At 43.9% G+C, this 57671-nt stretch carries 41 protein-coding genes (2 of these 41 running past the window's edge); 24 read left to right on the top strand and 17 right to left on the bottom strand.

Translation table 11 applies throughout. The annotated features are described in order from the left end of the window. Positions 1-7091, top strand: partial view of a Calx-beta domain-containing protein gene (locus tag OCV12_RS08860; RefSeq protein ID WP_261884419.1) — the 3' portion only. It extends 24049 nt beyond the left edge of the window; 7091 of the gene's 31140 nt are visible here — the last part of the coding sequence; its start codon lies off the left edge, out of view; its stop codon occupies positions 7089-7091. Positions 7092-7144: 53 nt separating this feature from the next. Here the strand turns inward: OCV12_RS08860 and OCV12_RS08855 are convergent, their stop codons facing one another. Both OCV12_RS08855 and OCV12_RS08850 read right to left on the bottom strand, forming a co-directional pair. Next, positions 7145-8338, bottom strand: coding sequence for a class I SAM-dependent methyltransferase (locus OCV12_RS08855; RefSeq protein ID WP_017631283.1), 1194 nt, complete (start codon positions 8336-8338; stop codon positions 7145-7147). 109 nt (positions 8339-8447) lie between these two features. Beyond that, positions 8448-9851 (bottom strand): methyl-accepting chemotaxis protein, encoded by a 1404-nt coding sequence (locus OCV12_RS08850; RefSeq protein ID WP_261884418.1) that lies wholly within the window; start codon positions 9849-9851, stop codon positions 8448-8450. A gap of 88 nt (positions 9852-9939) precedes the next feature. On the opposite strand from OCV12_RS08850, the gene yccX reads away from it, so the two are divergent. Next, a complete protein-coding gene (gene yccX / locus OCV12_RS08845; RefSeq protein ID WP_261884417.1) occupies positions 9940-10227 on the top strand; it encodes an acylphosphatase in 288 nt (95 codons plus the stop codon). A 51-nt stretch (positions 10228-10278) separates the two neighbouring features. On the opposite strand, the gene OCV12_RS08840 is transcribed toward yccX, so the two are convergent. From OCV12_RS08840 to OCV12_RS08815, 6 genes are all read right to left on the bottom strand, one after another. After that, the gene (locus OCV12_RS08840) at positions 10279-10608 is read right to left on the bottom strand and encodes a TusE/DsrC/DsvC family sulfur relay protein (RefSeq protein WP_017057205.1); all 330 of its coding nucleotides are present in this window, start codon (positions 10606-10608) and stop codon (positions 10279-10281) included. Positions 10609-10787: 179 nt separating this feature from the next. Continuing rightward, a complete protein-coding gene (locus OCV12_RS08835; RefSeq protein WP_261884416.1) occupies positions 10788-11453 on the bottom strand; it encodes a Bax inhibitor-1/YccA family protein in 666 nt (221 codons plus the stop codon). 294 nt (positions 11454-11747) lie between these two features. Beyond that, a complete protein-coding gene (locus OCV12_RS08830; protein ID WP_004742336.1) occupies positions 11748-12512 on the bottom strand; it encodes an amino acid ABC transporter ATP-binding protein in 765 nt (254 codons plus the stop codon). Between the two features lie 22 nt (positions 12513-12534). Then, complete coding sequence (locus OCV12_RS08825) at positions 12535-13632, bottom strand: amino acid ABC transporter permease (RefSeq protein WP_239829742.1); 1098 nt, start codon at positions 13630-13632, stop codon at positions 12535-12537. A gap of 1 nt (position 13633) precedes the next feature. Continuing rightward, positions 13634-14839 carry an amino acid ABC transporter permease gene (locus OCV12_RS08820; RefSeq protein WP_261884415.1) on the bottom strand — a complete coding sequence of 402 codons (1206 nt, stop codon included), beginning with the start codon at positions 14837-14839 and terminating at the stop codon, positions 13634-13636. Between the two features lie 146 nt (positions 14840-14985). After that, complete coding sequence (locus tag OCV12_RS08815) at positions 14986-16014, bottom strand: amino acid ABC transporter substrate-binding protein (RefSeq protein WP_017630037.1); 1029 nt, start codon at positions 16012-16014, stop codon at positions 14986-14988. Between the two features lie 481 nt (positions 16015-16495). Here OCV12_RS08815 and OCV12_RS08810 point away from each other — a divergent pair, with 481 nt between their 5' ends. Then, on the top strand, positions 16496-17437 hold the full coding sequence (locus OCV12_RS08810; protein WP_261884414.1) for a precorrin-2 dehydrogenase/sirohydrochlorin ferrochelatase family protein: 942 nt from the start codon (positions 16496-16498) through the stop codon (positions 17435-17437). A gap of 167 nt (positions 17438-17604) precedes the next feature. On the opposite strand, the gene OCV12_RS08805 is transcribed toward OCV12_RS08810, so the two are convergent. Continuing rightward, entirely contained in the window at positions 17605-18087 is a 483-nt protein-coding gene (locus tag OCV12_RS08805) for a YajQ family cyclic di-GMP-binding protein (protein WP_017630035.1), read from the bottom strand. Positions 18088-18099: 12 nt separating this feature from the next. Continuing rightward, positions 18100-19158 (bottom strand): 3-deoxy-7-phosphoheptulonate synthase, encoded by a 1059-nt coding sequence (locus OCV12_RS08800; protein WP_176681133.1) that lies wholly within the window; start codon positions 19156-19158, stop codon positions 18100-18102. Between the two features lie 207 nt (positions 19159-19365). On the opposite strand from OCV12_RS08800, the gene OCV12_RS08795 reads away from it, so the two are divergent. Beyond that, positions 19366-20253 (top strand): putative PEP-binding protein, encoded by an 888-nt coding sequence (locus tag OCV12_RS08795; protein WP_261884413.1) that lies wholly within the window; start codon positions 19366-19368, stop codon positions 20251-20253. 159 nt (positions 20254-20412) lie between these two features. Next, positions 20413-20898: a PaaI family thioesterase gene (locus tag OCV12_RS08790; RefSeq protein WP_017082222.1), complete on the top strand. Its 486-nt coding sequence runs from the start codon at positions 20413-20415 to the stop codon at positions 20896-20898. 111 nt (positions 20899-21009) lie between these two features. Here OCV12_RS08790 and OCV12_RS08785 read toward each other — a convergent pair whose 3' ends face one another. Then, positions 21010-22365, bottom strand: a complete 1356-nt coding sequence (locus OCV12_RS08785; RefSeq protein WP_176681136.1) for a hypothetical protein — start codon at positions 22363-22365, stop codon at positions 21010-21012. A gap of 28 nt (positions 22366-22393) precedes the next feature. Here OCV12_RS08785 and OCV12_RS08780 point away from each other — a divergent pair, with 28 nt between their 5' ends. Beyond that, positions 22394-23302, top strand: a complete 909-nt coding sequence (locus tag OCV12_RS08780; protein ID WP_261884412.1) for a CvfB family protein — start codon at positions 22394-22396, stop codon at positions 23300-23302. Between the two features lie 359 nt (positions 23303-23661). On the opposite strand, the gene rsmF is transcribed toward OCV12_RS08780, so the two are convergent. The 4 genes from rsmF to OCV12_RS08760 form a co-directional block, all read right to left on the bottom strand. Next, the gene (gene rsmF / locus OCV12_RS08775) at positions 23662-25083 is read right to left on the bottom strand and encodes a 16S rRNA (cytosine(1407)-C(5))-methyltransferase RsmF (RefSeq protein WP_261884411.1); all 1422 of its coding nucleotides are present in this window, start codon (positions 25081-25083) and stop codon (positions 23662-23664) included. 160 nt (positions 25084-25243) lie between these two features. Further along, the gene (locus OCV12_RS08770) at positions 25244-27901 is read right to left on the bottom strand and encodes a PqiB family protein (RefSeq protein ID WP_261884410.1); all 2658 of its coding nucleotides are present in this window, start codon (positions 27899-27901) and stop codon (positions 25244-25246) included. After that, positions 27888-29171: a paraquat-inducible protein A gene (locus tag OCV12_RS08765; protein WP_261884409.1), complete on the bottom strand. Its 1284-nt coding sequence runs from the start codon at positions 29169-29171 to the stop codon at positions 27888-27890. The genes OCV12_RS08770 and OCV12_RS08765 overlap by 14 nt, the downstream gene beginning before the upstream one ends. 54 nt (positions 29172-29225) lie before the next feature. Further along, a complete protein-coding gene (locus OCV12_RS08760) occupies positions 29226-31022 on the bottom strand; it encodes an ABC transporter ATP-binding protein (protein ID WP_261884408.1) in 1797 nt (598 codons plus the stop codon). A gap of 89 nt (positions 31023-31111) precedes the next feature. Between OCV12_RS08760 and OCV12_RS08755 the strand changes: the two genes are divergently transcribed. The 14 genes from OCV12_RS08755 (at position 31112) to rmf (ending at position 52606) form a co-directional block, all read left to right on the top strand. After that, on the top strand, positions 31112-31603 hold the full coding sequence (locus OCV12_RS08755) for a GAF domain-containing protein (RefSeq protein ID WP_017630025.1): 492 nt from the start codon (positions 31112-31114) through the stop codon (positions 31601-31603). A 97-nt stretch (positions 31604-31700) separates the two neighbouring features. Continuing rightward, positions 31701-32324: an RNA chaperone ProQ gene (gene proQ / locus OCV12_RS08750; RefSeq protein WP_017057223.1), complete on the top strand. Its 624-nt coding sequence runs from the start codon at positions 31701-31703 to the stop codon at positions 32322-32324. 17 nt (positions 32325-32341) lie between these two features. After that, on the top strand, positions 32342-34336 hold the full coding sequence (gene prc, locus OCV12_RS08745; RefSeq protein WP_261884407.1) for a carboxy terminal-processing peptidase: 1995 nt from the start codon (positions 32342-32344) through the stop codon (positions 34334-34336). A 322-nt stretch (positions 34337-34658) separates the two neighbouring features. Then, complete coding sequence (locus OCV12_RS08740) at positions 34659-35342, top strand: hypothetical protein (RefSeq protein WP_017630022.1); 684 nt, start codon at positions 34659-34661, stop codon at positions 35340-35342. Between the two features lie 218 nt (positions 35343-35560). Continuing rightward, positions 35561-38167, top strand: a complete 2607-nt coding sequence (gene pepN, locus OCV12_RS08735) for an aminopeptidase N (RefSeq protein ID WP_261884406.1) — start codon at positions 35561-35563, stop codon at positions 38165-38167. Between the two features lie 207 nt (positions 38168-38374). Beyond that, positions 38375-38593: a DUF2835 domain-containing protein gene (locus OCV12_RS08730; protein ID WP_086711486.1), complete on the top strand. Its 219-nt coding sequence runs from the start codon at positions 38375-38377 to the stop codon at positions 38591-38593. Between the two features lie 228 nt (positions 38594-38821). Further along, positions 38822-43663 carry an NAD-glutamate dehydrogenase gene (locus OCV12_RS08725; RefSeq protein WP_261884405.1) on the top strand — a complete coding sequence of 1614 codons (4842 nt, stop codon included), beginning with the start codon at positions 38822-38824 and terminating at the stop codon, positions 43661-43663. A gap of 312 nt (positions 43664-43975) precedes the next feature. Continuing rightward, positions 43976-44986 (top strand): quinone-dependent dihydroorotate dehydrogenase, encoded by a 1011-nt coding sequence (gene pyrD, locus OCV12_RS08720; RefSeq protein WP_123301690.1) that lies wholly within the window; start codon positions 43976-43978, stop codon positions 44984-44986. A gap of 206 nt (positions 44987-45192) precedes the next feature. Continuing rightward, positions 45193-45741, top strand: a complete 549-nt coding sequence (locus OCV12_RS08715; protein ID WP_050642973.1) for a cell division protein ZapC — start codon at positions 45193-45195, stop codon at positions 45739-45741. 507 nt (positions 45742-46248) lie between these two features. Next, positions 46249-48369 (top strand): bifunctional 23S rRNA (guanine(2069)-N(7))-methyltransferase RlmK/23S rRNA (guanine(2445)-N(2))-methyltransferase RlmL, encoded by a 2121-nt coding sequence (gene rlmKL / locus OCV12_RS08710; RefSeq protein ID WP_261884404.1) that lies wholly within the window; start codon positions 46249-46251, stop codon positions 48367-48369. A 67-nt stretch (positions 48370-48436) separates the two neighbouring features. Further along, complete coding sequence (locus tag OCV12_RS08705) at positions 48437-48655, top strand: glutaredoxin family protein (protein ID WP_261885946.1); 219 nt, start codon at positions 48437-48439, stop codon at positions 48653-48655. Continuing rightward, positions 48633-50549 carry an ABC transporter ATP-binding protein gene (locus OCV12_RS08700; protein WP_261884403.1) on the top strand — a complete coding sequence of 639 codons (1917 nt, stop codon included), beginning with the start codon at positions 48633-48635 and terminating at the stop codon, positions 50547-50549. The genes OCV12_RS08705 and OCV12_RS08700 overlap by 23 nt, the downstream gene beginning before the upstream one ends. Positions 50550-50558: 9 nt before the next feature. Next, a complete protein-coding gene (locus OCV12_RS08695; protein WP_261884402.1) occupies positions 50559-52271 on the top strand; it encodes a DUF3466 family protein in 1713 nt (570 codons plus the stop codon). A 161-nt stretch (positions 52272-52432) separates the two neighbouring features. Continuing rightward, a complete protein-coding gene (gene rmf / locus OCV12_RS08690) occupies positions 52433-52606 on the top strand; it encodes a ribosome modulation factor (RefSeq protein WP_010440780.1) in 174 nt (57 codons plus the stop codon). A gap of 258 nt (positions 52607-52864) precedes the next feature. Here the strand turns inward: rmf and fabA are convergent, their stop codons facing one another. Further along, positions 52865-53380, bottom strand: a complete 516-nt coding sequence (fabA, locus tag OCV12_RS08685; RefSeq protein ID WP_017059675.1) for a bifunctional 3-hydroxydecanoyl-ACP dehydratase/trans-2-decenoyl-ACP isomerase — start codon at positions 53378-53380, stop codon at positions 52865-52867. 70 nt (positions 53381-53450) lie between these two features. Continuing rightward, positions 53451-55103, bottom strand: a complete 1653-nt coding sequence (locus OCV12_RS08680; protein WP_261884401.1) for a Lon protease family protein — start codon at positions 55101-55103, stop codon at positions 53451-53453. A 189-nt stretch (positions 55104-55292) separates the two neighbouring features. Here OCV12_RS08680 and matP point away from each other — a divergent pair, with 189 nt between their 5' ends. The 4 genes from matP to OCV12_RS08660 form a co-directional block, all read left to right on the top strand. After that, positions 55293-55748 (top strand): macrodomain Ter protein MatP, encoded by a 456-nt coding sequence (gene matP, locus OCV12_RS08675; protein WP_017630014.1) that lies wholly within the window; start codon positions 55293-55295, stop codon positions 55746-55748. A gap of 23 nt (positions 55749-55771) precedes the next feature. Further along, a complete protein-coding gene (locus OCV12_RS08670; RefSeq protein WP_261884400.1) occupies positions 55772-56080 on the top strand; it encodes a DUF3634 family protein in 309 nt (102 codons plus the stop codon). A gap of 105 nt (positions 56081-56185) precedes the next feature. Next, entirely contained in the window at positions 56186-56500 is a 315-nt protein-coding gene (locus OCV12_RS08665; protein ID WP_261884399.1) for a hypothetical protein, read from the top strand. 144 nt (positions 56501-56644) lie between these two features. Then, positions 56645-57671 carry the 5' portion of a hypothetical protein gene (locus OCV12_RS08660; RefSeq protein ID WP_261884398.1) on the top strand. The gene runs 194 nt beyond the window's last position, so only the first 1027 of its 1221 coding nucleotides appear in the window; the start codon lies at positions 56645-56647; its stop codon lies beyond the right edge, outside the window.

Raw genomic sequence — 57671 nt, 5'->3', positions numbered from 1 at the left:
ACGACAATGTCTATGAAGGCGATGAAACCTTCGGTCTAGTGGTGACAGAATCGAACGGCGTGACGTCTAACGGCACGGCGACAGGCGAAGCGACCATCAAAGACGACGGTACAGGCCCAGGTACCCCAGACAACGATAAGCCAGCATTATCTGTCACTGACGCCGGTGACGTGAACGAAGGGACTGATGCGGTCTTCACCGTGTCACTGTCGAATGAAACCGAAGCGCCAGTGGTGGTGAATCTTGCGCCAACGACGGACGGTAACTACACCGCAGAAGCCAACGACCTTGGTGACATGGTGGTGACTTACGTCGATGGTAATAACCAGACACAAACTCTGACGGTGGATGGAAGCGGCAACGTGACGATCCCAGCGGGCGTGACAGCGATTACTGTGACCGTTCCGACTGCAGACGACAATGTCTATGAAGGCGATGAAACCTTCGGTCTAGTGGTGACAGAATCGAACGGCGTGACGTCTAACGGCACGGCGACAGGCGAAGCGACCATCAAAGACGACGGTACAGGCCCAGGTACCCCAGACAACGATAAGCCAGCATTATCTGTCACTGACGCCGGTGACGTGAACGAAGGGACTGATGCGGTCTTCACCGTGTCACTGTCGAATGAAACCGAAGCGCCAGTGGTGGTGAATCTTGCGCCAACGACGGACGGTAACTACACCGCAGAAGCCAACGACCTTGGTGACATGGTGGTGACTTACGTCGATGGTAATAACCAGACACAAACTCTGACGGTGGATGGAAGCGGCAACGTGACGATCCCAGCGGGCGTGACAGCGATTACTGTGACCGTTCCGACTGCAGACGACAATGTCTATGAAGGCGATGAAACCTTCGGTCTAGTGGTGACAGAATCGAACGGCGTGACGTCTAACGGCACGGCGACAGGCGAAGCGACCATCAAAGACGACGGTACAGGCCCAGGTACCCCAGACAACGATAAGCCAGCATTATCTGTCACTGACGCCGGTGACGTGAACGAAGGGACTGATGCGGTCTTCACCGTGTCACTGTCGAATGAAACCGAAGCGCCAGTGGTGGTGAATCTTGCGCCAACGACGGACGGTAACTACACCGCAGAAGCCAACGACCTTGGTGACATGGTGGTGACTTACGTCGATGGTAATAACCAGACACAAACTCTGACGGTGGATGGAAGCGGCAACGTGACGATCCCAGCGGGCGTGACAGCGATTACTGTGACCGTTCCGACTGCAGACGACAATGTCTATGAAGGCGATGAAACCTTCGGTCTAGTGGTGACAGAATCGAACGGCGTGACGTCTAACGGCACGGCGACAGGCGAAGCGACCATCAAAGACGACGGTACAGGCCCAGGTACCCCAGACAACGATAAGCCAGCATTATCTGTCACTGACGCCGGTGACGTGAACGAAGGGACTGATGCGGTCTTCACCGTGTCACTGTCGAATGAAACCGAAGCGCCAGTGGTGGTGAATCTTGCGCCAACGACGGACGGTAACTACACCGCAGAAGCCAACGACCTTGGTGACATGGTGGTGACTTACGTCGATGGTAATAACCAGACACAAACTCTGACGGTGGATGGAAGCGGCAACGTGACGATCCCAGCGGGCGTGACAGCGATTACTGTGACCGTTCCGACTGCAGACGACAATGTCTATGAAGGCGATGAAACCTTCGGTCTAGTGGTGACAGAATCGAACGGCGTGACGTCTAACGGCACGGCGACAGGCGAAGCGACCATCAAAGACGACGGTACAGGCCCAGGTACCCCAGACAACGATAAGCCAGCATTATCTGTCACTGACGCCGGTGACGTGAACGAAGGGACTGATGCGGTCTTCACCGTGTCACTGTCGAATGAAACCGAAGCGCCAGTGGTGGTGAATCTTGCGCCAACGACGGACGGTAACTACACCGCAGAAGCCAACGACCTTGGTGACATGGTGGTGACTTACGTCGATGGTAATAACCAGACACAAACTCTGACGGTGGATGGAAGCGGCAACGTGACGATCCCAGCGGGCGTGACAGCGATTACTGTGACCGTTCCGACTGCAGACGACAATGTCTATGAAGGCGATGAAACCTTCGGTCTAGTGGTGACAGAATCGAACGGCGTGACGTCTAACGGCACGGCGACAGGCGAAGCGACCATCAAAGACGACGGTACAGGCCCAGGTACCCCAGACAACGATAAGCCAGCATTATCTGTCACTGACGCCGGTGACGTGAACGAAGGGACTGATGCGGTCTTCACCGTGTCACTGTCGAATGAAACCGAAGCGCCAGTGGTGGTGAATCTTGCGCCAACGACGGACGGTAACTACACCGCAGAAGCCAACGACCTTGGTGACATGGTGGTGACTTACGTCGATGGTAATAACCAGACACAAACTCTGACGGTGGATGGAAGCGGCAACGTGACGATCCCAGCGGGCGTGACAGCGATTACTGTGACCGTTCCGACTGCAGACGACAATGTCTATGAAGGCGATGAAACCTTCGGTCTAGTGGTGACAGAATCGAACGGCGTGACGTCTAACGGCACGGCGACAGGCGAAGCGACCATCAAAGACGACGGTACAGGCCCAGGTACCCCAGACAACGATAAGCCAGCATTATCTGTCACTGACGCCGGTGACGTGAACGAAGGGACTGATGCGGTCTTCACCGTGTCACTGTCGAATGAAACCGAAGCGCCAGTGGTGGTGAATCTTGCGCCAACGACGGACGGTAACTACACCGCAGAAGCCAACGACCTTGGTGACATGGTGGTGACTTACGTCGATGGTAATAACCAGACACAAACTCTGACGGTGGATGGAAGCGGCAACGTGACGATCCCAGCGGGCGTGACAGCGATTACTGTGACCGTTCCGACTGCAGACGACAATGTCTATGAAGGCGATGAAACCTTCGGTCTAGTGGTGACAGAATCGAACGGCGTGACGTCTAACGGCACGGCGACAGGCGAAGCGACCATCAAAGACAATGACTTCTTACCTATTTCATCTGGAGGTGTAATTGATACCAACGAAGACACTCCAACCTTCATTGAGTGGGATTCGTTTGGAATTACAGATGTTGATTCACCAGATTCATCTTTAGGTATTGAGATTACTGATTTACCAGATAACGGTCAGTTTGAGTATTTTGGTGACGATGGTCAGTGGCATGATGTTTCAGTTGGTCAAGTTATTGATAAAGGTGCGTTTGATGCAGATAAAGTTCGTTTTACTCCTGATGAAGATGAGTCAGGGTACGATAATCATTCAACTCCAGGGATAGGCGATCAACAGCAAGATTATGCTCAAATAGGCTTTAAACCAACGGATGGTATTAATACAGGTCTTGAATCGACTATTGCTATAAACGTTACGCCAATTGCTGATGCACCTAATTTGATTACTAACATAGATGGTATTGAACTACCGGGCCAACAATTCAACGTGAATATGTGGAATGGTGTCTCGGTTGGTTCCCAATATGGGGTTGGTAATGGTGTTGATCCTGATATCTTGATTAATGTCATAGATGATTTGGATAGTAATGATAGTTCTTCAAGTAATACCAATGATGTTAGAGACCCTAGCCAAGGCGCTGGTCAAGCGACACTTATAACTGGCCTTATCTATCTTGAAGCCGGTACATCTTATGACTTTGTTGGTAGAGCTGATGATAGTTTGGCAATCAAAGTAGGTGGTGAGCTTACAGACGACGCTCGTTGGGGGGACGGTCGCGGGACCATTCAAGGCGGAGCGTTTACACCAACAGTTTCAGGTTTTTATCCGATAGAGATCTATCATCACAACCAGAGTGGCCCTGGTAACTTCGATGTCAATGTTTCAGTAGACGGTGCGAGCCCTGTAAATTTAAACAACACCAACTTTGGTATTGTTAGTGATGTATCTCAATTAGACAGTATTGATATACGTACATCAGAGCTGATCAATGAAAATGGTGTTGAGTTTTATCAGGTTTATACAACGAATGAAGGCCCACAAGATACGCGGATCCCATTGACAGAGCTGCAAGCATCGTTAAATGATATCGATGGTTCAGAGACTTTGGCTGTGAATGTAAGTGGTTTCCCTGCGGGGGCAGAGTTAAGCGATGGAGTCAACTCTCACACATTTACTAACACGAGTGAAGAATTTGATATTAGCAGTTGGGATATGACAAATTTGACTGTCTTACCTCCTGCAGGAAGTCACGACGATTTCACTATCGATGTGGAAGCAGTTGCTAGCGAGAAGGATTCAACAAGTACAGCAACGACTTCGACTAGTATCGATGTGGTCGTTTACGAATACAATGCTACTCATACTCAACCTGATACTAGAACTGTAGACGAAGATAACAATGTTTCCGGTAACGTTTTATCCAATGATACTGACGCAGACAACGCTTTGTCATTGCAGTCAGTTGAAATAGGGGGGGCGCTCTATGACCTTGGTCAAACTATCACGTTGACTAGTGGTGAGTTAACGGTTAACCAAGATGGTAGTTATTTGTTTGTTCCTTCTGACAATTGGTCAGGCGATGTCCCAACTGTAACTTATACGACAAACACTGGCGTAAGCGATACTCTTGATATTACAGTAACCGCGGTTGCAGACGCTCCTCGTATAACTATTGCAGTCGGAGAATTACAACAAACGCAAGCGGTACCCGATTTCGGAACGTCACCTAGCGATATTCGCAACTTCGTGAGTAATGGTGAAACCTCTATCGGAGATATTAGTTTCGACCATGTTGATCAGTCTCCAGCGTTCAATAATGGTAATCAAGGTGACGATTTGATGATTGCGCCAGATGATGCAGCGGCACAGCAGTTTGTGGGCGATCAGCAAGCCGTTAACTTAAGTCAACACGGTAGCGACACGTTTGTCGGTACCAGTGGTAATGATTCCTTTTATGGTGGGAATGGCTCGCAGGATAGCGAAGCGGAAACCGACACAGTTATCTACCAAGGTAAGTTGTCCGAGTACGATCTCGATTTTCGTGGTTTAGAGCACAGCCAAGTACCGTATTGGCTAGTGAAAGACTCACTAGAAAGGGACACGTCTAGTGATAATTCACCAACAACAGAAGACGGGGACCACTTATACGGTATCGAACGACTTATATTCTCAGATGCTATTGTTCAAATCGATAATGAAACTGGTGAATATACGGTTCTTCAAGATCGTGCCATACCATTAGATATTACAACCGAACTGGTTGATATAGATGGTAGTGAGACGTTAAGTAGTGACGTAACAATACAAGGGATTCCTCAGGGAGTTGGGTTGTACGTGGGGGGGCAATTGATTACGCCAAATAATGACGGTAGTTACTCTGTTACTATCCCTGCATCTGGTGAGATTAACGCTGAATTACGTATTCCGTACTCCCATGAGGGAGAAGTTGACTTTGAGCTTTCTGTAACGGCAAGTTCAACTGAGTCAGGGAACTCCGATCAAGCAGTTACCGTAGAAACGGCTGATGTTAGCTTTAGAAGCTATGTCCTCAACACTGGCTCCCATGGTGATGACAACATAGTCGGCTCTTTAGACAATGACTTAATCGTTGGCGACGTGCAGGGGTTGCAGATCGTAGCAGGTGAGGATTACAACATCGCCTTTATACTCGATACTTCTGGCAGCATGGGCAGCGACGTCGATACTGCGAAGGATGAGTTGCTAGTTGTTTTTGATGCTATTTTAGCGAGCTCTCAAGGGCAACACTCAGGTGATGTGAATATCCTAATTACCGATTTTTCTAATGGTAGTAATACGTCTGTTTCTGTGGATTTAAGTAGTCAAAACCCTAGAGCTCAGTTTGTTTCTGCTCTCGATAGTATTGTAGATAATGGAAGTGGCGGAACTAACTATGAGGCAGGTTTCGAGTCAGCTGTTGATTGGTTTGCTACGCAAACTAGTGGGAACAATATTTCTTACTTTATTTCAGATGGTGAGCCAACCTCTTATACAGAAAGTAAGTTGATGAGAAGCGATTTTGACGACATATTGCTAGATTACGATGAGGCTACTAATACTGTTATTACCCTAGATGACTTAATCCCTGATGGATATACAAATGGAGTTATCAATTATCAGGGTAAAGTTTTGGTTGATGGTGATTCTAAGCTTTATTCCCCGTTAACCGGTGAACAAATTGGAGAACTGAGCATAAACGGATATTCTTTTGACTACTACGATAGAGGTGGAGTCAACAGACAAGGTCAACATATGTTTCAACTGTTAGCTTTAATGTCTGCTGTTGAAGCCATCGGGTTAGGTAGTTCATTAGACCAAGATGTTCTTGACGATTATGACTCTGACGGAGTAGTTGCGACATCTATTGATGTTACTAAACTTGCTGAGGTTATTTTAGGAAAAGAAATCGACCTGTTACAAGGTTCCGATGGAATTGATGGCCTAGCGGGTAATGACATCATATTTGGTGACCTCATGCAGTTTGACAATATTTCCGGTCAAGGTGTACCAGCTATTCAGAAATATGTGGCTCAGCAAACCGGTGAAGAGTTATCACTTGTTTCTGCTCGCGATATTCACACTTACATAACGAATAACGTCGACGAGTTCAATCAATCAAATACTAATGACAAGGATGACGTTTTATCAGGTGGTGACGGTGACGACCTCTTATTTGGCCAAGGCGGTGACGATACGCTGATAGGTGGACTTGGTGATGATATTTTAACGGGTGGTGACGGTGACGATCTATTCAAGTGGGTAGATCAACCTTTCCAAGATGATGTCGATACGATAACCGATTTTGCTCTAGGGGAAGACCATCTTGATATCTCTGAGTTGTTACCAAACGAAAGTTCAATGTTTGATCTTCTTGAACATATTACAATTGAAAAGGTAGATAACGGCAGTGGTGATAAAGACCTTGTCATTACCATCTCAGAAAACACAGATAATACAGGTCAAACTCAAAAGATTGTTCTTGATAATGTAGGCGATCAGTTCGACTCAGTTAATAGTGCAGTAGATGGTTCTGTTACGAATAGTGATTTAACCAATTTGGTGAGTCAGTTGTTCGTTAACTTACCGGATCAACTTTAAAAAAAAGGGCCGAAAGGCCCTTTTTTATTATCTAGTTATCAAAGCTAAATCGCTTAAAGGACCTTACAAGCAAAACCTTTTAAGTAGAAACCTTCTGGGTAGGCTGTGTCTGTTAGGTGGTCGGCAGCTTGTTCGAAGCGTTCTACGAATTTAACAGTTCGGCCTGCGTCTAGAGCTGCATCAGCGATGATTTTTTGGAACAAATCTGTGCCCATTAAGCCAGAGCAAGAGTAGGTGAGTAGCGTTCCGCCTGGTTTCAGGATTTGCATTGCAAGCATGTTTACATCTTTATAGCCGTTTGCACCAGACGTTAGGTTGTTCTTGCTTGAAACAAACTTCGGTGGATCCATGATCACTACGTCAAACTTAGTACCTTGGTCGCGGTATTCACGAAGCAGTTTGAATACGTCGGCATTTAAGAAAACGGCACGTTTTTTGGAGATATCAAATTCATTCAGTTCAGCATTCAACTTCGCTGTATCAAGAGCAAGCTGAGATACATCAGCGTTGATCACACGCTTTGCGTCACCTTTCAGTGCGTAAAGGCCAAAACCACCTGTGTATGAGAAACAGTTAAGAACATCTTTGTTTTTAACGTATTTCATCGACTCTTTACGGCTATCACGTTGGTCCATGTAGAAGCCCGTTTTGTGGCCTTCCATAATGTTCACGCTGATTTTTACGCCATTCTCTTCAATCACGATTGACTTAGGTGGCTCTTCACCATGAAGTACACCGACAACTTGTTCTAGGCCTTCTTTTTTACGAACTGCTACGTCTGAACGTTCATAAATGTTGCAGTCTGGGAAGCACTCGATTAGGGCTTCAACCAATACGCTTTTGTTATATTCAGCGCCTGCACTTAGCAGTTGGCAAACTAGAAAGTCTTGGTACTTATCGATAGTGATGCCAGGCAAGCCATCAGACTCTGCAGCTGTTAGACGGTAACCCGTTAGGCCGTCACGTTCGATGATGTCTTCACGTAAAGACTGTGCATCTTGAATTCGTTTTACGAAGAACGCTTTGTTGATTTCTTCTTTTTCAAATGTCCAAACACGAGCTCGAATTTGAGAAGCTGGAGAGTAAGCTGCTTTTGCAAGCCACTGACCATTTTGAGCATATACGTCTACAGTTTCACCTTGTTGCGGCTCGCCTTCGACCTTATCGATACCGCGTGAAAATACCCAAGGGTGTTTGCGGCGTAGTGATTTATCTCGGCCTTTAGCTAGATGAATTGAAGGAGTCATAATTTACTCTGTTTGTTGAATTTGAAGGAGGGGTATTGTCGGGGAAGTACAGGTGAAAAGCAAATAAGAAAGGGCTGCAGAAGCAGCCCTAGTCACGATATTTCGATGATTAAGCCTTGAGGCCGGTTAATAAGCCTTCCATTGTGTCGCTTTGCTTACGAAGCTGGTCAACGTTGGCATTACTCTTACTGATCATTTCACAGATACTGTCTGATTGATGACGAATATCTTCGACACTCTGTGCAATGTTGTCAGCAACAACACCTTGCTCTTCAGCCGCTGTAGCTATCTGAGTACTACTATCCGAAATCGATTGATTCTTTTCAGCCAGAGAGCCTATCTCAACGTTCACTTCAGACATTAAGGTTTGTCCTTCATTTGCGTTGTTAACCGTCACTTCCATCAGTTTTGTTAGTGATTGGCTGTTACGCTGTAATGATTCAATCATGCTTTGGATTTCAACCGTTGCTTGCTGTGTTCTTCCTGCAAGAGCGCGAACCTCATCTGCAACGACGGCAAAACCACGTCCTTGTTCACCAGCACGAGCTGCTTCAATAGCGGCGTTCAGAGCAAGCAAGTTAGTCTGTTCTGAAATACCATTGATGGTAGTTACAACTTCATCGATCTGTGCAGCATTCGCATCAAGCTCTTCTACTGCTTGCGAAGCCGATTGGATCTCTTGAGATAGGCTCGAGATAGATTTTAGAGTATTCGAAACCTTCACTTGGCCACTTTGAGCGACACCGCGAGCATCCATCGTTTGAGAGCTAGAATCGTGTGCAAGGGTGGCCACTTCACGAATCGTTGCTGCCATCTGTTCGGTCGCACTTGCTAGGCTATTCAGGTGCTCTTGCTGATTACCTGAAATGTCTGAGCTTTGCTGTGTTGATTGGTTCAAGTCCGAACTGATTTGCTGCATAAGTGCCACAGATTCTTGTATAGAAAGAACCATGTTTTGTTCACGCTCGGCTACCTTATCGATAGTGATGGCAATTTCACTGAATTCATCACGAACTAAGAAGTAGTTCATACGACAAGTTAAGTCACCGTTCGCAAGCGTGTTCAGTGCTTTGTTCATTGAGAACATGGCACCGCCAATGAAGGTCATGATGTAGTAAACACCCAATGCGATCAGCGTTAGTGTTACCGCGATGATAGATACTTGAGTCGTAGATAGCGCAGACCAAAGGTTTTGATCGTGGTTTGCCACTAAACTAAATGCGCCATTCATGACTGAAACAGAACCCGCGCCATAGCCTAAAGAGATGCTATCAGAACTACTAACGAGTTGAGCCACTTGATCTTTCGTGAGTTGACCCGCCTCAATAAGTCCTTTCATCAAGAGCATTTCTTCTTGATAAAGGTGAGCCAGTAATGAATCCGCTGCACTATCTAAAACGAGCGTTAATATAACCAGAGCGAGAAGAGGTAATAAGAAGAGTAGATAGAACTTTTCTTGGATTTTTAGGTGAATGAGATATTTATCAATCCAACGAAATGGGATTTCTTTCATAATCGTTATACTCGAAGTAAGTCCACCAATAAGCGGTGAATGAATAGAAGCTCAACTATATCATTCATATAATTTATGAGGCAACGTTATGGAAAGTTCCCAATTTATTTTTGTCGTGTCAGGCGTAGTTCAGTGTGTTGGTTTTCGTTATCACACCAGCAGACAAGCGCAAGCCTTGAGGATTTCAGGTTACGCTAAGAACCTAAATGATGGCCGAGTTGAAGTATTAGCGGTTGGAGAGGTTGAGAAAATTGAGAAGCTATATGAATGGCTAAAAATCGGCCCTAAGAGTGCGGTAGTTGATGGTGTAGTAAAACATCAAGTCGGAGAGAAAGAACGACAAAACGTGCGTGTTGGGGAGTTTAAAATACTGTAGCTCAGTCACTACAGTATTTATATTCAGGAATGATCTAAAGCAGATCAGTCTTTACAAGCACTTCGCTGGTTTAGGTAGGCCTGCGAGTTTGGTCGCTTGCTTAGCTGGGCCTTTCTTGAATAACTTGAATAGGTATTTGCTGTTGCCTTTTTCTGGGCCATGCGCCTTTTCCATCGCTTTTACTAGCATGCGAACTGCTGGAGAGGTGTTGAACTCTTCGTAAAAGCTCCTTACAAAATGTACGACTTCTAAGTGCGCATCCGTAAGTTCAATAGCTTCATCTTGAGCAAGAATTTCAATCATACCTTCTTCCCATTGTGTGTAGTCCAATAGGTAGCCTTGAGCATCGGTTTCGATTTGCTTGCCGTTATATTCAAACATGTTTAATCCAGAATCCAGTTAACTATCCAGATAGGGTAATGACCAAGTTTACTTTTCTCAATAGATTTATAGCGATCTCAAGAAATATTGCAGCTATCAAAAGAATTCTGGTGCTGATAGATACAAAAAAGCCCAAGAGCGAGGCTCTTGGGCTAGATATTCTTCAGTTATGGGAGTGATTAGTCGTCGCTACCCATGATGCCTAGAATGCTTAATAGGCTGATGAAGATGTTGTAGATAGATACGTACAAGCTGATCGTTGCTGAGATGTAGTTAGTTTCACCGCCACGAATGATGTTTTGCGTTGTAAGCAAGATAACACCAGTCGAGAATAGGATGAACATACCGCTCATTGCCAATGATAGTAGAGGCATTTGTAGGAAGATGTTTGCAACCATACCTACAAGCAGTACAACGAAACCAGCTAGTAGCATGCCGTTAAGGAATGACAGGTCACGCTTAGTAGTAAGAGCGTAAGCTGAAGCACCCATAAATGCTAATGCGGTACCGCCAAGTGCAGTTAGGATGACATCACTCATACCTGCGCCAACATACATATTAAGGATTGGACCGATGGTGTAGCCTAAGAAACCAGTAAATAGGAATGTGAAGACTAGACCCATGCTGTTGTCACGGTTCTTTTCAGTAAGGAAAAGTAGGCCGTAGAAGCCAACTAGCATGATGATAAGACCAGGGCGAGGAAGGTTCATCGCCATAGATACGCCTGCTACAACAGCAGACCAAAGTAGTGTCATAGACAGTAGAGCGTAGGTATTACGCAACACTTTATTGGTTTGCAGAGCACTTTCTTGAGATGCTGTGCGTGAAAACATAGGGCTGTTCATAATCTTCCTCGTAAGGTGACTTCAATAGTTATTAGTACATTTATGGGGGTGAAAGTTCGAAAAATCAAGTCTTTCATTCCTCTTGTATACGTAAAATAATAATCAAAATAGTCGGTTAAGTGTTTCTGAAGGTGTAACAAAGTATTTCTTTAGGCTGTAATCGAGTATAGCTAAGATACGATGGTCAACCTTTGGTCGATCTATTCAGTTGCTTAAAACTTTAAAAACTAACTATAACTTTGAAAAATAAAGAGGCGACCTAAGCCGCCTCTATCGTTTATGCATCATAACACATTAATGGTGTAAGATTTGGCTTAAGAAGTTCTGTGTTCTGTCCGACTGTGGATTTTCAAAGAAGTCGACAGGGTTGTTCTCTTCGATGATTTCGCCAGCGTCCATGAAGATAACGCGATCCGCGACCTCTTTAGCAAAGCCCATTTCGTGCGTCACACACAACATGGTCATGCCTTCTTCTGCAAGCTCTACCATTACATCTAACACCTCACGAACCATTTCTGGATCGAGTGCTGATGTTGGTTCATCAAACAGCATTACTTGAGGGTTCATGCATAGAGAACGGGCAATGGCTACACGCTGTTGTTGACCACCTGAAAGCTGACCTGGAAACTTATCCGCTTGCTCAGGGATTTTTACACGCTCTAGGTATTTCATCGCAATCGCTTCAGCTTCTTCCTTCGGCATCTTTTTGACCCAAATAGGGGCCAGAGTACAGTTTTCTAATACCGTAAGATGTGGGAACAGGTTGAAATGCTGGAAACACATACCTACATCTCTACGCACGGCTTCGATGTTCTTTAGGTCTTCTGTCAGTTCATTTCCTGAAACGAAGATATGACCTTTTTGGTGCTCTTCCAGTCGGTTGATACAGCGAATCATCGTAGATTTTCCTGAGCCAGAAGGGCCACAGATAACGATTTTCTCGCCTTTCTTAACTTCTAGGTTGATGTTCTTAAGCACGTGGAACTCACCGTACCACTTGTTCATGTCTTTAAGTTCAATCATCAACTCTTGCGATTCTGGGTTTAGTTGTTGCGTCATAATACGTCCTTGATCTTATTAACTATCGTTTGTGACCGGTGTGAAGTCTGTTTTCTAGCCATATTGAGTACCTCGACATGCCAAAACAGAACACCCAGAACACTAACGCGACAAATACATAACTTTCTGTTGCGAAGCCTAACCACTCAGGGTCGGTATTCGCTGCTTGGCCAATACCCAACACATCAAACATACCGATGATAAGTACCAGACTGGTGTCTTTAAATAGGCCAATGAATGTGTTCACGATTGATGGAATAGTGATTTTCAACGCTTGAGGAAGAATAATCAGTCCCATCTTTTTCCAATAGGTTAGACCCAGTGCATCTGCTGCTTCGTATTGACCTTTAGGAATTGCTTGTAGACCACCACGAATAACCTCTGCCATATAAGCTGCACTAAACAACACCACACCAACAAGAGCACGGATTAGCTTATCGGTCTCAGAGCCTGCGGCTAAGAATAGAGGCAGCATTACCGATGCCATGAACAGCACAGTAATAAGAGGAACGCCACGCCAGATTTCGATGTACACAGTACAGATACTGCGAATGATCGGCATTTCTGAACGACGCCCAAGAGCAAGTGCAACACCGATAGGAAGCGAAACCACAATACCCACTAATGCAATGATCAATGTAACCAGTAGTCCGCCCCACTTATGGGTATCAACAACTTCCAGTCCAAATACACCACCGTATAACAAACCAGCGATTAGAAATGGGTAGATGTTTACGAAGAACAACCAAATCCACGTACGCTTAGGTGTTTTTTCATAAGCCAATAAAGCGACAAAAATGGCTAACGTTGCGTAGAAAAGGCGAGGGCGCCACAGTTCAGCTTCAGGATAGAAACCGTACATGAATTGGTCCCAACGAACACTGATGAATACCCAGCACGCGCCGTCACTCGTACATGCATCACGAGTTGTGCCGACCCAGTCTGCATTTAAGAATGCCCAGTCAAAGGTTGCCCAAAGTAATGAGAATGCGATGTAACCTAAAACCAGTGTCACTACACTGTTAATAGGGCCGTTAAAGAGATTTTTCCTTAACCAGCCAACCATACCAACCGTGTTAGCGGGAGGCGGAAGATCAGGTTGAAATTGATGTGTGCTCATATTATCTCTCCACCAATGCGACTTTACGGTTATAGATATTCATTAACGCGGAGGTCAATAAGCTTAGTGTTAGGTATACGCCCATGGTCATCGCAATGATTTCTATCGCTTGACCGGTTTGGTTAAGCGTTGTACCTGCGAATACAGAAACTAGGTCAGGGTAACCAATCGCCATTGCTAGCGAAGAGTTCTTGGTTAAGTTTAAGTATTGACTGGTAAGCGGTGGAATGATGATACGTAAAGCTTGTGGGATGATAACCAGTTTCAATGTGCGAGAACGTGGTAGCCCCAAAGACATAGCAGCTTCTGTTTGACCATGGTTCACCGCATTAATACCCGAACGAACGATCTCTGCAATGAAAGATGCCGTATAGATACTGAGAGCTAACACAAGGGCTGCAAGCTCAGGGATGATGCTGATGCCGCCTTTAAAGTTAAATCCTTTCAGTGCAGGGTATTCAGCCGAAATAGGCATTCCCATAACAAAGTAAACAACCAGCGGTAAACCAACGATTAAACTCGCTGCGATGCGAAACATCGGTGTTTGTTGCCCAGTCAGTTTCTGCTTGTTGTTCGCCCAAATATTGATGATCACAGTAGCGACAATACCGATGATCAGTGCTGCAATAACAAAGCTGCTTCCTTGCTCTAAAACAGGCGCCGGGAAATATAAGCCACGGACATTCAAGAAGATGGCTTCACCCAGACTTAGACTTTGACGAGCTGATGGTAGAGCTTGAAGAACGGCAAAATACCAAAAGAAAATTTGAAGTAGTAGAGGGATATTTCGGAAGATTTCAATGTAAACCGCTGCACATCGGCTAACTAACCAGTTAGAAGATAAACGAGCGATACCCATACTGAAGCCAAGAACGGTGGCTAAAATAATACCTAGCACTGAAACTAGGGCGGTGTTTAATAAGCCGACAACGAACGTTCGACCATAAGAGAAGGTTTCGTCATATTCGACGAGCGTTAATCCGATACCAAAACCGGCTTCTTGACTAAGAAAGTCAAAACCAGTGGCAATGCCTCGGGCGTCGAGGTTGGTAAGGGCATTATTTACGATGGTGTAGAAGAAAGCGCCGAGTGCTCCGATGGCGATGATCTGAAAAACAACAGATCGGAAAGTCGGGTTGTATAATAGGTTGACACTTTTTGCTTCAGGCTTTTCCTGGGAAGGAGTAAGAGTGTTGTTAGGTTTCATACTGCAATAACCTCAAATCCATTTAACAGTTAGGGCGGAAAAACCGCCCTAAATCGTGTTACTCAAATATTCATTTTCTGTTTGTTGCTACCACACAAGATGTGCGTGATAGCAACGGTTACGAACAAGTAATCACGTAGGTGCTATTAACGGATTGGTGGAGCGTACATAAAGCCGCCCGCATTCCATAATGCATTTACGCCACGAGAGATTTGAAGTGGAGAACCTGTACCAACAGTACGCTCAAAACTCTCACCGTAGTTACCAACTTGCTTAATTACTTGGTAACCCCAGTCGTCACGAATGCCAAGGCCTTTACCTTTAGGACCGTCTACACCAAGAATACGCTTGATGTTTGGATCTTTTGACTTAAGCATTTCGTCTGCATTTTTAGAAGAGATGCCGTATTCTTCCGCGTTAATCATTGCAGAAAGTGTCCACTTAGCAACGTTAAACCATTTGTCATCATCTTGACGTACTACAGGGCCTAGAGGCTCTTTAGAGATGATTTCAGGAAGTACTTGTGCAGATTTCGGGTCAGCTAGGTTTAGGCGAAGTGCGTATAGACCAGATTGGTCTGTTGTTAGCACGTCACAACGACCTGCGTCGAAACCTTTAGAAGTTTGTGCTGCCGTATCAAATACCACTGGCTTGTAAGACATGCCGTTGTTACGGAAGTAATCGGCTAGGTTAAGCTCAGTCGTTGTACCTGATTGAACACATACAGAAGCACCATCAAGTTCTAGAGCACTTGTTAGGCCTAGATCTTTCTTAACCATGAAGCCTTGACCATCGTAGTAGTTAACGCCAACGAAGTTCAGACCTAAAGCGGTGTCACGATGTAATGTCCATGTTGTGTTACGAGATAGTACGTCGATTTCGCCAGATTGAAGCGCAGTAAAACGCTCTTTTGCTGTTAGAGGTACATACTTAACTTTGGTCTTGTCACCGAGTACAGCCGCTGCAAGAGCTTGACAATACTCAACATCAATTCCTTCCCATTCACCTTTTGAGTTAGGGTTAGAGAACCCTGGAAGACCTGTACTTACACCACAAGTTAAGAAGCCTTGAGATGTGACTTTGTCCAGAGTGCTTTCTGCCGCTGATGCCGATGTTGCCATCATCGCAGTTGATGCAGCTACTACTGAAGCAAGAAGTGTTAGTTTATTTGTCATTTGTATCCTTCCTTGTTAACCAGGTGACACCTGATACTCGTGCTCGTTTGAGTTTTTCTATATGTGTTGCGTTTTCTATGACCTTGTTGCCCAAATCAAACGAGTTGCATTTTGCAAATGAAACTGTGTGCGATTTAAACAACTGTTTATAAGGTTAGGAAAGGATCCGTAGTTTCACAAATGTATAATTTAAAAAGAATTTTGAATGAAATCACAAATCCGAACACATTTAGAATGACCAAATGTTAACTGAATGTAAATAGTGCAAGGGTTCACACTGTTGGTGCAACAAGATTTAGATTTTTATATTGATAATCGACTAGATAAATATTCTGAATGAATCTCACACTGATGAAACATTCGCCTTAAAAAAGATTGAAATTTGGTCAATAAATATTTTTATTACACTTGGATAGTTATGAATATGCTCCAAATTTGGTAGCATGGCTGAATAGTTATTGAAGTCGTCTCAAGGAAGAACATGCGTTATTTCCCAATGTTTTTGGATGTAGAGAATAAGCCAATTCTGGTGGTTGGTGGGGGCGAGGTTGCTTGCCGTAAAGTCGATAGCTTGTTGCGAGCTGGAGCGAATGTGACTTTGGTTTCTCCCAAGGTAGCGCCTTACTTAAAGCAGCTTGTTGATGAGAACAAACTTCACTGGGTTCAGAACTTTTATTCGTCGCAGATCATATCGAAAGATTACTTGCAGGTTTGGGCTACAACCGACAACCCAAGCCTGAATCACCAAGTGTATAATGATGCGAAAAAACTGGGTATTTTAGTCAATGTGGTTGATGATTTACCTTACTGCGATTTCATCACGCCTTCGATGATAAATCGCGGAAGAATTCAAATTGCGATCTCTAGCGGTGGTGCTTCACCTGTTTTAGTGCGTAATATTAGAGAAAAACTCGAAACAGTACTGCCACAAAATATAGGTTTGATTGCAGACTTCGGTGCATCAAAACGCAATTCAATCAAAGAGTCATTCCCAACAGTCGACGAGCGTCGTAAGTTCTGGGAGCGTTTCTTGTCATCTAGCTTTATTGAGCAGATAACAGACAGAGAACAGTTAGAGTCTTATTATCAACAAGCACTAACGCAAGGCATTGATAGCGAAGGGCAGGTGACTTGGATTGAGTTCGAACAAGATATAGAGCTGTTACCAATGAAAGCTTTACGTCTAATGCAGGAAGCTGAACTGGTTCTTGCTCCGAGTGATTGCCCATTCGAGTTTATAGACTTGTGTCGCCGTGATGCGGAAAGAGAAAGCTATGCGAATAGTGGAGAGCTGTCTACTAAGCTCGAACAAGCAAGAGCAGAGAGCTTACGTGTCTGTGTGTTTATTCCACCAGCGAGTGTCGAATTCAACTTATTGGTAGGGAAAGACCTGAAGCTGTCTTCTGCCAAGGTGTTGAGCTAAAAGTTAGGCCAGTTAGCTGTCTTCATACTGGCGTCTAACACGCAATAACAACGCCTAGATAAATAAAAAGCCACTTCCGATAAAGAAGTGGCTTTTTGCTATTTTAAATGCCGCATTAAACTGATTAGTAAGCAGCGAACAAGAGCCGCTGCACATAGCCAGATCAATTAGTCGCGGAAGTTATCAAACTGGAAAGGTTGACCAAGTTCACCGTTACGCACCAGTGCCATAACTGCTTGTAGGTCATCACGCTTCTTGCCCGTTACACGAACTTTCTCGCCTTGGATAGCCGCTTGAACCTTAACTTTGTTGTCTTTGATTAGCTTAACGATTTTCTTAGCAACATCGGTTTCGATGCCTTGCTTGAAGATAACCGTTTGGTGCCAAGTGCGACCTGTTTGGTCTGCAGCCTTCGCTTCCATCGCGTTAGGATCAACATTACGCTTTGTTAGGTTGCTACGAAGGATATCGCGCATTTGCTTCAGTTGGAAATCGTCTTGAGCAGTCAGTTTCACCGACTCATCTTTGTAGTCGAAGCTTGCATCAACGCCGCGGAAATCGAAACGAGTCGATAGTTCACGGTTAGCATTGTCTACAGCGTTGCGTAGTTCTACTGATTCTACTTCAGAGATAATGTCAAATGATGGCATTGTGTTATGTCCTTAAGCTAAGTTTCTATCTTTAATTGCAGTTGCAAGCATGTCTAGCATAGTTGCAGTATCTTCCCAGCTTAGGCATGGGTCAGTAATAGACTTGCCGTATTCTAGGTTGTTGATGTCAGTCATTGGCTGGTTGCCTTCTTTAATGAAGCTTTCTGCCATGATGCCTGCAATTTGATTCTTGTTAGATTTGATCTGGTCACAAATGTCTTGTGCAACTTCTAACTGCTTACGGTGCTGTTTCTGACAGTTAGCGTGGCTAAAGTCTACAACCAAACGTTGAGGCAGGTCGAATTCAGCCAGTTGCTTACATGCGATATCTACCGACTCAGCGTCGAAGTTAGGACCCTTATCGCCACCACGTAGAATAACGTGACCGTATGGGTTACCAGAAGTACGGTAAACCGTCATGCGGCCGTTCTTGTCTGGAGAGTAGAAGTAGTGTGAAGCATGCGCAGCACGAATCGCATCGATAGCGATCTTGATGTTGCCGTTAGTCGCGTTTTTGAAGCCAACTGGGCAAGAAAGAGCTGAAGCCATTTCACGGTGAATCTGAGATTCTGTTGTACGAGCGCCGATTGCGCCCCAAGTGATAAGGTCTGCAATGTACTGACCTGTGATCATATCAAGGAATTCAGTCGCTGTTGCTAGGCCAAGCTTATTGATGTCTAGCAGAAGCTTACGCGCTTTGTTCAAGCCCGTTTCAAGTGCGTATGAACCATCAAGGTTTGGATCGGTAATCAGACCTTTCCAACCTACAACCGTGCGAGGTTTCTCGAAGTAGGTTCTCATCACAACGAACAATTCGTCTTTGTATTGCTCTTGAATCTGGCTTAAGCGCTCAGCGTAATCAAGTGCCGCTTCTGTGTCATGAACAGAACAAGGGCCAACGATAACTAATAGGCGGTTATCACGACCAGTTAGGATATCTTCGATTTGGCGGCGAGAATTTGCAATACGCTCAGCAACGTCGTCAGTAATAGGGTGTGCATTGCCTAATTCGGCAGGAGTTGGCATAGGACCCAGTGCTTGGGTTCTCAACTCATCAGTTTTTAATGGCATGTGATAGCTTTTTTATTCTATTGCGAAGTGGTTAAGATAACGGAATTGAACAGAGGAATAAACTCTCTTGAGTCAAAGTTATCTCAGTTATTGCTAATATTCTTATTTTTATCAGCAGGCCAGCGTCAAATAAGGGATTTTCACTTGTATTAACAGGCAGCTATCGGTATTTTCGTTTGAACACAACATAAAAATGCTGGAGCAGCAATGACTCAAGAAACTCAAAGCACTTTGCACCCAGAACTTGTCTTAGGTGATGTGCTGCCTTCTTATAACGATAATAATAATTCCACCCACTTGTACGTATCTCTGTCTGAATTGGTCATGGACCGTGTTTTCTACCATCCATCGATTGAAGACCATTTAGATACACTTTCTGATATTGAGAAAACCTCTTTAGATGCCATCCTTGGTGGCAAGAGTGTCGATGAACACTTTGTTTCAACACTGGTTGTAGCGATTCAAGCTGCAGTCCTACCGAATCATACCTCAGTGCGCATCGCGTTGAGCAGTGCTGATAGCTACAGCTTCCGTTCGCTGTTAGGCGGCAATTGCGAAGTTGAGGAGGTGAACCCAGCACTAGGCGTTCGTGGTGTAGCTCGCTATGCGACACCAGAGTACAGCAAGGCTTTCGCTTTAGAATGTCAGGTGATTAAGGCATTACGTGAGCAAGGCATCAACGTTGAAGTGGTTGTGCCTTACGTTCGTGCGTTAAGCGACGCTGCGAAGATCATCGACTTACTAGCAGAGCAAGGTTTACCACGCGGTCTTAACGGTTTGAAAGTACTGTTCTCGTGTGATGTGCCGTCTGCAGTGCTATTGAGCGAACGTCTACTGCATTACTTTGATGGTGTCGTTGTGAATGTCGACAGCCTAGCGTCTTTCACTCTTGGTGTAGACAAACAAAATGAAGCGCAGCAACATGCTTTCGATCCGCAAAACGAAGCGGTGATTACTTTACTGGACATGATTGTTAAAGCGACGCTGCATGCGAAGAAGCCAGTATTGCTAGTCACGCAAGGTTTAGTCGATTACCCACGTCTACAAGGTTACATTGCTGACCTTGAAGGTGTTGAAACGGTCGTGACTGCGTAAATCGATTAGCTTGCCTGATAAGCCGACTTAAAGCGCTAATGCTTTGAGAATGAAAGAGATATCATTGTGCGATGATATCTCTTTTTTGTAACATTTTTTTGACATTCTTATCGCTAGTCGATTAACTGGTCTGATGACTAACTTGGCTAGGTAATTCGAATGTTGACCCCTCTACAAAAAGCAAATTTCTACTTAAGCATGTTTGGCTTTTTCAAAGTCCCACTTATCTGGTTGTGTCGACCAAAACTGCTCGCGTTGGACAACCAACATGTTGAAGTGAAAATTCCGCTTAAAAGACGTACCAAGAATCACCTTAACAGTATGTACTTTGGCGTTTTAGCTGTCGGTGCGGATGTCGCGGGTGGCTTTCTCGCGATGAGTAAATCGCAGCAGCAAGGTGAAAAGATCTCGTTGGCTTTTAAAGAAGTGACGGGTAACTTTTTGAAGCGCCCTGAGGGTGATGTGCATTTCACTTGTAACGACGGTGAGCTGATCAACACTATGTTGGCAGAAACCATGTCGACCGGAGAACGAGTTAATCAACCTGTAACCATTATCGCGACATGCCCATCTTTACATGGTGATGAGCCGATGGCGGAGTTCACGCTAACGCTCTCAATTAAGAAAGTCCCATCCAGAAAATAGCCATCAAGTAAATAGGTGCTGGGTAAGAAGTTATGGGGAATGCTCGAAGAGTTGAAATAACGGTATGTGAATGGTTTCCACATACCGTCTTAGAGAATCTTTATAATAGTCTTATGACTCTTGAGTGATTTGCTCAATATCAACGATTTTGGAACGGTTCATAACAATCTTCCAACGGTAGTAGGTTGGTTCGTTATCATGGTTGTTCTCCTTAATGATCAGGTTGAGAAGATGACGCTTTTCTACTGATTCGCGGCTCACTTGCCCTTCATTCAGACGGTAGATCTTGTTTGAGCCTTTATCCATCAATCGTGTCAGCGCTCTTAGGCTGATCGATAACGTTTCACGAGTCTCCTCGTAACCACTCATAAAGGTCGATGTCGACATCTCAGTATGAGAGCGGTAATGCAAGATTTGCTCTTCACGTTGCACCACACGCTTTTTACGGATCGACTGAATGCGATCTGCAAGCTTAGAAAAGTTTGCGTAGTCCAACCATTCGAGTTTATGTCCAACAGACTTATTGGTCGTTGGGTCATAGTAACGACGCTTCCATTTCGGCTTGCCTTTACGTAGCCAGCGCCAAAGGATGTCTCTCAAGTCATCTTTAAAGATCTCACGCAACGCATAGATGAAAGACATTGCCACAATGAAAGAGGCAGTAATCTCACCAAGAAAGTCACGAGCCAAGATCACGGTAGTAGTCACGACGACCATTACCAAACCAGTCGCAATACCTTTCACAGCACGCTTAACGTTCTTACCCATCGATGTTGTCTTTTCTTTAAGCACGATAGGGTGTTCAATCAAACGACGCAGTAACCGCATCTTGTTACTCAGACGGGTAACGTCTTCTCGAACTCTTGCTGAGTTATAGCGGTTTAGTTTACGGTGCGCGGTCTCTTTATCACAAAGCGTTAAGAGTCGTTCTTTAATCGTTGAATACTCACTGCCACGTGGCATGTGCGAAACCAGCGATAAGAACTTTTGCTCGGTGTACCAAGATAGGTAGTTATCGATATTAGCATAGTAACGTTTGAGGTTTTCTTCGTAAGGGATGCTTCGGCGTAATTTCTTCAAGATATCTAACGCCAGTTCAATGACTTCATCTACTTCATCAGCCGTTACGTCGTCACTATCGTTCTTATTCAAGCTGCTGACGGCTTTGTCTAACGCGATAACATATTGATAAGCGAACAAACTCAAACTTACACGGTATTGTGTAATGGACAGTCGGCCACGTTTAGCTAAACGGCTGTGCACCAAAGGCAGCAGTGTTTTATCACTGTAATAAGCACGTTTTTGAGTGATCGAGCTGTAGAAAAATGCGCTTTCAGAAAGGACTTCAGGAGTCAGTCCAAGTTCACCGGGAATGAATAGATAAACGTCCATGTCGAGCTTTTTTGTTTTAGCCATGGCATGGTTAATTTTAAGTGTTATCGCATCTTGTTTATCAACGGTGATCAACGATGGCTCCTAGAATGTAAAAATATGAATGAAACTAGCGAAAGCATATCAGAGATCACGTATAATCTCCGCCAAATTTAAAGTAGAGACAATCTTGATGATTAATATTGGTCAAATAAACAACTTAGAAGTAGTAAAACAAGCAGACTTCGGTGTATTCCTTGACGCTAGCGACTATGGAACCGTGTTGCTGCCGAAACGATTTACTCCTGAAGGTGTTGAAATTGGTCAAAAGCTAGATGTTTTCTTATACATTGATTCTGACAACCAGATCGCTGCAACGACTGAAAAACCGATTGCTCAAGTAGGGCAGTTTGGTTTGATGACCGTTGAAGGTGTAAACAGCACTGGCGCATTCATGAGTTGGGGTGTGAAAGGTAAAGACCTACTGGTTCCTTTCAGCGAGCAACGTGGCCGTTTAAACGAAGGTCAGTCAATCTTAGTATATGTATATATTGATAAAGCATCTAGCCGCATTGTAGGTACAACAAAGTTCAACAAGTGGTTAGACAATACGCCAGCGACTTATAAGCAAAACGAGCAAGTGGATCTTATCATCGCTGAACGTAGCCAATTGGGTTACAAAGCAATCGTGAATGGCGAGCACTGGGGCATGATTTTCCCATCCGACATCATCGGTAAGCTGTTCATCGGTAAGGCATTGAAAGGCTACATTAAAAATGTTCGTGAAGAAGACGGTAAGATTGACTTGTCTCTTCAGAAGATTGGCGTCGCTAAGATGGATGATCTAAGCACTAAGATTCTAGACTTGCTTGAAAAGAAAGGTGGCTTCTTGCCGCTGAATGACAAGTCTTCACCGGATGCTATTTTCTCTGCATTTAGAACCAGTAAAGGTACGTTCAAAAAGACCATTGGTGGTTTGTACAAGTCTGGCAAAATCTCGATCGACAAAGAAGGCATTCGCTTAACGAAATAAGCGAGTCTGTTGGTCAAAAAGAAGCCCAAACCTTCCTGTTTGGGCTTAGGGGAAAGGGCTCCGAAGAGCCTACGCTAATCGTTTTAATTGTTTATCTAATAGACTGAAGTCTAGTTTAATTTTTCCGATATGCGATTTTTGATAACACAAATAGTGACTTGAATTGATGTTTTTGTAATTAAGCGTTGATTCAACGACCTTTTTATTTGCGTTGACTGAGTTAGTCTCCCCACAAAACAGATTGAATAGAAAAAGCCCAAACAACATGCGTTGTTTGGGCTTTTTGTTTATTCATCTGTATAGCTCTGTTCAGGGATAGAGCATGTGCTAAGAAGCTAAGAAGCTAAGAAGCTAAGAAGCTAGAACAGGTTCTTATCGCGCACTAGCTCACGTGGTAAACCGTTCTTAACTCGGTTGCCAACCCATTTACCAAGGCCAATGATCGCACCGTTGTATTTAACCAGTACTTCGCCTTTACCTGATAGACCTTCAGGGCGAACATCTCGTCCCATGAACCATTCGCGAGCATCTTCGATAGTCAGTTCAACAATGTTGGCTTCATTGCCTGTCGCGAGGGTAGTCGCCACTTGGTGTTGCCAGCGGTAGCCCTTTTTATGGGTTTCTGCGATCTTGATGCCCATACGAGAGAAACGGAACTCACCAATCATCGGCTCTAATGCTTCAGGGAATAGCCATACATCTTTGTCACGTATCCATACCTGAGTATCACTTGGTAATTCGATATCTAACGCACTTGAAAGCTGTTCAGCCACTTCTTGTTGCGCTTTCTTTGAAGCTTTCTCGAATGGGAATTTACCTAAGCGCTTTTTCACTTCTGGCGGAGTCACCGATGCTAGCTTGCGAATACGTGCAACGAAGAAGCCTTCAGAGTCATAAACCTGAGGGAAGATGTGTAGAAAGCCTTCTTCTGTTGTTGTCGCTTTTGCGTCTTCAAACAGTGATTCTAGAGATTCGAATTCAACCGCATCACCAAAGGTTTCTTTTAGGTGATGACACACTTGTTGGTTCTCTTCCGTGCTTAACGTACACGTTGAGTAAACCAGAACACCATTTGGCTTAAGGGCGTGGAATGCACTTTCGATAAGGTCTTTCTGCGTGTCTGCGATGTCGACTACAGATTGATATGTCCAGTTCTTCATTGCGTCGGCGTCTTTACGAATTGTGCCTTCGCCAGAGCAGGGTGCGTCTAACAACACAGCATCGAATTGTTCTGGTAGCCAGCCACCAAATACACGGCCGTCAAAGTTGCTCAGCGCAGCATTACGCACACCACAACGTTCGATGTTGGCGTGAAGTACTTTTACTCGGCTCGCTGCGTATTCATTTGCAACCAGCACGCCACGGTTATTCATGAGTGCTGCAATCTGTGTGGTTTTAGAACCCGGAGCCGCAGCCGTATCTAGCACTGCTTGGTAATTTTCTTCGCCTTGGAATAGTGCAGAAGGTGGCATCATTGAACTGGCTTCTTGGATGTAGAATAGGCCAGACATGTGCTCTGCAGTGTTACCTAGTGGCGCTTCAGTTTCATCGGTCGTGATCCAAAAACCCGTTTCACACCAAGGCACTGGCTCTAATTCCCAGCCTTTATCTTTTGCACGCACGAGGAAGTCTTCAACACTGATCTTGAGTGTGTTCACTCGAATGCTTTTACGAAGTGGCTTTTGACAAGAAGCGACAAACGAAGCCATGTCTAGATGGCTCGGCATGATGCCTTCAATGTGAGTTAGGAATTCTTCTGGGATATATACGTTAGCGTGCAAAAGGGTATCTCGATTTATAGCATTAATGCGCGCAGTTTAAAGCAAAATGAGATTGTCCTAAACCATATTTGCTTGAAACAATAAAAATGCAGCCCAATGGCTGCATTTAGATGTGAATTGTCGGCTATTCGCTCGGAGAACTTGAGCTATCGAGCCACGTCTATGGGCGAGGGATTGCGGTTCTCCACGATTTCCACTCGTCTTCGGCTTTAGGATATAAGTAGAAAGACTGATCTTCTTCTGCCAACGGTTGTAATTCATCGGTTGGTGGCGTTGAGAAGGTGATGCCACCACGAATTAGGCTATCGACAGTACCTGCTTTAATGTTAGCGCCAGACAAGCCGATAGACACATCAACACCAGACACATTCCAGAACACGCTGTTCGAGCGAATCAGGTAAGCGAACTCTAGCTTTATCTGAATAGTAGATATAATTCGGTCTGCAAATTCGCCAAGCTGTACATCAATCACAGAACCAATCTCTAACTCTCGGAACAGAATCGGTGTGCCTTCAGACACTGAACCGCGACTTTCACTTTGTAGGGTGAATATTTTGCCTTCAGGTTGTACTGGGCCACTGCTCAACTTGAATGCCGTGGTTTTACTTCCGTTCCCCGGTTCAACTTTGATGTGCTTAGAAATCAGAGACGACACATTCTTAATTCCGTTCAAACCAATTTCTGGTTCGGCTACCCAGAAGTGGCTATCCGCGACGGCAATTTTCTCAACATATTCCGGCAGGATACGAGCCGTGATTTCGATACCACCCTTGTTAAAGATCGGAATAACCAAAGTGACTTCACCCACTGTCACACCTTGGTATTTGATCGGCATGCCCTTGCTGACTTCTTGGTCGCCAGAAGAGGTAATAGTAATCGCACGACCGAATTTACGAGCTGATTTTGAATCGTTATAAAGCTTCCACACATCGCCCAGTTTGTTGTCGATACCCGGCAGCGAATCAAACGCAATACCACCTTGAATCAGTGTTTTAACTGGTGCCGCTTTGATACTGATCCCCGATAGCGACGCATCCACTTCAACACCTGAACGGTTCCAGAAAACCGTGTGTTTATTTATTAAGTGTGTGTAGCGGTTTTCAATCGTGACTTTAATTCTCACGCCACCATCAGCCAGTTGGAAATCTGAAATACTACCCACTTGAAGGTTACGGTAGAGTAGTGGACTGCCTTTAGAGATCGAAGGTAATTCACTTGCAAACAACGATAACGTTTTAGAACCCGATTGGTTGAACTTTGCTATCTCTGCCAGTGATTTACTTTGGAACAGTTGATAGTTGCCGCGAGCTTGATCTTTGCCTTCACTTACAAAGCTGATTGAGCCTGTTAGAAGCTGTTTAGCAGGCGGAACGGTCACACTCAGGCCTGATTCTGTCAACTCAGCTGTCGCGCTGCCAGTAACGAAGAATCGGTTGTTACTTTTGATAAGGTGCGCGTATTCGTTGTCGATCAACGCATCCATGAAGACTTCGTGTTTGTCGCTACCTGTACCTACACCATCAACCAAGCCCACTTTGATAATTGAGCCGACCGCAATACCTTTGTAAAGCAGTTGGGTACCGACATCTAAACCGAATGAATTGTTTGAAGTTAGACGAATCGCGACGGATTTCTCTTGTTCTTGGCTGTATTCGGTTTGACGAATCGCAGTAAATCGACGTGCTTTTTCACCTTCACCGGGTACTAAAGTTAAGAAGTTACCTGTTACTAAGTTGGCGATGTTCTTCATACCAGTTAGTGATAGTTCGGCTTCTTCAAGAACGAACTTACTGCCACTGTTTAAGAAGTCACTGAATGCAGGTTGAATTGCCGCTGAAGCAACCACGTGCTCACGACCTTCGCTTAACGATAAATCGGTAATTTGACCGATTTCGATTCCGCGGTACATGATTGGAGCACCCGTCGCGCTGATCTTATTATCATCAGGAACCGCAATCTTAATTGAAATACCACGACCTGCGGTTTTTAAATCAGGGTAGAGCTTGAACTTGGTATTCATTTCTACCGGCTGACCATCTCCTGGCGAGTCTACAGCGATAGAACCACCTAATAGGGCACTGAGACTTTCTAAACGGACATCAACACCTGAGAACCCGATACTTGCGCCTAAACCACTCACATTCCAGAAACGGCTTTGGTCGGTGATAATGTGGCTGTATTCGTCTTTAATTGCTGCTTGGATCGTCACTGACTTACCGTTTTCGTTAAGCTGGTAGTTATAGACTTCACCAATTGGGATTTTGCGATAAACGATTTGAGAGCCAACCGATACGCCACCTAGGTCTTTGGTCGTCAGTGAGATATTCAAACCTTCAGAAGCGAGTAAGTCAGAAGGGGATGATTCCAAGGCTTGGAAAACCGTTTCTGGTTCTTGTTTCGTTTCACTTGGATGAATAGCAATGTAGTTACCTGAAACAAGCGCATCTAAACCAGAGATACCCGATAAGCTTGCTGTCGGTTTAACCAACCAGAAGCGTGTACCTTTCGAAAGCAGCTTTTTAGCTTCAGGGTAGATATCAGCATCAACGTAAATATTGGACAGGTCTTTGGACAGTGTAATGTCACGAACCATACCTACCTCTAAGCCTTGGTAGCGAATGGTGGTGCGTCCTGCGATTAACCCTGCCGCATCCGAGAAGTAGATCTGCACACGTTGCCCAGCATCGTGAACCGACTTCATTACCAGCCAACCGGCGAGAGCGACGGTAAGTATTGGCAGAATCCACAAAGGTGAGATGCCTTTGTTTTTCCTAACTTCTGGTGAATATGACGTTTGTGATTGGTTATTGTTGTTCATTCACTGACTCATCTTTAGAGGTATAGTTATCCCAAATTAGCCTAGGATCTAAGCTTTCCGCTGCGAGCATCGTCAGAACAACAACAACGCCAAAAGCGACTGCACCATAACCTGGTGTGAAGTTTAAAATTTGTCCACGGTCGACCAATGTCATCATGATCGAAATAACGAACAGATCCATCACAGACCATTTTCCTACCCATTTCACGATGAAATAGACGGTCATTCGTTGTCTGTGGTAGAGCGCTCGCTTCATCTGAATACAAATCAAGATGTAAGCCAGCCCAAGGATTTTGGCTACTGGGACGACAATACTCGCCACGAAGATGATTATCGCAATACCATACATATCGCTGTTAATCAGAGACGCAACACCGGAGATAATCGTATCTTCGAGCCTTTGCCCGTTAGTAATAAGAATAGAAATAGGGATAACGTTGGCTGGCACAATGGCTACTGACGCGGCAAACAACAATGCCCATGTCTTTTGAATCGAGTAAGGTTTGCGATGATAGAGGTCGTGATGACAACGAACGCAACTATCGCCTTCTGGTTGAGATAGGTGACAGTTATGACAATGAACGTTCTTGGTTTCGGCAAACACGTAATCAGATTCTTTAGCCCACGCTTCCCAGTATCGCCTTACACTAATGCGGCTAACTAATAGCACGCTAAATAGTTGCAAAAGAATGAGTCCAATCAAACCTGGACCAACAAAGATGTCTGAATAGTCTTGTAGCTTAAAGCACGAGATCGCAACACTCACTAAGAATACATCCAGCATCATCCAGTGTTTTAGGGTTTGGATAATAGCTAATGAATAGCGAAACGGCGTAAAGAGTCCGAAGCGAAGTGACAGATGGCTAATAAGTACAGAAGTACAGACCAGCAAGGGGGCGATGGAACTACAGAATAAGATTAACAAGCCAAGTAGCGGGAAGCCTTCACCCATTAAGGTAAACACACCAGATGGCAGGGTTGCAGGTATCATCACCCCAATTAGGCGGATGCTAATGAAATCGAAAAAGTGAGAAGGGATAAAGAGCAACAAACAAGTGACGGCGATTGCTAGGTTACCAGACAGGCTAGGGGTACCGCCTCTATAAAGCTGAGTGCCACATCTTGGGCAATAAGCGGATTTCCCTAAAGGGATGTCCATTTTATCGACGGGGAGTTCGCAGCCCTGACAAAGGCGCACTGAGCTGCTATCGCATTGATGCTTAGTTGATAAAGGGTTGGTAACGGATGGGGAGGTCACGCGACCTCCCAAGTTGAAACGTTAGTCAGGCTCGATGCCCGACTAAAAGACTCAGAACCACAAACATCAGGCGTGCGATTGCACACTGCCGTAGAGTGTTTGATAAAGTCCTTGTTGTTCAACCAATTCACCATGTGTTCCCGTCTGTGTGACTTGCCCATCTTCTAAAACATAGATTAGATCGGCTTGTTTCACCGCTGATAATCGATGAGCCACTATCAAAGTTGTGCGATCTTTCAAAAACTCGCTCAGAGCTTTATGCAGTGCTGACTCTGTGGCTGTATCTAGTGCGGAGGTCGCTTCGTCAAGAATAACAAACTTAGGATTGCTCAGCACCATGCGGGCTATTGCTAGACGTTGTCGTTGACCGCCAGACAGTCGAACACCATTCCTACCAATTTGCGTATCCAAGCCATTACTCAGTTGCTTGATAACATCTTGCATTTGAGAGACTTCAAGCGCACGCCATAGCGACATTTCATCGTATTCAACGCCAAGGGTCAGATTATGCCTCAATGTGTCGTTAAAGAGTATAGGTTGTTGTAAAACAACGGCAATTTCATTACGGATAATATCAAAGCTGATGTCATCAGTTTTTTCGCCGTTATAGCGTATACAACCTGAATCGGCTTGATAAACCCCAATCAGCAATTGGATTAATGTCGATTTACCGCCACCACTCGCGCCCACTAAAGCGACCTTTTTACCAGCAGGGATGTGCAGCGATAGGCTATTTAAAACAGTGTTTTCTAATGTGTAAGAGAATGTAACGTTTTCTATGTCTACCGTCACTTCTTGGTTTTCATTGAAAGGGTTCACCTTACTCACAGGACGATGCTCTTCTTCTAACTTAAGAAGATCATTGATTCGTTGTAGTGCCGCCTTCGCGCTGTACCAAGAGAATTGAATCCCTAGCAGCTCTTGAACCGGGCCCAACATAAACCATAAGTAACCGAATACCGCAAAGATCTGACCGATGGTTAAGTCACTGAATAGCACCATTAACATCGCGACAGCGCGGAAAAGTTCAAAGCCCAACAGAAATAGCAGAAACGAAACACGTCCAGCCGCTTCAGATTGCCATGCGTATTTATCGGCATCGATTCTTACTTGGTTCGCTTGAACCTTCAATTCATCTAGGAAGATACGTTCTTTGTTGGCTGCACGTAGCTGATAAATACCATCTAAGGTTTCAACCAAGCGATTTTGAAAACGTTCGAAAGATTGGTTCTCGTACTTTTTAAGGTGCTTAACCTTGCTACCTAGTTTACGAGAGAAATAAATAACAACAGGATTGACCAGTAGAATGAACAGCCCTAAACGCCACTCTAACCATAACAACACAATCGCAGTGCCGAACACCGTTAAGAAGCTGATCAGGAACTTAGAGAGCGTTGAGCCAATGAACTTATCGATTGTCTCTATGTCTGTTATTAGGTGAGCATTAATACCGCCGCTGCCTTTGGTCTCGTATTGTCTAATACTAATGCGACCAAGCTTATCTATCATCTTGCTACGCATTTGATAGGTGATTGTTTTGGAGACGAGTGTAAATTGACGCCCTTGCAGAATGTTCAACGCTTGGCTAACGGTACGCATGATAATGACTAACAGCAAAGTCAGTGCAATATAGCCAGTGGGTGTCTGCAGCGATGTTGGAAGTAGGTGATTCATCATATCTAAGCCAGAAGCCGGCTTATCAAGTAATACTTCATCAACCATTAATGGCATGAGCAACGGGATAGGGACACTGATGAGAGTTGCAAGTATGGCAATAATGTTAGCAAACAGTAATTTGGACTTGTGTTTTTTTACTTGAGTTATTAACCAAGAACGGCTAATAGTGTCTTCTGAATTGTTCATTGTAATGAGAATAAGTCCTATTTAGTTTGATGGCCGCATTCTACTGCGTTCTCTTGATAATGGAAGTCTCAATTTAATTGGAAGTTAATATGAAAATAGAACATTACCAACGCTTAACCAAACAAGCCGTTGCATTAATTGAATCAGAAACCGATCTAACTGCTAATCTTGCTAATATCAGTTCTTTATTATTCATGGAATTGGATGATTTGAATTGGGCGGGTTTCTATTTAATGAAGCAGGATCAAGCTAAGGAAAAAGACGAACTTGTACTGGGTCCTTTCCAAGGTCAACCTGCTTGTGTGCGAATTCCGGTAGGGCGTGGAGTGTGTGGAACTGCGGTTGCGACGAATACAGTTCAGCGCATTCATGATGTTCATGAGTTCGAAGGTCACATCGCTTGTGACGCTGCAAGTAACTCAGAAATCGTAATTCCGTTCTCTATCGGTGGAAAAATAGCGGGTGTGCTTGATATCGACAGCCCAAATGTTGGCCGATTTTCTCAAATTGACGAGGACGGATTGACATTTTTCATGGCAGAAGTGGAAAAGCTGCTTAATTCGCACGCGAACAAGGCATAAATTATTCTCTTACTGTGGTTTTTCCCAAGCATCTCTCTATAATACGTAAAAATATTTTCTTAATGCTCGCGGAAAACCGCAAAAACCAGGAACCCACATGGAAAACACTGAAAAGTTAAAAAACAGCAAAGAAGTTATCGCATATATTGCTGAATGTTTCCCTAAATGCTTTACTCTAGAAGGTGAAGCGAAGCCACTTAAAATTGGTATTTTTCAAGATCTTGCTGAACGTCTAAATGAAGACGAAAAAGTAAGTAAGACTCAGCTTCGTGCAGCGTTAAGACAGTACACATCATCATGGCGTTACCTGCACGGCGTAAAAGCTGGCGCAGAACGTGTTGACCTAGACGGCAACGCGTGTGGCACATTAGAAGAAGAGCACGTTGAACACGCTAAAGCTACACTTGCTGAAAGCAAAGCGAAAGTTCAGGCTCGTCGTAAAGAACAAGCACAAAAAGCTCGTGAAGAAGGCAAAGCGAAACCTAAGGCGAAGAAAGCTCAACAGCCTCGTCGTCAAGCGCCTAAAGCACCAAAAGTAGAAAAGCCTGTAGAAACACGCGCTTTGAACGCTGACGAATTCATCGCTGGCAAAGAAGTAAATGTGAACATGGGTAAAGGAAACATGGCTGCGACCATTGTTGAAATCAATAAGGAAGATGTGCGTGTTCAGTTAGCAAACGGCCTACAAATGGTTGTTAAAGCGGAGCACTTGCGCGCTTAAAGGAGATACTCCTACGCATGAAATGCCGTTCAAAATTGACACTGATTGCTGCTAGCTTTTGGCTAGCAGCTTCAGCTCAGGCTCTCGAAGCCAAATTAGATCAGGACGATTTACCTCTACTCGCTCCTGAGGTCCAACACGAAACTGCTAGTAAACGTGTTACTTCTCGATTTACTCGTTCTCACTATAAACACTTCAATCTCAACGATGATTTCTCTCAAGCTATCTTTAATCGTTACTTAGAGATGCTGGATTATAATCGTAATATCTTCACTCAAGCTGATATTGACTCTTTCTCTGCGTCATCTAAACAAATTGATGATCAGCTGAAATCGGGCAATAACCAGATTGCATTCGATGTTTACAATCTGTCTATGCAGAAGCGTTTTGAACGTTTTCAATATGCATTGTCTTTGCTAGATACTGAGATTAAGTTTGGTACTGATGAAAGTATTGAGCTCAATCGTAGTGAAGCTGAGTGGCCAAAAGATATCGCTGAAGTGAATGAGCTTTGGAGAAAACGCGTTAAATACGATGCGTTGAATCTAAAACTTACTGGTAAAGAGTGGCCAGAGATTCAAGAAGTTTTGGAAAAGCGTTACAACAATGCGATGAAGCGTATTACGCAATCGCATAATGAAGATGCTTTCCAGATCTACATGAACGCATTTGCGCGTGAAGTTGATCCGCACACCAGTTACCTTTCTCCAAGAAATGCAGAACAATTCCAATCTGAGATGAATCTATCTCTAGAGGGTATTGGTGCTGTACTTCAAATGACAGACGACTACACCGTTATTCGTTCTTTAGTTGCTGGTGGCCCTGCGTCAAACAGTAAACAATTGAGTGATGGCGACCGCATTGTCGGCGTTGGTCAAGATGGCGAAGAGATTGTTGATGTTATCGGCTGGCGTTTAGACGATGTAGTACAACTTATTAAAGGCCCGAAAGGGACTAAAGTGAAGCTACAGATCTTGCCAGATGGTAAAGATGCAAAAAGTCACGTTGTCACAATTGTTCGCGATAAGATTCGTTTAGAAGACCGCGCTGTTAAATCAGAAGTGATCGAGAAAGACGGCAAGAAGATTGGTGTACTAGAAGTACCAAGCTTCTACGTTGGCCTTTCTAAAGACACCGATAAACTGATCACTGAGCTTAAAGAGCAAGGTGTTGAAGGTATTATTGTTGACCTTCGAAACAACGGTGGTGGTGCACTGACTGAAGCAACCGAACTCTCTGGTTTGTTTATCAAAGAGGGACCTGTTGTTCAGGTTCGTGATAGCTACGGTCGTGTCAAAGTGAACAGCGATACTGATGGTCAAATCAGTTACCAAGGCCCGTTAACGGTATTGGTGAATCGCTACAGTGCTTCAGCGTCTGAAATCTTTGCAGCAGCGATGCAAGATTACGGTCGTGCAATTATCTTGGGTGAAAACTCTTTCGGTAAAGGTACGGTGCAACAACATCGCTCTTTGAATCATATTTATGATTTGTTCGATAAAGAGTTAGGCTACGTTCAATACACAATCCAGAAATTCTACCGAATCAATGGTGGTAGTACGCAAAACAAGGGCGTAGTGCCTGATATTGCTTACCCAACGCCGATTGATCCTGCAGATACCGGTGAAAGTGTTGAAGACAATGCTCTTCCTTGGGACAGCATCGACAAAGCGAAGTACTCAGTGTTACAGCGTAACGATGAGCAAATCGCAGCGTTGACGGCCAAACACCAAGCTCGTATCGCAACAGATATGGAATTTGGCTTTATCGCGCAAGATATTGAAAAGTATAAGGCAGATAAAGACGACAACGACCTTTCTCTTAATGAAAAGGTTCGTCAACAAGAGAGTGATGATGCGGATGCGCTTCGTCTAGATCGTATTAACCAACGTCAAAAAGCCGCTAAGTTAGAGGCATTTAAAACGTTGGATGATATTCCAAAAGACTACGAAGCCCCGGATGCTTATCTTGATGAATCAGTTGCTATCATGCTGGATATGATCAAGAAATAAACAAAATACCTGTTGTAAGGTGATTGTTTAAAGACGTACTATTTGAAAAGCGAGCCTAGGCTCGCTTTTTTTGTACTTGCGTTCTTGCCTAGAGCTATGTCACGTTAACGGCACGCTTCCTCGCTTTTTAACTTGTTCCAGAACCACTGTTATTTGATTTTCGACTGTCAAGTACACCGTAAAAATAACTAAACTTAAGTATTATTTTTCGAGTGATAATGACATTTAAGTTACTTCGCACTTAAAATTTAGTGACTTGGATCATATTTTTTCGCTTTCTATTCATTACGTGCCTAAGCTTAAAGAAAACGAGGGGACGCTTATGAAATGGATTCTACTATTTTTATCTTGTTTAAGTTTTGTGGCTTTTGGGAGCGAGGTCGCTTCGAGTAGCCAACAATCAAAAAGTGATAGTAATCTATCCCATTTTGACCTTCCTTTGCTGCTTGGTGATTGGTATTTGATGAACCCTGATCCTGAGCAAGGTACTGAAAACTTTAGAGCGATCAAGCTGACTCTTGATTCAAACTACTCATTCACTATCGATATCCAAAAGAAAGACTACAGCGTCGATCATTGGGAAGGTTTGTATAACGCCAATGAAGACACTATCATTTTGGGTTTGAATACCTCAGAACCTCAGGTTTACGCATACAGCAGTAATCACAACATGCTGAATCTTAACGGGGTTATGTTCACCAAGGCCTTGCCCAATGCATTGGCGGGAATCTGGTCAAGTGCCGAACTGTCTGGAAGCGATTTACGTGCAAGTAACATTCAAAAAATGGATTTGGTTCTGCAGCCAGACTTCATATTCATGTTTCGAGTTTCCGATGAAGAAGGTGGTGAAGTCATTCGTCGCGGGGTGTATTACACAGAAGGCGACCAGTTAGTGTTACTTTATGAGAACGGTGAACACGGTACTCGTTATACATTGAACAGCGATGTGTTAACGCTGCAAGGTGAAGAGGGAGACATGTTTGCGGTGCTCAATCGCATCCGATAATCGTGAGTTTTAGCAGTAAAGTCGTACTCGTTGATAATATTGTGCACAGTTCATTTCTTAGGCGTTCCTGTCTGATTTGATTGATAAAATAGCAAAACATGGAGGCATTTTCTTACAATGCCTCCTTTTTTTAATATTCCCCTTGTTTTATTGGCGCTCAACCTTTAGATATATACAGTTAAAAAATAATTACGTATAACGATCAAAAGGAACCCGTCATGGCACATACACCTCAAGCCAAGTATCGTAAAGATTATCAATCACCATCTCACACGATTTCTGAAATCGATCTTACTTTCGATTTGTACGACTCAGCATCCATTGTTACGGCTGTTTCTAGTGTTAAGCAGGAGAAAGACAGCACGACATTAGTACTTGATGGTGAAGGCTTGAAGTTGGTTTCTGTTTTGGTTGAAGGCAACGAATGGACTCAGTACGAGCAGTCTGAAACTCAACTTACGCTGAATGACCTTCCAAAAGAGTTTACGCTAACCATCGTTACCGAAGTTAACCCTGAAGGAAACAGCGCACTTGAAGGCTTGTACAAGTCGGGTGGTGCGTTCTGTACTCAGTGTGAAGCCGAAGGTTTCCGTCGTATTACTTACTACATGGATCGCCCAGATGTGTTGGCGAAATTCACCACAACGGTAATCGCAGACAAAGCAGAGAACCCATTCTTATTAAGTAATGGTAACCGTGTAGATGAAGGCGAAGCTGAAAACGATCGTCATTGGGTGAAGTGGCAAGACCCACATCCAAAACCAGCGTACTTGTTTGCTTTAGTTGCGGGTGATTTCGATGTACTTCGTGATGCATACACCACACAATCGGGTCGCAAAGTTGACCTAGAAATCTTTGTTGATAAAGGTAATCTAGACCGTGCAAACCACGCGATGGTTTCTTTGATTAACTCAATGAAGTGGGACGAAGAGCGTTTCAATCTTGAATACGACTTAGACATCTACATGATCGTAGCGGTTGATTTCTTCAACATGGGTGCGATGGAAAACAAAGGCTTGAACGTATTTAACTCGAAGTTCGTTCTAGCAAACGACCAAACTGCAACGGATACAGATTACCTAGGTATTGAAGCTGTAATCGGCCATGAATACTTCCATAACTGGACAGGTAACCGAGTGACTTGTCGCGATTGGTTCCAGCTGAGCTTGAAAGAAGGCTTAACGGTATTCCGCGACCAAGAGTTCTCGTCTGATCTTGGTTCTCGCGCGGTAAACCGTATCAACAATGTACGTATCATTCGCGGTCCACAATTCGCTGAAGATGCAAGCCCAATGTCTCACCCGATTCGCCCAGAAAAAGTGATAGAAATGAATAACTTCTACACTTTGACAGTGTACGAAAAGGGCAGTGAAGTGATCCGTATGATCCACACATTGTTGGGCGAAGATGGTTTCCAAAAAGGCATGAAGCTGTACTTCGAACGTCACGATGGTACGGCTGCAACATGTGAAGATTTCGTCGCAGCAATGGAAGACGCATCGGGTGTTGATCTGTCTCAGTTCCGTCTATGGTACAGCCAGTCTGGTACGCCGACGCTGTCTGTTGAAAGTCACTACGATGCAGATAAGAAACAATACACGTTAACAACTCGCCAAGTAACGGCACCAACGCATGAGCAAACTGAGAAGCAGGCTCTGCATATCCCTCTAGATATCGAGCTGTACACTGCTTCGGGTGATGTTGTTGAGTTACAATGTAACGGAAAGCCAGTTCATAACGTATTAGATGTGAAAGAAGCGGAACAAACTTTCGTGTTTGAAAACGTTTCTGAACGTCCAATCCCATCACTACTTCGTGAATTCTCTGCGCCAGTGAAATTGGAGTACGACTACTCAGATGAAGAACTTATCTTCTTGATGGTGAATGCACGCAATGAGTTCTCTCGTTGGGATGCTGGTCAAATGCTGTTGGCGAAATACATCCGCAGCAATGTTGAAAAAGTTCAACAAGGCGAAGCGTTTGCACTTTCTGATTCTGTGGTTGATGCATTCCGTGGCGTACTATTGAGCGATTCGCTAGAACCTGCCTTTATCGCAGAGATGCTTTCATTGCCAAGTCATAACGAAGTATCGGGTTGGTACGAGCGTGTTGATATTGATGCTGTTGCATCTGTGCTCAACTCAATGAAGGTAACACTGGCAACAGAACTTGAAGACGAACTGGCTGCGGTTTATCACAGTAATGCACTAGAGGAATACACAATCGATCACGATTCGATTGGTAAGCGCACTTTGCGTAAAGTTTGCCTAAGTTACTTAGCACATACAGAGCAGGGCAACGATTTGGTTGTTGCCATGTACCAGCAAGCAAACAACATGACAGATACCATGGCAGCGATGGGCGCGGCAAACAGCGCACAACTGGCATGTCGTGAAACTTTGATGGCAGATTACAGCGACAAGTGGAAACACGATGGTCTTGTGATGGATAAGTGGTTTGCTCTGCAAGGTACGAACCCAAGTTCAAATGCGCTTGAAGTGATCAAAGAATCTATGTCACATCAAGCCTTTAGTTTGAAGAACCCGAACCGAACTCGTAACTTGGTTGGTTCATTCTTAAACATGAACCCGGTACAGTTCCATGACAAGTCTGGTCAGGGGTATGCGTTTGCAGGTGAGATCTTACGTGAGTTAAACAGCAGTAACCCGCAAGTTGCTTCACGTCTGATTGATCCACTTCTTAAATTCCGTAAGTACGATGATGAGCGACAAGCTCTTATCAAGCAGGAACTTGAGACATTGAAGAACATGGATAACTTAGCAAAAGACCTATTTGAGAAAGTAACGAAAGCACTAGAAGCTTAAGTGAAGCGTTCTCAAGGTTAACGGTTTACTTATAAGCTGTTTACTTATAAAGAAAAGTCATCAGTGGTAGAGAATATCTGCCACTGATTTTTTGTTTCTGGTTCATCGAATTTTCGATAGGCTAGAGAGGTTTTCAAGCTCAGTTTTACAGTCAAACATCGTTAAGTGCCAAAAAATACCGGCACTGTATATTTATACAGGTATCGTATGAACCACTATATTTTCCAACTTAACATCTCATATCAGCAGTTTTTGGCCAGTTATTCTGGTGCCGCAAGTAAAGTTCAAGTGATAACAACAACTGGATTACGTTTACAGTTACCTGCAACTCGGTTCAGACCATTTCTTACACAAATAGGGGTTAGAGGGCAGTTTAGACTGACAACTGACCAAAAAAATAAGTTTATTAAGTTGGAAGCTCTGTAAACCTTGGCGTGCCTAGTGAGTTAAAAGGAATCTTAATCACATAATCAAACATTTCACCTCTTACCACCTCCAAAACAATTAACCATTTCTCAATAATGCTTTTACAATAAATGAATGCATTACCTTTGCTTAACTCGTTAGTAGAAAAGCGCTCAACGGCACGATTCAAACACCAGATTAAGTGATCCCCCTAATAATAAAATATAATTCTAATTGTGGAGTGTGACTATGACCGCACGTGAAACTGTGGTTCCAGTTTTACTTGAAAAAGTTTACAAGCTGATTCAAGACAAACTTGACCTTGCTCATCGACCTCTCGTAACTCAACTTGCTCAACACTTGTTTAGTAATGTTTCTCACGACGACCTAACTCAGAGAAACGAATCCGATTTATACGGTGCTGTAGTTAGCTTATGGCATCACATCAATGAAAAGAAAGCCGACGAAATTTCTGTTCGTGTTTTTAACCCGACAGTAAGTCGCCAAGGCTGGCAGTCTACTCACACTATCGTTGAGATAGTGGTACCAGATAGCCCATTCCTCGTTGATTCTGTAAAAATGGCATTAACTCGCCTCGACCTCTCTTCTCACCTTATGCTCCACAACCCAACTCAAATTTCTCGTTCTGACTCAGGAAGTGTTGTCGGTGTGAGTAACGATGAGGGTGTGTTCCAGTCGCTTTTCCATATTGAGGTTGACCGTCTTAGCAGCAAAGCCGAGATGACAGCACTTAAAACAGAACTGCTGGATATCTTTACTGATACTGGCCTTGTTGTTAACGACTGGCTAAAAATGGTTGAAAGACTGAAAGAAGTCACCAACCAAGTTGAAAAGCAAAAAGAGACAATTCCGGTAGACGCTCAACGCTTCGATGAAACGCTGGCTTTCCTTCGTTGGTTAGGCGAGCACAACTTTACGTTTATGGGTTACAAGGAATACGACCTTGTTTCTGTAAATGGTGACACTGAACTGCAACCGACTAAGGAGCAAGGCCTTGGTTTGTTCGCAAATTCAGATCGTGTACGCAACGTTAAACTTTCAGAGTTTTCTGACTCGGCACGTTTAGAAGCGAAAAAACCGTATGTACTTATCGTAACGAAGGGCAACACGGCTTCACGCATTCACCGCCCAGCTTACAATGACTACATCGGTATTAAGAAATTCGATAAGAACGGCAAGGTAATTGGTGAGCACCGTTTCACTGGTCTTTACACTTCTGCTGTTTATAACCAAACCGTTGAAACGATTCCTCTAGTTCGTGAGAAAGTAGAGCGTATCTTAAACGCGAGTGGTTATCGTGAGGGTTCATACTCTTACAAAGCTCTGCACAACATTCTTGAAAACTATCCACGTGATGAACTGCTTCAAGCTCGAGAAGAAGAACTGCTTGAAGTGGGTACGGGTGTCGTACAGATGCAAGATCGTGATCTTCTGCGTCTGTTCGTTCGCAAAGACCCGTTTGGCCGTTTCTTCAGCTGTATGGTTTACGTAACAAAAGATCGTTACAACACTGAACTTCGCCGTCAAACACAACGCATCTTGAAGCAGTACTTTGGTTGTGAAGAAGAGGTTGAATTTACAACGTACTTCTCTGAAAGCCCACTGGCGAGAACGCACTATATTGTTCGTGTTGATAACAACAACATGGATGTGGACGTGAAAACAATTGAGCAAAATTTAATGGAAGTATCGTCTACGTGGGATGACCGCCTGTCTGAATCAATCATTGCAAACTTCGGTGAGAGCAAAGGGCTTCCGTTGTCGAAAGAGTACATGCGTGCATTCCCACGTTCGTACAAAGAAGACATGATGCCAGGTTCTGCGGTAGCGGACATCGAGCGTTTAGAAGCACTGAGCGAAGACAACAAACTGGGTATGCTTTTCTACCGTCCGCAAGAAGAAGCGGCAGACTCTAAAGCCGTTCGTTTGAAGTTGTTCTATCACAGTGATGAGCCAATTCACCTTTCTGATGTAATGCCAATGCTTGAAAACTTTGGCCTGCGCGTTATCGGTGAATCACCTTATGAAGTGCGTAAAACCAACGGTGTGACATATTGGATCCTTGATTTCTCTATGCTGCACAAGAGCGACAAGACCATTGATCTTCGTGAAGCTCGTGATCTTTTCCAACAAGCCTTTGCAGCAATTTGGGCGGGTGAGTTAGACAGCGATGGTTTCAACCGTTTGGTGTTGGGCGCTGGTCTTTCAGGCCGTGAAATCTCAATCTTACGTGCTTATGCTCGTTACATGCGTCAAGTGGGTTTCCCATTCAGCCAACAATACATTGAAGACACATTGTCTCATTACCCAGATTTAGCAAAAGGGTTAGTGAGCTTATTCGGTAAGCGTTTTGACCCTAAACTGAAGGGCAGCGCGAAAGGCCAACAAGATCTTATTAAGAAGATCACTGAACAGTTGGATCATGTAGAAAGCTTGGATGATGATCGTATCATTCGTCGCTACATGGAAATGATCACTGCAACGCTTCGTACTAACTACTACCAAGTAGATGAGAACAAGCAGTCTAAACCTTGGCTGGCTCTGAAAATGAGACCAAGCGAGATTCCAGATATCCCGGCGCCGGTTCCTGCATTTGAAATCTTCGTTTACGCACCAGACATTGAAGGTGTGCATCTACGTGGCGGTAAAGTAGCACGTGGTGGTTTACGTTGGTCTGACCGTCAAGAGGATTTCCGTACTGAGATTCTAGGCCTAGTTAAAGCACAACAAGTTAAGAACACAGTGATTGTTCCTGTTGGTGCTAAAGGTGGTTTCGTTTGTAAGCGTCAACACATGATGTCTGGTCGTGATGAGATTTTCGCGGAAGGTCAACGTTGTTACAAGCGTTTCATCCGTGCACTACTAGATGTATCAGACAACATCATCGAAGGTGAGGTTATCCCACCTAAGAGCGTTGTTCGTCACGATGAAGATGATCCATACTTGGTTGTTGCAGCTGATAAAGGTACCGCGACATTCTCAGATCTAGCTAACTCTGTATCTGATGAATACAACTTCTGGCTAGGTGATGCATTTGCATCGGGTGGCTCTAACGGTTACGACCACAAAGCGATGGGTATCACCGCAAAAGGTGGCTGGGAATCGGTTAAGCGTCACTTCCGTGAAATGGGTATCAACTGCCAAACGACAGATTTCACTGCGATCGGTGTCGGTGATATGGCGGGTGATGTGTTTGGTAATGGTATGCTGCTATCTAAGCACATTCGTATGCAAGCTGCGTTTAACCACATGCACATCTTCATTGACCCGAATCCAGATTCAGCTTCAAGCTGGGTAGAGCGTGATCGTCTGTTTAATCTGCCTCGCTCAAGCTGGGAAGATTACAATAAAGAACTGATTTCTCAAGGTGGTGGCATCTTCTCTCGTCGAGCGAAGTCTATCTCTCTAACGCCTGAAATTCAGAAAATGCTGGGTACCAAGAAAGCATCAATGGCGCCGAATGACTTGATCAAAGCGATCTTGTCTATGCAAGTTGATCTACTTTGGAATGGCGGTATCGGTACTTACGTTAAGTCTTCAAACGAGACTCATACTGATGTGGGTGACCGTGCAAATGACGTTCTACGTATCGATGGCCGTGACCTGAAAGCTAAGGTAGTTGGTGAAGGCGGTAACTTAGGTATGACTCAACTGGGTCGTATCGAATACGCTCTTACTGGCGGTCGAGTTAATACCGATTTCGTTGATAACGTTGGTGGTGTTGACTGTTCGGATAACGAAGTAAACATTAAGATCTTCTTGAATGGCTTAGTATCGAACGGTGATCTTACTGTTAAGCAACGTAACCAAGTGCTTGAGTCAATGGAAGACGAAGTTGGCGAAATCGTATTAGATGATGCGTACTGCCAAGCTGAGTCTATCTCTGTTACTGAGCATCAAGGTGTTGGCTTAGTGAAAGAGCAAATCCGCTTCATCCACACAATGGAGAAAGCAGGGTACTTGGATCGTGGTTTGGAATACATCCCAGATGACGAAACGCTTCTAGAACGTGAGAAGCAAGGCCAAGCACTAACAAGACCTGAACTATCAGTATTGATCGCTTACGGCAAAATGGTACTGAAAGAAGATCTTGTGAGTGATGATATTGCGAATGATGAGTTCCATGCTCAACAGTTAATGCAATACTTCCCAACCGAGTTACGCCGTAACTATTCTCAACACATGGATAACCATCCACTGCGTGCTGAGATCATTGCGACAGCCCTTGCAAACCAAATGGTTAACGAGATGGGCTGTAACTTTGTGACTCGTTTGCAAGAAGAGACGGGCGCAAACATTGTTGATATTGCGAATGCTTACGCGGCATCTCGTGAGATCTACGGCTTGGGCAAAGTGCTTAAGAGCATTCGTGAACTGGACAATATCTCAAGTTCTGAAGCTCAATACGAGTTGCTTTACCACGTGCGCCGCACATTGCGTCGTCTAGCGCGTTGGTTGCTAAGAAACCGTACTGGCAAACAATCAGTCAACGCGTTGATTGAGCTATACCAAGGTGATGTGGTTGCTATTACTGAGAAGTTGGATGAAAACCTAGTAGCTTCAGAAGTAGAAGAGCATCAAGCAATGGCTCAGGTATGGATTGACCAGGGTGTAACAGCAGAACTGGCGAATTCAGTGGCTCGTTTGTCTAGCTTGTACTCAGCACTGGATATATCCACAGTGGCTCGTGAAACGGGTAAAACAGTACAGCAAGCGTCTAAGCTTTACTTCAACCTTGGCGACCGTTTGTCTCTGCACTGGTTCTTGAAGCAAATCAATGGCCAAGCGGTAGACAACAACTGGCAAGCGCTGGCACGTGCTGCATTCAGAGAAGATCTGGATTGGCAGCAACGTCAGTTAACTGGCCAAGTTCTTAACTGTGGTTGTGGTTCAGACTTAGATGTTATTAAAGCATTGGACGACTGGATGGAAAGCAACTCAGTTTCTCTACATCGTTGGGAAAGCATCTTGAACGAATTCAAAGTGGGTTCTGTTCATGAGTTTGCTAAGTTCTCAGTGGCGTTACGTGAGTTGATGTTACTGAATCTAAACTGTATGTCGAAAGACTAATAGTTAGATAGAAACGAAAAACTATAAGGGCAGGCCATTAGGTCTGCCTTTTTCGTTTGGTTAAACAGTTCTCGATAAATTAACTATTCGTACAAGTATCACAGTATCAGTGAGCTGATGGCAGAACAGGTATAAGGAACATTCCTAAAAGATAATCTGGGCTTGAAACGGTAACGTTTGCTTAATAATGAACCTCATTCGTTAGCAAACTCGATTATCTTACCCTTACAGTCAGTAATAGATTGAATAGTTGGGTAAATAAGTAAATAATATCGCCCCGTTTACACGGGGCTTTTTTCTATCGGAGGCACAATGCTTTACCGTCTAGCCAGAACTGGCTTTTTCCAACTTGATGCCGAAAAGGCACATGATCTTGCAATTCAAAATTTCAAACGCTTCACAGGTACACCTATTGATCTTTTGTATCGCCAACAATTACCTCACCGACCTGTAGAGTGCATGGGTCTTACTTTTAAAAACCCAGTTGGCCTTGCGGCTGGCTTAGATAAAAACGGCGAATGTATCGATGCATTTGGCGCAATGGGTTTTGGTTTCGTAGAAGTAGGGACTGTTACTCCTCGTCCGCAAGCGGGTAACGACAAACCTCGTTTGTTCCGTCTTGTTGAAGCTGAAGGCATCATCAACCGCATGGGCTTTAATAACCTCGGCGTTGATAACCTTGTTGAGAATGTTAAGAAGTCGAACTACGACGGCATCTTAGGCATCAACATCGGTAAGAACAAAGACACACCAATTGAAAAGGGCGCTGAAGATTACTTGATCTGTATGGAGAAGGTATATCAATACGCTGGTTACATTGCTGTGAACATCTCTTCACCAAACACTCCAGGGCTTCGTTCTCTTCAATATGGCGAAGCACTAGACGATCTATTGTCTGAACTGAAAACGAAACAATCTGAACTAGAAGAGAAGCATGGTAAATATGTTCCTCTTGCTCTTAAGATTGCTCCGGATCTAAGTGACGATGAAATCAGCCAAATTTGTGAATCATTGATCAAAAATAAGATCGATGGTGTGATCGCAACAAACACAACATTGGATCGTTCAATCGTTGAAGGAATGAAGCATTGCGACGAAGCGGGTGGTCTAAGCGGACGTCCAGTTCAATCTCGCAGTACTGAAGTTGTTCGTAAACTTTATCAAGAGCTTGGTGACCAACTGCCGATCATCGGGGTAGGTGGTGTTGATTCGTATGTTGCTGCAAAAGAGAAAATGATGGCAGGCGCTAAGCTTGTACAAGTTTACTCTGGTTTCATTTACAAAGGTCCAGGCCTTGTAGGCGACATCGTTAAAAATCTTTAAGCGGCAAGACGCTTTTATTTCTGAAAAGCGACAATCTGGCATCGTCTTAATAAAAGAGACACTGTAACTCACTGAGTTGTAGAGAAAAGCGACAAAAAAGAGGAATTCATTTCCTCTTTTTTTTTGCCTATTGCTCAGTAAAATTACTGTAATTGAAGGTAATTTTGCGTTTTACCTAATGGAATGGTTCAACAGTGTGAGACGAAATGATGCTTAAACCTAGCGATACATGGAGTTGGTATTACGATGAGCAGCAATGTTCATTAATGCTAAACCTCGGAGAGGATATGATTTTCAAAACGAATCTGGTCCGCAATAAGCTGGTGGACTGCGCGTTTCGAGATAATGAATTCACCGTTGATGACGCATCTTCATACCAAACCTTCAAAGAACAAATTTCTGGCTTAGAACTGTCTGAGCCTCGCCAAGCTGAATTGGCACTCTATTGTGTGGCAGCAAAGCGCTTCCATAAGCCTGTACAGCCTAAGAGTTGGTTCTTCGACTCACAAGGTACAGGTCATGAATATCCTCAAGAAGGGGATATTGTACAAATGAATAATGAGCATAGCTTAGGGTATTTCATTGTATTAGAAGTGGGAGAGTGTGCGAGCCTATGCGCATTTGTCGACCTAGAAGAGTTCCTGTTAACGCCTTCAAAAGGGCTTCGATTTGGAGACTCAATTAAGGTGATGCACGATAGAATGATAGACGCGAACGCTATCCTTCATCAGACGCACATCGCGATGGTGGGTTAACCTACAATCTAGCACATCATTTCTACCACGCATCGCAGCATACAAACGTATAAACCTTCCTCAGAATCGGCTTAATAGCCGATTTTTTTGTGTCTAAAAAACTTCATCCTGATAAATACATCACTGCTTAACTATTTAAATAGTGAACTTACGACTATTTTTTCACCTTAATTTCTGCCCGTTTTCATCGCCAGAAGAGTAAATCTACCGTCTTTATTCCCTGTTTCTGGTCTTTTGTAACTAAATTTCACCCGTAAACTGAGCTTGGTATATACCAATTTTGGGGTGAATATAAATTCACTTTGCTACTTTGGTTAATAGGCGGTCAGAAATGGAGTCGGTTTGATAGGTCTTATGTTCTAAGGGGATGTGGGTAAGCGATCGCTTCAAGACTGTGCATTTGCTAGCCAGTTAGTCGAAAGATTCAATGAAAAGACGCGTTTAGTGTGATGCTCTAGTTACAAATTCAGGTATAATCGAGCTCATTTTTATCAATAAAAGAACACTATGAATCAATATCTAGCGGTTACCTCAAACGGCCTTGAGAATTTATTAGTTGAAGAACTAACCCAACTAGGGATTACAAACGCAAAACCTGTTCAAGCAGGTGTTAAATTCAAAGCGACCAATGAGCAAATTTATCGTTGTTGTTTGTGGAGCCGTTTGGCTTCTCGATTTGTACGTGTCCTTTCTGAATTCACTTGTATGGACGACATGGATTTGTACCTATCAACCACTGCGGTTAACTGGGTAAACCAATTCCACAGCTCTAAGCGTTTTGTTGTTGACTTCAATGGTACGAACAACGAAATCCGCAACAGCCAATACGGTGCGATGAAAGTAAAAGATGCTGTTGTTGATTGCTTCGAGAAGAAGTCTTTGCCACGTCCTTCTATCAGCAAAGAGAACCCAGATGTTCGTATTCACGTTCGTCTACACCGTGATAAAGCGATTCTTGGTGTTGATATGGTAGGTAGCGGTCTTCACCAACGTGGTTACCGTCCAGAATCAGGTCGTGCTCCGTTGCGTGAAACACTAGCTGCTGCAATCCTTCTTCGTAGTGGTTGGGATGCAACGAAACCTTTCTTAGATCCTATGTGTGGTTCAGGTACGTTAGTAATTGAAGCTGCAATGATGGCCGCAAACCTAGCGCCGGGTGTTAAACGTCAGAAGTGGTGTTTTGAATCACTAGAAGATTTCGAGCCTGAGCTTTGGGCGGAAGTAAAAGCTGAAGCGAATGTTCAAGGCCGTCGTGGCGTTAAGAAAGTAGAATGTAAGTTCTATGGTTACGACAACGATGAACGCATGATCAAAACAGCGCGCGATAATGCTCGTCGTGCTGGTGTAGAAGATTTGATTGAATTCGAAGTAGATGATGCAGCAAAACTTAAACGTCCTACAGAATTTACTGATGGTGTGATTGTTTCTAACCCACCTTATGGTGAGCGTCTGGGTACAGAGCCTGGCCTAATTGCACTTTACACCGCATTCGGTGCACAGCTTAAAGCTGAATTTGGTGGTTGCAACGCATCTATCTTCTCTAGCTCAGACGAGCTACTAAGTTGCTTACGCATGCGTGCAGACAAACAGTTCAAATTGAACAACGGTGCGTTACCGTGTCACCAGAAGAACTACTCAATTTCAGATCGTCCGATGTCAGAGCGTCCAGCAGGCGACCAAGAACAATTGATTGCACCTGATTTCGCGAACCGTCTTAAAAAGAACATCGGCAAAATTGGTAAGTGGGCTAAGAAAGAGCAATTAGATTGTTACCGTATCTACGATGCTGACTTACCTGAATACAATGTAGCGATTGATGTATACCCAGGTCACCTTGTGATTCAAGAATATGCAGCGCCTAAAGATGTGCCGGAAGAGAAGGCAAAACGTCGCTTAACCGATATCATCCGTGCTTCTATTCAAGTAACAGGCGTTGAAGCAAACAACGTTGTGCTTAAAGTTCGTCAGAAGCAGAAGGGTCGCTCTCAATACCAGAAACTGGCTCAAGACTCATCGAACCTAGAAGTGAACGAATACGGCGTGAAGCTGATTGTTAACCTTCACGATTACCTAGATACCGGCTTGTTCCTAGATCATAAGATCACTCGTCGTCGCATCGGTGAGATGGCCGCAGGTAAGGATTTCCTAAACTTGTTTGCTTACACTGGTAGCGCGTCTGTACATGCTGCAGTGGGTGGCGCTCGTTCTACAACTACTGTTGATATGTCTAATACCTACCTAGAGTGGGCGAAAGAGAACATGGAGCTTAACGGTCGTGTTGGTCGTAAGCATCAATTTGTTCAAGCTGACTGTCTACAATGGTTGGCTAAAGAGCAGGGCTCTTACGACCTGATCTTTATTGATCCACCTACGTTCTCAAACTCTAAACGTATGGATCAATCTTTCGATGTTCAACGTGATCATATTCAGTTGATGGAAAACCTGAAGCGTCTTCTTCGTGAAGAAGGCACGATTGTGTTCTCTAACAATAAGCGTCACTTCAAAATGAACTTGGAAGCTCTCGATGAGTTAGGTCTTAAGGCTCAGAACATCTCAGCTAAGACACTCCCATTGGACTTCTCTCGCAACAAGCACATTCATAACTGCTGGTTGATTACGCATAAGTAGTTAAGAGATTGTATAAGGATATATAGTGCTGACTCTCTACAGTACAGAAGGGTGCCATCTATGTGAGATGGCATTCCAACTCACGGAACAGTTAGACATTAGCCATCACGTCAACGTTGTTGACATCGCATTTGATGATGAGCTCTTTTCCCGTTACGGGGTCACTATTCCGGTGCTCAAATTTGAAAGCTCTGACCTTTCTCAAAGCTCAGAGCTTAACTGGCCATTTGGCTTGTTAGAACTTAATGATTGGTTAAAGAAGAATGGCATTACTTACAATTCATAATGGGCAATTAGCGTTTGGCGATCACCCATTATTAGATGGTGCGGACTTCGCGCTGCAAGAAAACGAACGTGTGTGTTTAGTAGGGCGCAATGGCGCTGGTAAGTCGACATTGATGAAAATCCTATCTGGAAACATCATCATGGATGACGGCAAGATGCAAATCACTCAAGACGTGGTTGTGTCTCGCCTTGAGCAAGATCCACCGCGTAATGAGCAAGGTACAGTTTATGACTACGTTGCTGGTGGCCTTGCTGAAATCGGCGAACAGTTGAAGATCTACCATGATCTTCTTGATCTCATCGCAATAGACCCAAGTGAAAAGAATTTAAACCGTCTTACTCGTGTTCAAGAACAACTGGATCATGCTAATGCATGGCGTTTTGAAGATCGTGTAAGTAACGTATTGGCAGCACTTAAGTTGACTGCTGAAACCAAGCTGACAGATTTGTCCGGTGGTTGGCAACGTAAAGCAGCACTTGCTCGTGCGCTTGTATGTGACCCTGACGTTCTTCTATTAGATGAACCGACTAACCACTTGGATGTCGCGACCATTGAATGGTTAGAGGGCTTCCTGAAAGACTTCCGTGGTTCAATCATCTTTATCTCACACGACCGTGCATTCATTAAATCGATGGCAACACGTATTGTCGATCTTGATCGCGGTAAATTGAGTTCTTTCCCGGGTGATTACGAAAACTATCTTGTTGAGAAAGAAGAAGCGCTTCGTGTAGAAGAAATGCAAAACGCTGAATTCGATAAGAAGCTCGCTCAAGAGGAAGTTTGGATTCGTCAGGGCATCAAAGCTCGTCGTACTCGTAACGAAGGCCGTGTTCGTGCGCTTAAGAAGTTACGTGAAGAACGTTTGAACCGTCGTGAAGTGCAGGGCAAAGCCGTTATCCAAATCGATGATGGTCAGCGTTCTGGCAAGATTGTATTTGAAGCAGAAAACCTTAACTTTGGCTTTGAAGGCAAAGAGATTGTTAAAGACTTTAGCTTCAACATCATGCGTGGCGATCGTATTGCTCTGATTGGCCCGAATGGCTGCGGTAAGAGTACGGTACTTAAACTGCTGCTTGATCAACTTAAGCCAGACTCAGGCCGTCTACATTGCGGTACTAAGCTTGAGGTCGCTTACTTCGACCAATACCGTGAAATCCTAGACCCAGAGAAGTCGGTTATTGATAACCTAGCGGATGGTAAGCAAGAGGTCACTGTCGGCGGCCGTGAGCGTCATGCACTAAGCTACTTACAAGACTTCTTGTTCTCGCCTAAACGTGCTCGTACTCCTGTTAAAGCACTATCTGGTGGTGAGAAAAACCGTCTGTTATTGGCGCGTATTTTCCTTAAGTCGAACAACTTGTTGATTCTCGATGAGCCAACCAACGATCTAGATATCGAAACTTTGGAACTTTTAGAAGATTTGCTTGCCAACTATCAGGGTACGCTTCTTTTAGTGAGTCACGATCGTCAGTTTGTTGATAACACGGTTATGACAAGTTGGATCTTCGAAGGTAACGGTGTGATTGAAGAATTTGTTGGTGGCTATCACGATGCTCAGCAGCAAAGAAAGCAGGCATTAGAGTACCGACAGGTTGAAAAGCCATCAAAGCCAGAGAAAGTAGTTGAGGAAACTCCCAAAACTGCGCCAGTTAAGGCTAAACCTAAGAAGTTATCGTATAAGCTACAACGAGAACTAGAAGCGCTACCAATGCGTTTAGAAGAATTGGAAACTCAAATTGAAACTCTTCAGGAAGAAGTCAACGATCCAAGCTTCTTTTCAAAATCTGTAGAGCAGACACAACCAGTATTAGATAAGCTATCTGCAGCAGAGCAGGAGCTTGAAGTTGCTTTTGAGCGCTGGGAAGAGCTCGAGGCACTACAACAGGAAAGTTAAGAAGTAATAATGACTTGTACTAAATTTAAATTAACAACAGTTGCAGCATTAGTTTTTGCTGCAACTAATGCCAACGCTGCGCTTTACAAGGTAGTTGAAGTTACTCCTTCGATTACAGGTGCGTCTGAGATCTTTGGTGTAGCGATTCAACCTGGTGCTGCTACCGATGGAACGAACGACCTTGCATTAGGGTGTTTTGACTCTGCAGCGACTAATTGTGCGGACAGTACATTTAAACTTGCTGGTGAAACTCGCAATGCTGTTGATGGTATCGGTTATCGCGAAGAAGTCCCGTTTGCTATGGATGCTCCGTTCCAATACATTCAAGAGCGTGACGATTTCGAAAACTATTGTTATCGCGAGTTGAGATACTCTACTTGTGAAAGTTGGGCAGATAATCGATGGGCTACTTGGAGCAAAGAAAGTGACCTAAGCTATGTGAATGCGAAGGCTTTTGTCGGCGAAGGTGGTAGCTCTATCAGTTCGTTTAACGTTTCAATTACTGCTCTGGATGAATCAGGATCGCCACTCGGTATTGAATCAAACGGCAGTGATATTCGTTATAATGCAGTGACAACGGTTCCCCTTACTGCATCTTCTGAATCTCGTGCCTGGGGTGCTCTAACTGTTGATAACGCCGGTACTGATGTGACATACAACTTCGGTAGTATTTCGGTAGACCAACCTGCGACAGATACGTCAAATACTACATTTAGTTCTAAAGCTGCCATTTGGAAGAACGGAAAAGTTCACGAATTTACATGGATACAAGGTGATATCCCACAAACTGGTGATTACTTCGCTCAAGGAAGTATGCGTGGTCTCGCTGCAAACTCCGGCAAGTTATACGGCGTAGGTTTCGATACAGTGAATGGTAATGGTGATTTACAAGACATGAATGCAAGTGTCTTTGTTAGTGACTCATTAGATATTTCAGGAGCGACTTGGACAACGAAAATTATTAGCGGTGCTGAAGTTAATTCAGGTTCGTCGAATGATGATGCTAGATACAGTAACTCCGTTGCGACTGACATCAACGATAACTTGTTTGTCGTTGGTTACTCTAAGCGTAATGGCTATGTGCCAGAGAGCGGCAGCGCAGGTAACAAGATTTTTGTAGTGGCTGATGCGTCTGCAGCAACTCCAACTGCAACGTACTTATCTGGTGGTATCTTCTTTGGTGGTTCGAGTGGTGAGGCAAAAGCCGTGAATAACTTCAATGAGTTTGTTGGTCAGATTGACGCTGAAACAACTCGAGAGGTTGATGGTAGTGAACGTAGACATCGTGGATTTATCTATCCTTACAATGTTTCAACATCGACCGACGAACGTCGTGTTGACATCTTTAACGGCCAGGCATGGTGGTTAGATGATCTAACAAATGACGGTAACGTTTCTGGAGATAGCAACAAGTTCCGAATTATTGATGCTTCTGACATCAATGATGCGGGCGTTATTTCTGCAACTGCTATCAAATGTACAGTAGGCGGAACAACTCAAGCGTATGATACAACTGCACATAACTCTTACTGTGGCGGCGCAGCGTCTAACGCAGTGGAAGAGGTTGTTGCAGTTAAGCTAATTCCAATCTCTGGTGCTACCAAAGCTGATATCCAGACGCGTAGTACAGATACAGAGAAAGTTGATCGCCAAGGCGGTAGCCTAGGTTGGTTAACTTTGACTGTACTTGGTCTATTAGGGTTCCGCAGAAAATTTAAATAATTTTATCTCTTGAGCCCGAGTTCACAATTCTGAACTCGGGCTTTTTTTCACCTTGAGAAAAGTGAAAAATTGATCGATTCTTAAAGTTGGAGTCACAAAAACTCCGCAAAGTTGTAATCATTGTATGTTAGTAAATGGAACACCCGTATGAGGACTGCACTATGAAGAGACAAAAGCGTGATCGACTAGAACGAGCACAATCTCAAGGTTACAAAGCTGGTTTAAATGGTAGGTCGCAAGAAGCTTGCCCATATAGCCAAATGGATTCTCGGTCTTATTGGTTAGGTGGTTGGCGAGACGCCAAAGATGATAGAAATGCAGGTCTCTATAAATAGATAGGGCGCAACGAATTCAAGGTCAGGGCTCCATTGTTGATTCAACAACTGGAGCCTTGTTAGTTTCTGAGAGGCAAGAAGGGGTTGGACTCGAAATGGGTCTGGTCGCTCTTAGTGAGTTCTCCAGGTAGGTATAGCTGGTGGACTGATATTAATTCTATTATTAAATTAGCAACACACCCTAACGCACTATAACTAAATATATTGAAGTGAAAATAAAGCAGCCATGGGCTGCTTTATTAAAAATCTAATATTTAATTAGAATGCTGACGTATCTTGGAAAAGGCCAACTTTCAAATCTTTAGCAACATAGATCTCTTTACCATCAACCAGTACGCGACCATCTGCAAGGCCCATCACTAGGCGACGGTTAACAACACGCTTCATGTGGATCTCGTAAGTTACTTTTTTTGCAGTAGGTAGGATTTGACCTGTGAATTTCACCTCGCCAACACCTAGAGCACGACCTTTACCTTCGCCGCCAACCCAACCAAGGTAGAAGCCAACAAGCTGCCACATTGCATCAAGGCCTAGACAACCAGGCATTACAGGGTCACCAGGGAAGTGACAGTCGAAGAACCAAAGGTCAGGAGTAATATCCAGCTCTGCAAGAACTAAACCTTTACCGTAGTCACCTTCAGTTTCAGACATTTTAGTGATGCGGTCCATCATCAACATGTTCGGTGCTGGTAGTTGAGGGCCTTGTGGCCATAGTTCGCCTTGGCTTGATGCTAGAAGCTCTTCGCGAGTGTAAGAATCACGTTTGTTTTGCATTATCAATTACTCCGATTTTTGATAGGTGCATATTAGTGAACAGGTGTACGCTAAACAAGTCCGATCAGTACTAGACAAACCAGTTTTTAATGCGTCCAACAATTCCAATAGGGTGCTCATGTCTTTCAAAGTTTTCAATACGTTCCGCGATTTTGCTCAGAACGCTTTCTTGTTCGTCGTCTCTAAATGGCTTGTTCATAATGAGAGGAATGGCTTCATCTACATTAGACACAGACCAAATGTGAAATTCTTCATTTTTGATGCTTTCAATCAGGTCAGGCTTTAACGCAAGATGCTTAAGGTTAGATCTTGGAAGGATCACACCTTGTTCGCCTGTTAAGCCTTGGTGCTTACATACATGATAGAAGCCTTCAATTTTCTCGTTAAGGCCGCCAACAGCCTGGACACGACCAAATTGGTCCACTGCGCCTGTTACTGCAATCTGTTGATTGATTGGGTACTCAGACAAAGCACTCACCAGAGAACATAGCTCCGCGAGAGAAGCACTATCGCCATCGACTTCGCAGTACGATTGTTCAAACACCACTGAAGCAGCATACGGCAGGGGATCTTCAAGGTTCAGTGCACTACTTACGAATGCTTGCATGATCATCATACCTTTCGCATGAAGGTTACCACCAAGTTCGGCTTTTCGTTCCACATCGGCAATATCACCGTCACCAAAGTGAATAACACATGAAATTCGTGCAGGTTCACCATACGATATCGGGTGTCCTGGTACATCGATGACAGTCAGACCGTTAACTTGGCCAACTTGTTCACCTTCAGTTTCGATAATAACTTGGCCATCTCGAATATCATCAAGGGCGCGTTCTGGAAGGTATGATTCACGGTTGTATTTGTGCTGCTGAGCCTGTTGGATATGGTGGATGTCAATCTCACCATTGTCAGCCTCAATCAAAGCCTCGTTGAGTAGCGCATTGTGCCAAATTGGGCACAGCGGGATATAGCTTTGATCTTCAGTTTCTCTTGCGCCAGCGGTGAGAATTCCAGTTAGCGCTTGTTGCGTAATATTTGGAAGGTTATAGCGCTTTTGAAGCCACTTAAGGTATCCAAAGTATTGAACTAAAGTTTCTTCTGAAATTTTAACGTCTTGCTCTATTTCACTGAATAGACAAAAGCCCGTTTGAATATCGCTGTCTAGATAATCAAGGTCACCTAATTGAGCTCGGTCTCCAACCACAATCAATTTGATGTTGTAGGTAAGGGGTAAAGTCGGGGATTGATTTAGGTGTTCAGGGTTGCTGTTGATTGGCTCTACGGCTTCGCCAAGAAGCGCAGATTTCAGCAATAACCAGCTTCCTGGATTTGCCAAAATCAAGTTTGCTGAAACGATCAGATAACCATTGTTTGCTCTAGCCAGTAAGCCTGGTTTTGTCGCAATAACTTTACCGTCTTTTGATTGAACTTGGTCAAACAGAGAAGCAGCATTTAAAGACTCAGTTTTTACAACCGGTAGAGTGTGGTCGTCTAAAGCAGTAACTAAAGATTCAACAATCATTTGACGATAGATCGAGTTGTCCGGAGCGTTTACGAGTAAAACACGCGAAAGGTTAGATAAGCGGACAAAGCGTGTTAGCGCGTCATTGAATCTATGTTGAATGTCTGAAAACGGGAAAGGCGAGATGTCAGGGAATTGCTCTAATTGAGCGCTATATTCGTCGTACTGAGGCGTAACATGTCGCCAATCTACTTGAGTCATTTAAATTTCTGATTATGATAATGAGGTAGGGAGTATATAGAAAAACCGATCTCGCTTGTAGCTCTATGTTGTAGTTACTAATCACTAAGCTAATATAAGTATGATCTTGGTCTATTCTTTGAAGACTATAATTGTTAAATAGCCCTTTATGGGTTACGCTGTCACTAGGATTAACTCTCGAGATTAGACATGAAATATCAGCAACTTGAAAACTTGGAATGTGGTTGGAAATGGAACTATCTGGTCAAAAAATGGAAAGAAGGTGAATCGATCACCTGCCATATCGATTCAAGTGAAGCTGATGTTGCTATCCAAGCCTTATTGAAGCTCGAACACCAGCCGACAGGCGTTCTTGAGTGGATATCTAACAACATGTCTCCTGAGCTTGATAACAAGCTTAAACAAGCCATCAGAGCCAAGCGCAAACGTCACTTCAATGCTGAACAAGTTCACACTAAGAAGAAATCAATCGACCTTGATTATCGTGTATGGGAAAAACTTTCCCAAAGAGCGAACGAATTGGGTTGTACGCTATCTGATGCCATCGAATACTTAGTAAGCGAAGCATCTCGCAGTGAACAAGCTAGCAAGACAGTGACCAGTCTCAAAGAAGACCTGAGTAAACTCCTTTCTGACGATAAATAATCATAAACTGTAATGGTGACATTATGATGTACGTAATCTTAATTGGTGCAGCGTTGGTTTTTTGGTTAGTCGCAATTGATAGACCAGTACTAAAAATCAAATTCAACGATGGCGCGATCGAGCAAGTTAAAGGTCATCTACCACCGAGCTTTAAGCATAACCTTCAAGAGATTGGTCATAACAATGCTTTTAAAGGTGAGTTAAAAGTGTATGCGAAGCGCTCAGGTTACAATCTTAAATTTACTAAAGACGTCCCTAAAAGCGTTCAACAGCGTATTCGTAACGTGTTCCCGCATAATGGCTTTAAATCTAAAGGTTCAAAGAAGGCGTAATTGTCGATCACTACGTCTTACGTAGTAAACTGTCATACAAAGCTCATTCTCAACCTACCTTAAACTCCAGCATACTGTTCTTAACTTCTACTAAGAGAGAACAGTATGAAATATCTTGTATTCTTGTTGTGTTTTTTATCCCCAACCGCCGCATTGTCCGACGATTCATTAACTAATCCAGTTGCAAATAAGATCAAAACCACCGTCATCAAAGGGCTAAATAAGAGTCATGTTGATATGAATGGTTATTGTGACCTTATGATCGAGATGAAGCACTCTAAGGGCTATACAAGAATCAAAAACGTGAGGACATCGGGAGATAGTAAGGTTTGTAAACAAGCAAAGAAGCACTTACCGAAGAACAAAAAGTTCAAATACAGTTTTCCAGAGAAGTACATTCGAATTCAAGTTACAGGTTAACCAGATATAATGCACTATAACTAAATGTCCTTAATTTTCTTGAAACAATTTCGTGAACCAATCTCTAATTTCTATTAATATTAGTTTTATTATCAAGGCAGGATATGCCAACAAAAGAAAGCTTAGGGCAAAGGAAAGTCACGGTTGTTGTTAGCAAATAAAAGTTATTCCCCTGAAGTCATAGAAATCTCTAGGAAAGTTTCGATCAACGTCGAGGCTCGTTTTACAAAGTGGTTAATATCACCCCAATATAAGCTTGAGCAATCTACGGTTGATACGCTGCTAAGTTTAGAAAATAGATATTGTGATAGTGTTATTTTCGATGAAGCCGACCGTATTTCTCATAATCAACGTATTTTATTACGTTGCGAACAAGACCGAGTGAATGCACGCCGCGAGAAGGTGGCAGCTAAACAACAGACATTGCGATATGTGATTGACGATGTCAGCGATGCGGCGTCGGCGCTAATGTTAGAAAAGTTGCAAGGAACCTTAATCAGTTCACTGTTTTCAGAATTACCAGACTACAATCAGTTCGCTAGTGTTGCCTATTCACCGTCTTTAAACTTTTCTAAACTCCATGAAATATCAGCGAAAAGTAGACCGCTGAGCTCAAGTTTAATCGAGTTTGTTTCTAACCGTGAGTTTACTGAAAAGTACGGCAAGAAGTCTAAAGTTATTCTCGATCCTAAAGTGGCAGCACGCCAAATTGGCATTGAGAATTGTCGCTTATTATTCCCTCTGTTAATGAGCCAGCAATTGATTAAGTGGAACGATGGCAACATCAAACACATCACGCCAAAGGTGTGGCAACACTTAGTCGTTACCTCCAATACAACACGAATTCGTCTTCAAGAAACATCGGTTAAAGAACCCAATGTAGGGATTCTACTTGGTGTTTTGAGAGTTCTACCTTTATTTTTGATTTGTAACCATTTTTCTTCGACTTTTGAAGATGCATTGGTGAAAACCATGATCGGATACCGAGATGCAAGTGACAAGCATGATGAATATTATGCTTGTACTGAAATTCTTCCAAACACTCAGTTTCTTGAGTCCATGGTAGAGCAGCTAGAACTTAAACTACTTAAGAAGCTCGTTGAATTCATAGATTGGAGCCCAAGTAATCAATTTATTAAGAGGGCACTTCTTGAGGAAGTGAATGACATTC

It is taken from the genome of Vibrio pomeroyi, from assembly GCF_024347595.1.
Classification (GTDB): Bacteria; Pseudomonadota; Gammaproteobacteria; order Enterobacterales; family Vibrionaceae; genus Vibrio; species Vibrio pomeroyi.
The sequence above is the reverse complement of the archived record's forward strand: the minus strand, read 5'-3'. Positions and strand labels throughout refer to the sequence as shown.

What these genes read in the sequence shown, in the direction of transcription:
- OCV12_RS08855 (WP_017631283.1), bottom strand. Translation starts at nt 8,338, where the DNA reads ATGACTCCTTCAATTCATCTAGCTAAAGGCCGAGATAAATCACTACGC.
- OCV12_RS08850 (WP_261884418.1), bottom strand. Translation starts at nt 9,851, where the DNA reads ATGAAAGAAATCCCATTTCGTTGGATTGATAAATATCTCATTCACCTA.
- yccX (WP_261884417.1), top strand. Translation starts at nt 9,940, where the DNA reads ATGGAAAGTTCCCAATTTATTTTTGTCGTGTCAGGCGTAGTTCAGTGT.
- OCV12_RS08840 (WP_017057205.1), bottom strand. Translation starts at nt 10,608, where the DNA reads ATGTTTGAATATAACGGCAAGCAAATCGAAACCGATGCTCAAGGCTAC.
- OCV12_RS08835 (WP_261884416.1), bottom strand. Translation starts at nt 11,453, where the DNA reads ATGAACAGCCCTATGTTTTCACGCACAGCATCTCAAGAAAGTGCTCTG.
- OCV12_RS08830 (WP_004742336.1), bottom strand. Translation starts at nt 12,512, where the DNA reads ATGACGCAACAACTAAACCCAGAATCGCAAGAGTTGATGATTGAACTT.
- OCV12_RS08825 (WP_239829742.1), bottom strand. Translation starts at nt 13,632, where the DNA reads ATGAGCACACATCAATTTCAACCTGATCTTCCGCCTCCCGCTAACACG.
- OCV12_RS08820 (WP_261884415.1), bottom strand. Translation starts at nt 14,839, where the DNA reads ATGAAACCTAACAACACTCTTACTCCTTCCCAGGAAAAGCCTGAAGCA.
- OCV12_RS08815 (WP_017630037.1), bottom strand. Translation starts at nt 16,014, where the DNA reads ATGACAAATAAACTAACACTTCTTGCTTCAGTAGTAGCTGCATCAACT.
- OCV12_RS08810 (WP_261884414.1), top strand. Translation starts at nt 16,496, where the DNA reads ATGCGTTATTTCCCAATGTTTTTGGATGTAGAGAATAAGCCAATTCTG.
- OCV12_RS08805 (WP_017630035.1), bottom strand. Translation starts at nt 18,087, where the DNA reads ATGCCATCATTTGACATTATCTCTGAAGTAGAATCAGTAGAACTACGC.
- OCV12_RS08800 (WP_176681133.1), bottom strand. Translation starts at nt 19,158, where the DNA reads ATGCCATTAAAAACTGATGAGTTGAGAACCCAAGCACTGGGTCCTATG.
- OCV12_RS08795 (WP_261884413.1), top strand. Translation starts at nt 19,366, where the DNA reads ATGACTCAAGAAACTCAAAGCACTTTGCACCCAGAACTTGTCTTAGGT.
- OCV12_RS08790 (WP_017082222.1), top strand. Translation starts at nt 20,413, where the DNA reads ATGTTGACCCCTCTACAAAAAGCAAATTTCTACTTAAGCATGTTTGGC.
- OCV12_RS08780 (WP_261884412.1), top strand. Translation starts at nt 22,394, where the DNA reads ATGAAACTAGCGAAAGCATATCAGAGATCACGTATAATCTCCGCCAAA.
- OCV12_RS08770 (WP_261884410.1), bottom strand. Translation starts at nt 27,901, where the DNA reads ATGAACAACAATAACCAATCACAAACGTCATATTCACCAGAAGTTAGG.
- OCV12_RS08760 (WP_261884408.1), bottom strand. Translation starts at nt 31,022, where the DNA reads ATGAACAATTCAGAAGACACTATTAGCCGTTCTTGGTTAATAACTCAA.
- OCV12_RS08755 (WP_017630025.1), top strand. Translation starts at nt 31,112, where the DNA reads ATGAAAATAGAACATTACCAACGCTTAACCAAACAAGCCGTTGCATTA.
- proQ (WP_017057223.1), top strand. Translation starts at nt 31,701, where the DNA reads ATGGAAAACACTGAAAAGTTAAAAAACAGCAAAGAAGTTATCGCATAT.
- prc (WP_261884407.1), top strand. Translation starts at nt 32,342, where the DNA reads ATGAAATGCCGTTCAAAATTGACACTGATTGCTGCTAGCTTTTGGCTA.
- OCV12_RS08740 (WP_017630022.1), top strand. Translation starts at nt 34,659, where the DNA reads ATGAAATGGATTCTACTATTTTTATCTTGTTTAAGTTTTGTGGCTTTT.
- pepN (WP_261884406.1), top strand. Translation starts at nt 35,561, where the DNA reads ATGGCACATACACCTCAAGCCAAGTATCGTAAAGATTATCAATCACCA.
- OCV12_RS08730 (WP_086711486.1), top strand. Translation starts at nt 38,375, where the DNA reads ATGAACCACTATATTTTCCAACTTAACATCTCATATCAGCAGTTTTTG.
- OCV12_RS08725 (WP_261884405.1), top strand. Translation starts at nt 38,822, where the DNA reads ATGACCGCACGTGAAACTGTGGTTCCAGTTTTACTTGAAAAAGTTTAC.
- pyrD (WP_123301690.1), top strand. Translation starts at nt 43,976, where the DNA reads ATGCTTTACCGTCTAGCCAGAACTGGCTTTTTCCAACTTGATGCCGAA.
- OCV12_RS08715 (WP_050642973.1), top strand. Translation starts at nt 45,193, where the DNA reads ATGATGCTTAAACCTAGCGATACATGGAGTTGGTATTACGATGAGCAG.
- rlmKL (WP_261884404.1), top strand. Translation starts at nt 46,249, where the DNA reads ATGAATCAATATCTAGCGGTTACCTCAAACGGCCTTGAGAATTTATTA.
- OCV12_RS08705 (WP_261885946.1), top strand. Translation starts at nt 48,437, where the DNA reads ATGGCATTCCAACTCACGGAACAGTTAGACATTAGCCATCACGTCAAC.
- OCV12_RS08700 (WP_261884403.1), top strand. Translation starts at nt 48,633, where the DNA reads ATGGCATTACTTACAATTCATAATGGGCAATTAGCGTTTGGCGATCAC.
- OCV12_RS08695 (WP_261884402.1), top strand. Translation starts at nt 50,559, where the DNA reads ATGACTTGTACTAAATTTAAATTAACAACAGTTGCAGCATTAGTTTTT.
- rmf (WP_010440780.1), top strand. Translation starts at nt 52,433, where the DNA reads ATGAAGAGACAAAAGCGTGATCGACTAGAACGAGCACAATCTCAAGGT.
- fabA (WP_017059675.1), bottom strand. Translation starts at nt 53,380, where the DNA reads ATGCAAAACAAACGTGATTCTTACACTCGCGAAGAGCTTCTAGCATCA.
- OCV12_RS08680 (WP_261884401.1), bottom strand. Translation starts at nt 55,103, where the DNA reads ATGACTCAAGTAGATTGGCGACATGTTACGCCTCAGTACGACGAATAT.
- matP (WP_017630014.1), top strand. Translation starts at nt 55,293, where the DNA reads ATGAAATATCAGCAACTTGAAAACTTGGAATGTGGTTGGAAATGGAAC.
- OCV12_RS08670 (WP_261884400.1), top strand. Translation starts at nt 55,772, where the DNA reads ATGATGTACGTAATCTTAATTGGTGCAGCGTTGGTTTTTTGGTTAGTC.
- OCV12_RS08665 (WP_261884399.1), top strand. Translation starts at nt 56,186, where the DNA reads ATGAAATATCTTGTATTCTTGTTGTGTTTTTTATCCCCAACCGCCGCA.